Origin of the sequence: Haematobacter massiliensis, assembly GCF_000740795.1 — a bacterium.
GTDB classification, from domain to species: Bacteria; Pseudomonadota; Alphaproteobacteria; order Rhodobacterales; family Rhodobacteraceae; genus Haematobacter; species Haematobacter massiliensis.
This window is the reverse complement of the sequence record NZ_JGYG01000003.1, coordinates 54,751-109,918: the sequence shown is the minus strand read 5'-3', so window position 1 is coordinate 109,918 and position 55,168 is coordinate 54,751. Positions and strand designations below refer to the sequence as shown.

Sequence of the window (55,168 nt, the reverse complement as noted above, 5' to 3'; positions counted from 1 at the left end):
GGGCCGGGCTCAGGGATCGGATCGGGAATCGGCGAAGGCTCCCGCGCCGCCCGTGGGCGGAGGGTGCGGACCATCGCCGTGGGGCGGAGGGGCGCGTCATAAGCCGTGCCCATTTCCTCCCCCAGACCGATCGCGATGACATGCTGAATGCCGCGTTCGCGCAGAATTTTCTGCACGCCACGGATGGTCAGCCCCTCTTCATGCAGAAGCCGCTGAATCCCGGCGATGAGGACCAGGTCCTCCGGTCGGTAGTAGCGCCGCCCGCCCGCCCGCTTCACCGGCTTGATCTGGGTGAAGCGGCTTTCCCAGAAACGCAGCACGTGGGCGGGCACCCCAAGCTCGTCGGAGACCTCGCTGATCGTGCGGAATGCCTCCGGTGATTTCTCGACCCCGATCGCCAAGATCAGCCCCGGTTTCCGGCAGCGACCCGATCCTTCATGATGTGGGAGGGCCGGAAGGTCATCACCCGGCGCGGCAGGATCGGCACTTCATCGCCTGTCTTCGGGTTGCGGCCGACGCGCGCGGACTTGTCCCGCACGGAGAAGGTGCCGAAGGAGGAGATCTTCACCTGCTCGCCCGCCACCAGCGCATCTGACATGTGCTGAAGCACGCTCTCGACGAGGGCGGCGGACTCGTTCCGAGACAGGCCGACCTCGCGGAAGACGGCCTCGCTCAGATCCATGCGTGTGAGAGTGCCTTGGCTCATGGTCTATCCTCGCAACAGATCACTGGAAATCCATATGACTGTCAGGGATTAAGCGGGCCAAGTCAACATGCCGGTCACCAGCGGATGACGACCGACCCCCAGGCCAGGCCCCCGCCGATCGCCTCGGTGACGACGAGATCGCCGCGCTTGATCTGACCCTTCGCCTTGCCGACCGAGAGGGCGAGCGGAATGGAGGCGGCGGAGGTGTTGCCGTGATCCTGCACGGTGACCACAACCTTGTCCATCGGCAGGCCCATGCGCTGCGCCGTCGCCTTGATGATGCGCAGGTTCGCCTGATGCGGCACGATCCAGTCCACGTCCTGCGCCTCCAGCCCCGCCTTGGCGAGCGCGGCATGGGCGGTTTCAGCGAGCTTTTCCACCGCCTGGCGGAAGACTTCCTTGCCCTGCATCTTCAGCACACCCGCCGTCCCCGTGGTGGCGACGCCGCCATCCACGTAGAGAATGTCGCGGTAGCGCCCGTCCGAATGCAGATCGACCGACAGGATGCCGCGGTCGCTGGGCAGGCCGTTGCCGGTCGTGGCTTCCAGCACCAGCGCGCCCGCGCCGTCGCCGAAGAGCACGCAGGTGCCCCGGTCGTTCCAGTCGAGGATGCGGCTGAACGTCTCCGCCCCGATAACCAGCACGCGCTCCGCCTGACCGGACAGGATCATCCCGTTCGCATTGGCGAGCGCGAAGACGAAGCCCGCGCAGACAGCCTGCACGTCATAGGCAAAGCCCGTCGTCATGCCGAGCCGGTCCTGCACCATGGTGGCGACGGAGGGGAAGGTCAGATCTGGGGTAGAGGTCGCGACGATGATCGCGTCGATGTCACCCGGCTGCAGGCCCGCATCGGCGAGCGCCGCCCGCGCGGCCTCTGCGGCCATGCTGGATGTCGCCTCCCCCTCCGCAGCGAAATGCCGGCGTTCGATGCCGGAGCGGCTGCGGATCCATTCGTCGGAGGTTTCGAGCGTCGCCTCGAACTCTGCATTCGGGACGATCCGGGCGGGCAGGTAATGCCCTACGCCCCGGACGGCGGCACGTCTCGTCATTCGGTGGCTCCGCTGTTGGTGGATCCGGCGGTCGTGCCGGTTTGGAGAGTGGCGAGCGCCGTGGCGACGCGGGAGGCGAGGCGGTCCTGAAACCCCGCGCGGGCGAGCCGGATGGCGAGGTTGATGGCCGCGGCCATCGCCGTCGCATCGGCGGAGCCATGCGACTTCACCACCATCCCGTTCAGCCCGAGAAAGACCCCGCCGTTCGACCGGCGCGGATCCATCCGACGGGAGAATCGCTTGAGTGACGGCATTGCGAGCAGCGCGGCCATGCGGGAGAGCGGGGATTTCTGAAAGGCCTCGCGCAACGAATCAGCCACCAGCTTGGCGGTGCCTTCCGCAGTCTTGAGCGCGACATTGCCGGTGAACCCGTCCGTGACGATCACATCGGCCCTGTCACCCAGAATGTCGTTGCCTTCGACGAAACCGATATAGGCGAAATTGCTGATACCGGCTGCCGCGGGCATCAGCTCATGCGCGGCCTTCAGCTCCGCCCGGCCCTTGTTCTCCTCCGTGCCCACGTTCAGCAGGCCGACGCGGGGTTCCGCCAGGCCGAGCGCGTTGCGCGCATAGGAGGCACCCATGACGGCGAACTGCACCAGATCCTCGGCATCGGCGCGCACATCGGCACCCATGTCGAGCATCACGTTGAACTCGTGGGCATTTCGTGAGGGCCAGGCGCTGGCGATCGCGGGGCGGTTCACGCCGGGCAGCTTTCTGAGCCGCAGCATGGAGACTGCCATGAGCGCGCCCGTATTGCCGCAGGAGACGGCTGCCGCGGCTTCGCCGTTGCGTACGCTGTCCACGGCGGACCACATGGAGGTGCCCGCACCGTTCCGCATCACGTAGGAGGGCTTCTCATCCATCGTGACAACCCGTTCGGTCGCACGAATCTCGCAGCGCGTCGCAAGAGGCTTGCGACGCGCTACGAGCTTTTTCAACTCCGCTTCGTTCCCGTGAATGAGGAACGAGACATCCGGGTTTTTTTCAGCGCTCTCCACGATGCCATCGACGACCGCCGAAGGGCCGCGATCACCGCCCATCGCATCGACGGAGATGACGATGCGTGTGGTGTCCGTCTGGGGCTCCATGCGGTCCGTAACTCGTGGTGGCTTTCTGCCGAATCCCGACTGCGACTTATGCCGCGTCTTCGTCCAGATCGACGTCCTGACCGGCAGCAACCACTTCACGTTCGTGGTAGTGGCCGCAGGACGGGCAAACGTGATGCGGACGCTTCAGTTCGCCACAGTTCGGGCAGTCGTTCGGATTGGCGGCGACGAGCGCGTCATGCGCACGGCGCATGTTGCGACGGGAGCGGGTAACGCGATTCTGAGGGACAGCCATGTCACAACCTCGACTCTGGGGGACAGGCCCCTTTTGATAGCACATGAGCCAGCCGCCCTCTTCCTTCCGGGAGCGTGGCAGCCAGCGGTTAAACGAGGCCGGGAACATAGCCGGATTCGCGGTGGGCGCAAGCCCTTTCTGGTTCCGCTGCGGCGGAGATCCAGCGGTTCAGTCCTTCTTTGCCAGCTTTTCACGCAGTTCCGCAAGAGAGGCAAAGGGTTTGACATCGCCGTCGCGCATCGGCGGCAGACCCGGCTCGGTAAACACCTGTTCCCCGATCTCCACGCCATCCGCGCGGGGATAGAGCGGCATGGCAAGGGCCAGCGCCTCGGCCATCACCGCGCCGGGGTCGATGGCGGAGCCGAGCGGTTCCATATCGGTATCCTCGGGGATCTCGGCCTCTTCCGCCGCTGGTTCCGGCGGATTGGCAAGATAGCGCCGCTCTACATCTTCGCTGACATGGGTGGTGACGGGGTCGAGCGTCACGATGCAGGGCTGAACGATTTCCGCTGTCAGACGGCCTTCGAGCACCCAGTCCTCCCGGCCAAGGGGGCGAATCTCACCCTCGAAATGCACCCCCGAGAGGCTGGAGGCGCCAACGGCGGCGGTGAGGTCGGCAAGCTCTTCCCCATCCGGCTTGAGATCAAACCGTGTGGGCTTGCGCGGACCGAGGCTGCTGACGCGGATCGGATGGGAAAAGGACAGGGGCATGGGCGCTCCGGCGATCTCGAGGCCCGTGGCGGGCGGTGGCAGGATGCGGCATTCCCGCCGCAGTTCATCTCTCCAGATAGGCGAAGCAACGGCAGGCGCAAGCGCCGCATTGCTGCACCCGGAGAAGGGTATATCTTCCTTCCTTGAACCAGAGCGTGACCTTCTGTAAGCCATGGGGACGCTTGGAAGCAAAAGACAAGGGGACGGAATGGTCAAGCTCCGGTATCTGGCGTGGCGGAGCATTCCCTGCCTCGTCCTACCGTTCCTGGTGGCCTGCAGCCCCGTCTATCGTGACCATGGCTATGTTCCGACGGAGCATGAGCTGGAGCAGGTGCGCGTCGGTGTCGATACACGCGAAACGGTCTCTCAATCCATAGGGCAGCCGAGCACGCACGGGGTGATGGGCGATTCCGCCTGGTATTTCGTGCAGGATCGCTTCCGCAACTATGGCGCGCTGGCACCGGAGAATGTGGACCGCCAGGTTCTGGCGATTTCCTTTTCTCCGAGCGGTCACGTGGCGAATATCGAGCGATTCGGCCTGCGGGACGGCAATGTCGTCGTCCTGTCGCGCCGTGTGACCGAATCCGGCATCTCGAACGTCAGCTTCGTCACGCAGCTCCTGCGCAACCTCGGCACGCCGAGCCTCGATCAGATACTGCCTGAAGACCGTTAAGATCGCGCCGCCTGGCGCGACCTTGCCGGCGCTCGGTTCAGGGTGTGGGCTTCACTCCTTCGGTTCGTGGACCAGAGCCACGCCGTTGATGCAGTACCGCAGCCCCGTCGGTCCCGGTCCGTCGGGGAACACGTGGCCCAGATGCGCGCCGCAGTTGTCGCAGTGCACCTCCACGCGCACCATGCCGTGGCTCCGGTCCACGCTCTCACCTACGGGGGCGCCCTCCGCAGGAGCGGTAAAGGCGGGCCAGCCGCAGTGGCTGTCGAACTTCTCCGCCTGATCGAAGAGTTCCGTCCCGCATCCGACGCAGCGATAGATTGCGGCCCCCTGCGGGAAGGCATCATGGCTGAAGGGGCGCTCCGTCGCCTGCTCCCGTGTGACGCGATAGGCGAGATCGGAAAGCTGTGCCCGCCATTCGGCCTCGGTCTTCTGCACGGGGAGGGGTTTTTGTCTGGTATCTGTCATGGGTCCTCCGGTGATCCGCGACGTGCGGTTGCTTTCAAGGTAGGCATGGCGGCGGGTCGCTCCAACCCCCCTGGCCGGGCGGAGGCTCAGCGGCGTCGGCGGATCACCGGAACGTGCGTCCGCCGGATGCTGGTCGCCGCCGCCGGATGCGGGGGAGTACCGTGCGTCGCCCGCCAGAACTCCGGTCCGCCGAGCCGGAGCCAGAGCGGCACCGCGAGCAGACCTCCTACCGCAAATCCCCCGACATGCGCCCAATGCGCGACCCCGGCATCCGCCTCCGGGGTGAAGGCTCCGGCAATGATCTGGATCAGGAACCAGTAGGCCAAGACGATGGAGGCAGGCAGCGTGATGATCCGTATGAAGAAGAAAAAGATGACGAGCAGATCGACCTTTGCCTTTGGAAACAGCAGGAGATAGCCGCCCATCACCCCGGCGATGGCTCCTGAGGCGCCGACCATCGGCACGAAAGATGTCGGCCCTGCCGCGATCTGCAACGCTCCCGCCCCGAGACCGGAGGCGATGTAGAATGCCAGAAACGGCAGCCGCCCCATCCGATCCTCCAGATTGTCACCGAAGACATAGAGAAACAGCATATTGCCGAGCAGGTGGAGGAAGCCTCCGTGAAGGAACATGGATGTCAGGGCGGTTTCCAGCCTCTCCCCCGCCATGAACCGAGCGGGGACCAGCCCCCAGCGGTCGTAGAAGGCGGCAAGCCCCGCGGGATCCGCCATCAGCGGCAACATCATCACGAATACCGCGACGTTGAGCGCAATCAACAGCCAGGTGACGACCGGCTGACGGGAGGCGGGGTTGTGATCGCGAAACGGGAACATGGGTCATCTTCTCCAGCACGCGCGAAGGGTCAAGGGCGCGATGCTCCTTGCACGCAACCGCTGTCGCTCCTGCGACATCCGGCGCTTGATTGCCCCGCGACTGCCCCGCGTGAAGGAGGCCGTCCGGATCCCGTTTGACCACTCCTTTTCTGCGCCGGCGTCATACCGCTGACGCAGGCCGGGAGATGGGGTAAGCAGGGAGCCGAAGGGAGCTGTTTCATGAAAACCATCCATATTATCAATGGCCCGAACCTCAACCTGCTTGGTCGCCGTCAGCCGGATATCTACGGGCGCGAAACGCTCGCCGATGTGGAGGCCGCCTGCGGGAAGCTGGCGCATTCGCTTGGATTTTCTGTCGTCTTCCGTCAGTCCAACCACGAAGGGGAGCTTGTGGAACTGATCCACGCGGCGCGGGAGGAAGCGGTGGGCATCGTGATAAATCCCGCGGCCTATACCCATACATCCGTGGCGATTCTCGACGCGCTGAATGCCTTCGAGGGGCCGGTGATGGAGGTGCATATCTCCAACGTCCACAAGCGAGAGAGCTTCCGGCACCATTCCTATGTCTCGCTCCGGGCGGACGGGGTCATCGCGGGTTGCGGGACGGAGGGGTATCTGCTGGCGCTCCGCCGGCTGGCCACGCTCGTCGGGGATTGACGAAGACACACGCTCTCACGGCGGGCGGCAGCGAGGCGCTCGGACCGCTGGATGATCCGCCGGGGGAAAGGGTTCAGCCCGCGTGACCGAGGGGTGTGCCATACCTATCTAGATCAAAGTGATTTCAATGACGTTCAGCCCGCGTGACCGAGGGATGTGCAAGGAGGCGATCTGCCCCCAGATCGCGCCGCGGCGTCAGTGTGGACATGGGCACCGCAAGACGCGAGCCTGCGCCGAAAATGCATCTAGCTCGCGTGACGGCCTGCGTGCATTGCCTCCCGATCACGCACATACCTGCCGGTGGCGGTGACGCGATCGGCACGAGTGTCTGCGCCGTGTCCGCGGTTGGTGTCAGACCAATCATCCCGGAGTAACAGGGCCAGGGCGCGGAAGAGCGCGGGGGTGAGTGGCCGCGGGCGAGCCGTGCTCCCTCTCGGGAAAACACGTGAAAGAGCGGACGGCATAGGCGCGGTATGTCTATCAACTGGAGATCGGCCGCGCAGGCGTCGGCTGAGGGCGGGTAACGTGCAGACCATCGCGAACGGTCATTCCCCAGCCTGCGCGGGAAGAGTAGCTGCCCATCCGGCACCTGATGATCGGAGGTCGGCAGTCCACGGCACGCATTTGCCCGGTGGGGCTGCGGTCCCTCCCATGCGGGACCGCTTTCTTGATCAGGACAGCGTGGGTCGGGCTACCCGACACCATACTGTCACCACTTTTTGCGACGCGGGTTCTGTGGTGATGCTCCTGGCGCCCGACGTTCGCTGCGGCGACATCGGGGACGCGGGGGAGACCGGCGGTGCTTGTGCGTTCCGGCAGGGCTTCGGCGCGCTTTGCTTTAACTTTGGGGAGGCGAGCGGGCTGACTGCTGGCCCCGACGTGAAGCCGCCGCGCCCCCGTAGCACATGAAGTTCTCCGATGCCTGGAGGGGAGTTCTGCAGACCGGGTCTCTCCGCAGCGCGCGGAGGGCGATGCTGGCGTGCCACATCAGCCAACTTGTCGCTGGCGGAGAGAGGGTCGCGCGTTTAAGACCTGTGCGCAATTCTGGCGAGAGGTGCCCCATGTCCGACATCCGCCCGCAACCCGGTATCATGGAGATCGCTCTCTATGAGGGCGGGGCATCGCATGTCGCAGGTCAGACGGATGCGATCAAGCTCTCGTCGAACGAAAATCCCTTTGGCCCTTCCGATCGGGCCAAGGATGCCTTCTCCCGCGCTGTGCTCAAGCTGCACCGCTATCCGTCTACGGATCATGCGGCGCTCCGTCAGGCGATCGGGGAGGTGCATGGGCTGGACCCGTCGCGGATCATCTGTGGCGTGGGGTCGGACGAGATCCTGAACCTGCTTGCGCAGGCCTATGTCGGGCCGGGGGACGAGGTGGTGTTCACCGAACACGGCTTCCTGCTCTACCGGACGTCCACACTGGCCGCAGGCGGTACGCCTGTTGCAGTGAGCGAGCGGGAGCGGACGACCGACGTGGATGCGATCCTTGCCGCCTGTACGGAGCGGACGCGGCTTGTCTATCTTGCCAATCCGAACAACCCCACGGGAACGATGGTCGGTCTGCCGGAACTGGAAAGGCTGGCTTCCGGGCTGCCGGGGGGCGCCATTCTGGTGCTCGACGGCGCCTATGCCGAATATGTCGAAGGCTATGATGCGGGTGCGGAGTTGGCGACGCGGATGTCCAATGTCTTCATGACCCGGACGTTTTCAAAGATCTACGGCCTTGGCGGTCTGAGGATCGGCTGGGGTTACGGGCCAAAGGATATCGTGGATGTGCTCAACCGCATCCGGGGGCCGTTCAACCTGTCCAGTGCGCAGCTGGAGACGGCGGAGGCGGCGGTCCGCGATCAGGATTACGTCACCCGCTGCCGGACGGAGAACGCCCGCCTGCGGACATGGCTCGCGGCTTCCCTGGCGGAGAAGGGCGTTCCATCGGACATTTCGACGGCGAATTTCATCCTTGCGCGTTTCGCGGATGAGGCGGAGGCACAGGCCTGTGACACCTATCTGCAGTCCCAGGGTCTGATCGTGCGGCGTGTGGCGGGCTATGGCCTGCCCAACTGCCTGCGGATCACCGTCGGGGACGAGGCGTCCTGTCGCCGCGTGGCGCATGCGGTCGGCCAGTTCAAGGCGCGCGACAGCGGAGCGGTCTGATGGCGGTGCTTTATGAGCGGGTGGCGCTGATCGGGCTTGGGCTCATCGCCTCCTCCATGGCCCATGCCATACGGAGGGCGGGCCTCGCGGGGGAGATTGTCGGCTATGCCCGTAGCGCGGAAACGCGGGCCACGGCGCTGGAGATCGGCATTTGCGACCGGGTGACGGAAACGGCGGCGGAAGCTGTGGAGGATGCGGATCTCGTCGTGCTCTGCATTCCCGTGGGCGGCATGGGCGATGTGGCGCGGGAGATCGGCCCGCATCTGAAGCCAGGCGCCACGCTGACCGATGTCGGCTCTGTCAAGCAGGCGGTGATTGACGCCGTCGCGCCCTTCGTGCCGGAGGGGGTGGATTTCATCCCCGGCCACCCGCTTGCCGGGACGGAGCATTCCGGCCCCCGCTCCGGTTTCGCCGAGCTGTTCCGCAATCGCTGGTGGATCCTGGTCCCGCTGCCCGGCGGATCGGACGCGGCGCTGGAGCGGCTTGAGGCGCTCTGCCGCGGCATGGGCGCGAATGTGGAGACGATGGATGCGGAGCACCATGATCTCGTCCTCGCCGTCACCTCCCACACTCCGCATCTTATCGCCTATACCATGGTCGGCGTCGCGGATGATCTTGGCAGGGTCACCGATAGCGAGGTAATCAATTTCTCTGCGGCGGGCTTTCGAGACTTCACACGCATTGCCGCTTCCGATCCGACGATGTGGCGCGATGTCTTCCTCACCAACCGGGAGGCCACGCTGGAGATCCTCGGGCGGTTCACGGAGGAGCTTTTCGCGCTGCAACGCGCGATCAGGATGGGGGACGGCCAGATGCTCTTCGACTATTTCACCCGCACGCGTGCCATTCGCCGTGGCATCATCGAGGCGGGTCAGGATACGGCCGCACCCGACTTCGGGCGCACGAAGGCGGGCGACTGAGTGAAGGGGCGGCGTGCGCTCGCCCTCTGGCTCTGTCTTACTGGTGTAGCGCTGGCGGGCGCCGCAGATGCGGGGCCGCTCCGGTCGGATGCGCCGAAGATGCGCCCTGCTACTTTGGGTGCCCCGGCAATGCCTGGGCCGGTCGCCGCTCTTTCCGCCGCGCGCCCGCTGCCCCGCCCCGGAGGGCTCGCCGCGTCGCAGGGGAAAGCCGTTGTGGCGGACGAAGGGATGGCGCTGCCGGACGCGCTGCTCCGCCCCATGCCCCGCCCGCCGCAGATCGCGGCGAAGGGCATGCGGTCGTCCGCGCCGCTGGTGCAGAATGTCTCCTTCATCGCGCCGGCCGCACCCGGGGTGACGTCCCGGCAAGGGTCCGGCCTCTGCGGGGTTCCAAAGCTCACCGGACGGCGGATTGCACCCGTTACCTCTCGCATCAGCGGCTGCGGGATTCCCGACGCGGTGGAGATCACGGCTGTCGATGGTGTCCGGCTCAGTCAGCCCGCGATGGTGGATTGCCCGACGGCGATCGCCCTTGACCAGTGGGTGAGGACGGCGTTGAAGCCCGCGGTCGGGCGGCAGGGGGGCGGGGTGAAATCGCTTCAGATCGCCGGAACCTATGCCTGCCGTCCGCGCAACAATCTGGCGGGCGGCAAGATCTCAGAACACGGACGCGGCAAGGCGGTGGATGTGGCAGCAGTGGTACTGGCGAACGGTGAGGCGCTCAATGTCGAACGGGACTGGGGCAGGGGGCAGGCGGGGCGGATTCTGAAGGCCGCCCACCGGAATGCCTGCGGGATCTTCGGGACAACGCTCGGCCCCGGATCCGACGGTTATCATGAGGACCACCTGCATTTCGACACTGCCGTTCGTCGCAACGGCAGCGCCTATTGCCGCTGACGCGGCGGTTCTTTCGCGTGGTTGGAACACGGCTGGCGTGCTTGGGGGGCAAGGCCCCGCGGCAAAATCATCGCCAGGCGGCCAAACCTGGTCGCAGAAAGCGATCCCGACGATACTCAGGACGTATTGAGGCCGCGGCTCGTGCTCAAGCCGCCGGGATCGATATGCCGGCGGGAGCCATCGGGATGTCACGCGGGACGGAGGTTGTCGCGTCGCCTCATCTCTGGCTGATCTCTGGCCGGATCGCTTTGGTGCCGTGATCGGCGGGTCCGTGCCAGCGTATTTGGCCTGCAGACCCACCCATTCGAATGCCTCCCGTCTGCCCCTCGCGTCATGGTTCCGTCGCCCTGTCAGGCGCGGGGGGGCTATCCCCGCTGCTCACGCAGCACAGGCGGGATCGTCGTCAGCGGAACCGGGCCAAGGAACACGACCCCGGAGGAGACGCGCAGCGGCACATCCAGCGTCTTTGCCCCGAGCGTGGTGCCCGCCATGACGCGCAGCGCCACCTCGGCCACCGAACGGTTCTCTTCCGGCACGATACCAAGCGCGATGACGATGTTGAGGATGGTCTCCCAGCCGCTTACCCGCAGATGCAGCGTTCCGTCCGCCAGCCCTTCTGTATCCATGGCCAGATCGCCGGAAAGGCGCAGGTTGGCGTTTCCCCAGACGACCCCGGCATCGCGGATGCCGATTGCCTGAATCTCCGGCGTGACGGCGTTCCGGTCGAACATCGCCCGGTCGAGGGGCGCGTCGAGGAGGAGAGAGGCGTCGAGCGTTACCGTATCTATCGCATCGGGCAGGCGGCTGCGCGGATCGATGTCGAGCCTCAGTGTGCCGCCCGGCGCGAGCTGCGCCGCAGAGAGCGCGAGGTCATAGGTATTGCCCGCCGCGCCCGCCTGAGCCGCCGGCTGCAGGGCTGCGACGACCTTCGGCATCCCCAGGGTCCATCCGCGGTCGGAGGAGAGCGTCACCGCTTCCCCCTCCGTGACCAGCCGTTGCAGCGCCATGCCGGGCGGCAGGCGGGTCCGGATGCTGCCCTGCATCCGGCTGGAGGCGAGGGTGAGCGTCTGGTCAGGCAGGTAGACGGTCTGGCTGTCCGGCAGCGTGGCGATGATGTGATTGGGCTGATAGGCCAGTGCCTGCAACCGCAGGAAGGGGGCCTCCCAGCCGTACCCGCTGCGCGGATCATGGATCTCGGGCGCCGTCAGTTCCAGGTCGAAGCGGTAGGGAAATCCGCGAACCGAAAGGCCTTGATGTTCGATCGCCATGCCGCGCTGCTGCTGCTCCGCGATGAAGGCCGTCGCACCATGCTTCACTTTCGAGGCGGCGAAAAACCACCATCCCGTCCAGCCGAGCAGCAGGAGAACGGCAAAGCCGAGGATGAAGCGCATGGTCTTTCCCTTCACGCTGTGGTCCTTCTGTCTATATCGGGAGGCGGCGAAGCAACAGATGGAGACGCAGGTGGCGGAGATCGCATTCTGGGTATTCGGGTATGGATCGCTGATGTGGGAGCCGGGATTCCGCCCGGTTGAGCGGCAGCGCGCGCGGCTGGAAGGCTGGCACCGGTGCTTCTGCATGCGCTCCATCCACCATCGCGGCACGGTGGAAGCCCCGGGTCTCGTCCTCGCCCTCGACCGGCAGGAGGGCGCGGTTTGTGACGGCGTGGCGCTGGCAGTCGCGGCGGAGGAGGCGCAGGAGGTGCTTGCGATGCTGAGAGAAAGGGAGCTTGTCAGTTCCGCCTATCTCGAGACCTCTCAGCCCGTGACGCTGGAGGATGGCAGGCGGGTGGAGGCGCTGACCTATGTCATCGACCCCGACCATGTGCAGTATTGCGCGAACCTCCCCCTGGAGGATCAGGCCCTTATCATCGCCGTGGCGGCGGGGGGGCGCGGGCCGAACAGCGACTATCTGCACAACACCGTCGGCCATCTGGAGGCGCTGGGCTTTGAGGATGCCGATCTCATGTGGCTTGCGGCGCGCGTGCGCGGTCTGACCCCGGTCAGTTGAGGAAAATCCGCGCGATCCACGGAGCGATGAGCGAGGTCAGGACGGCATTCAGCCCCATGCCGATCCCGGCAAAGGCGCCCGCCGTCTCATTGACCTGAAACGCGCGGGCAGTGCCCACCCCATGTGCAGCGACGCCCACCGCGAAGCCCCGCGCCCGCCAGTCCCGCACGCCGATTGCGTTGAGCAGCGGCGTGACGACGATGGCGCCGATGACCCCCGTGATGAGGACGAGAGCCGCCGCGAGGGTAGGGGAGCCGCCGATCTTTTCCGTGATGCCGATGGCTACGGGGGCCGTGACCGATTTGGGGACGAGCGACAGCAGCGTCTCGTGGCTTGCCCCCAGCAGATGCGCGATGAGCAACACGGACCCCATGGCGGTGAGCGAGCCGACCACCAGCGCCGCGATCAGGGGAATGAGCGCGGTCCGCAGGTTGGGCAGATTGTCGTAAAGCGGGAGCGCGAGGCACACCGTCGCCGGGCCGAGCAGGAAGTGAACGTATTGTGCGCCCTCGAAATACACCGGATACGGTGTGCCCGTCGCCAGCAGCAGCCCGCCGATCATGATGACCGAGAGCAGTACCGGGTTCACGAAGGGTTTTCGCCCCGAGGCACGGAAGGCCGCATCCGCGATCACATAGGCACCGAGCGTGAGGGTGAGCCAGAGCAGCGGCGCATGGGACAGGTAGCTCCAGATCTCGGCGAAGTCAGTCATGTCGTGGCCCCTTCATCAGACGCGCGACCGCGACGAAGGTCAGGGCTCCTGCCGCGATAGCGAGGATCGTGCTTCCGACCAGCGCCGCGCCGATGGCCAGTCCCTCGCTCTCCAGCAGCGGCAGGTGCCCGATCACCCCGACACCGGCAGGCACGAACAGCAGCGACAGATTGCCCAAGATGCCGGTCGCCACGGGCCGGATCGTTCGGACCAGCGCGGGCGACAGCACCAGCGCCGCGGCCATCAGCACCATGCCGATGACCGGGCCGGGCACCTGGATCGGAAACAGGCGGGCGAGCGCCTCGCCGACAAGCTGGCAGGCGAGGATGAGGAACAAAGACGGGATCATGGAGCACGACCTTTTGCGGATGGCCAGAAGCGGCGCCCAAGGGGCAGGAGGTGAGCGGAGGCGCCTGCCATATGAGGCTCGCTCCGAAGCTACGCCCGCCGGGGCGGGAGGCGCAAGCCGGGCCGGGCTGATCCCGCAGGGGTGGCGGCGGCATCACCAGACGGCGGAACGATCCGGCATTACAGGGCGATCCGACGATGGCGGAAGCCGGGGCGGTTATCCCGGGAGGGCCGGCGATCCGGGGCACGACCGCGCTCAGGGTTGCATGGTAAGGCGGGCTTGGTGGAGCGAGGACCCGTTCTGCAAAGGCCCCGGCAGGCCACGATCCAGTCCTTCGGGGCGGAGCGGCTCAGATGGCGGAAGACGGCGCTTGCGCGCCGACCGCCTTTCGCCAGGTGAAAGAGGTCGCGCGCGCGTAGCCGGGATGGGCGGTCTCCGCGACGCGATGGAAACCCATTCCGGCAAAGATCGCGTGATTCTCCACCAGCTCCACCCGCGTCTGGAGTTCGAGCGCCACGTGGCCGAGCGCCCGGGCGCGCGCTTCCGCCAGTGCCACCAGCCGCCGTGCAAGACCCTGTCCGCGTGCCGCTGCCGCAACCGCGAGCTTGCCGAGATAGAGCACCTCCCCCTGCGGTGTCAGAAAGACGCAGGCATGGGGCTCCGCCGGGCCGTCGATCAGCCAGATCTCGCCCGTCTCCGCCTGACCGGCGATGGAGGCGACCGACATCCGGTGCATGGAGGAGGGCGGGTCGATCCGCGCGTCCATATAGGCGAAGCTCTCCCGGATCAGGTGAAGGATTTGCGGAAAGTCTGCGGCTGTCGCGATACGGGGTGTCATGGTCAGAGGATTGCTCGTGTGAGGATACAGGGTGCCGAAGCGGAGCGCGTGACGATAGGTCGGGCCCTTTGCCGACGCGGCATGGAGTCAGGAACCGTCCCCGAGATCGGACAGGTGAAGCCAAGGCAGGCGCTCTTCCGGGAAGTCATGGGCTTCGGGGGCGAAGGCGGCGGGATCGTCTTGCGAGCAGGCATAGAAATGCATCTCGCCGCCCGTCGCCGGACGATAGCCCATCGGTGAGCCGCATGTGGGACAGAAATAGCGCGTCACACCGGGGGAGGAAGCGTAGGCGGCTGGCGCCTCTCCTGTCCAGCGCCAGCCGCCATCGCGGACGGCAAAGAAGCTGGTTACGGGGGAGGAACTCGCTCGGCGGCAGCTTTCGCAGTGGCAATGAAGCTGCCAGATCACCTCTCCCTCTGCGCGGTACCGGATGCGGCCGCAGAGGCAGTGGCCTTCGCGCGGCAGGGATTTCTCCATGAACAGGCTGTCCGGGTGGGGATCGTAGTCGCCGAATGGCCCCCGCTCCCGGTAGCCGAGCGCGCGATAGAGCGCGACGGCGGCGGGGAGCGCCGGGCCGGTCTCCAGCCGGAGGAGGCGGCAACCTGCGGCATGGGCCTCTCGCTCAAGCGTCTGCATGAGGTCGCGTGCCGCGCCCCGGCCCCGGGCGGTAGGGCGCATCCAGAGACGCTTGACCTCCCCGTACCCCGGCCGTGTCACCAGCGCCACGCACCCGAGCGCCTGCCCCTCCTCCTCCCGCGCGATCAGAAAGACCCCGGCGGCGGCGGCGATCTCCTCCGCCGTCAGGGTGAATATCCCGCCCGCCGGAAACACCGCCTCCATATGCGCCTGGCTTTCCGCGATGAGGGCGCGTCCGTCCGGCGTGAGAGGGCTTTCCGCGGCGATGGTGATCATGTCCGTTGTCCAGATGTTGTGGCAGTGCTGCGTTCGACTGCCGCCAGTTGGGATGTGATCGACACAGAGCAGGTTTCGCCCTAGGATGACCGTTCAATTCCAAAAGGAAAGTTCTCCTTGCGCTTCGTACGGCTCAGGCTCAACGGCTTCAAGAGTTTCGTCGATCCGACCGACCTCGTCATCGCCGAGGGGCTGACGGGGGTCGTCGGGCCGAACGGCTGCGGCAAGTCGAACCTGCTGGAAGCACTGCGCTGGGTGATGGGGGAAACCCGGCCAAGCGCGATGCGCGGCGGCGGGATGGAGGATGTCATCTTTGCGGGCGCGGCCTCCCGCTCTGCGCGCGGCTTTGCGGAGGTGGCGCTCAGCATCGACAACAGCGAGCGGCTGGCCCCGCCCGCCTTCAATGACGCGGATGCGCTGGACATCGTGCGGCGGATCACCCGCGATCAGGGGTCGGCCTACCGGGTGAACGGCAAGGACGTGCGGGCTCGCGACGTGCAGATGCTGTTCGCCGATGCCTCCACCGGGGCGCATTCGCCTGCGCTGGTCCGGCAGGGGCAGATCGCGGAACTCATCAACGCCCGCCCGCAGGCGCGGCGCCGGATACTGGAAGAGGCGGCGGGGATCTCCGGTCTCTATCAACGCCGGCACGAGGCTGAACTGCGGTTGTCCGCCACCACGCAGAACCTTGAGCGTGTCGATGACATGCTGGAGCAGTTCCTTCAACAGATGCGCGTGCTGGAGAAACAGGCGCGGCAGGCGGCCCGTTACCGGGAGATCGGCGCGGCGCTTCGCCGGGCGGAGGGGGCCTTGTTGCTTGCCCGCTGGCTGGAGGCCATGACCGCCGCCGACACCGCACGAACCACAGCGGAGCAAGCGTCCCGCAAAGCTGCGGAGACGGGGGCCGCGGCAGAGGAAGCCGCCGCCCTCCGCGCGGATCTCGCCAGCGAAATTCCCGGCCTCAGGGAAGAGGCTTCGATCTCCGCCGCGGTTCTGGAACGGTTCCGTCTGCAGCAGGCGGCCCTCGCGGAGGAGGAGGCGCGCGCGGAGGAGGCGGTTGCGGCCCTGCGTGCGCGGGCGGAACAGCTGGCTGCCGACCGGGAGCGGGAAGCGGCGCTCCACCGGGACGCGGGCGAAACGCTCCGCCGGCTGGAGGAGGAGGCGCTTGCGCTTCTGCAGGCGGGCGAAGGCCATGCGGAGCGTCTTGCGGAGTCGGAGGAGGCCGCGGAGGCCGCGGCTGATGTGCTGGCGGAAGCGGAAGCCCGGCTTGCCGGGCTGACGGAATCGCTGGCCCGGACCGTCGCCGATCATGAGGCCGGGCAGAGAAGGCTCTCTGCCGCCGAAACCGTGGTGGAGCGGAGCCTTCGCGATGCCACCCGCGCCCGTATGCAAGCCGAGGAGGCTGAGCAGCTTCGGGCGCGCGCCGTCGAAGCCGCGGAGGCTGCGGCGGAGGGGCAGGAGGCAGGCGTCTATGCCGTGGAGATCGCGGAGACGACACTCGTCACGGCAGAGGCAGAGCTCCGTCGCATTCAGGGGGAGGAGAGCGAGGCCCGGACCCAGCGCACGGCCGCCGAAGCCGTCGTTCGCGCGATCTCGGCCGAGGTTACGACACTCGGCCGGATGGTGGCGCAGGCGCGCGGCAAGAGCAGCCGGGTGCTCGATCAGGTAACCGTTGCAGCTGGCTACGAAAAGGCACTCGGCGCGGCGCTGGCGGATGATCTCGACCTGCCCGAGCGGGAGAGCGATGGCTCTGGCTGGCGGCAGCTGCCGCCGCTGCCGGAGGCGGGGATACCCGATGGGGCAGAGCCGTTGGCGCTCCATGTGGAAGGTCCGTCGGCGCTGGCCCGCCGGCTGTCACGGATCGGTGTGGTGTCGGCGGATCGTGCGGCCGCCCTGCTCCCGGCGCTTGCGCCCGGGGTGCGGCTGGTCACGCAGGAGGGCGACCTTTTCCGCTGGGACGGCCTCGTCCGTGTCGCGGGGGACGGTGTGTCGGATGCCGCGCGGCAACTGGCGCAGCGCAACCGCCTCGCGACACTGCAGGTGGAGCTGGCGGAGGCTGAGGCGCGGGCAGAGGCGCTGCGCGAGGGGCATGAGACGCTGGCGGACGCTCTTGCCTCCGCCGCCGCCGCCGAGACATCCGCGCGGATGGCCCGGAAGGGGGCGGAGCAGCGGCTGGCCGAGGCAAGCCGGGCGCTGAACCGGGCGGAGACGGAGCGTTCGGTGGCCGACGGTCGCATGGAAACGACCCGCCTCGCCGCACGCACGCATCAGGAACAGGCGGAGCGCGCGGCGGCGGAGGTGAAGGAAGCTCGTGCGGCCATGACCGCCTTCCCGCCGCTTGACGGGGTGCGTGAGGAAGCCGCTGCCGCACGGCGCGCGGTGGAGCAGGCGCGCGCCGCCACGTTGCAGCGCCGGGCAGCCACGGAGGATATCCGCCGGCAGGGCACCGCACGGGAGCGGCGGGCGGTGGAGGTGTCGCGCGAACAGGCCCGCTGGACGGAGCGGCTCGCCGCCGCAGAGGGCCGTGCCCGTGAGATGGACGGACGGGAGGCGGCTGTCGCGGCCGATCTTGCCCGCGCCCGTGCCGTGCCTGAGGCGCTTGCCCTGCGTGCCGAAACGCTCTCCGGCGACATTGCGCTTGCCACCTCGCGGGAGGCCCGCGCGCGCCCTGCGCTTCAGTCGGCGGAACGCGCGCTGGCTGAGGCTGAGGCGGCGGAGCGGGCGGCGGAGCGCGCGGCCTCCGACAGCCGGGAGGCGCGGGCGGCTGCGATTGCGCGCGCCACCGCCGCAGCACTCGCCTGCAGCGAAGCTGCCGACCGCATCCGGGAGGAAACGGAGACGGAGCCTGACGCGCTGGCGGCAAGTCTTGGCGAAGTCACGGCCACCGCCGGCGAGACGGAGGAGGAGATCCATCGCCTCCGCCGCGCGCGGGAGGCCCTGGGCGCCGTGAACCTCCGCGCGGAGGAGGATGCCCGCGCGCTCGCCGAGGAGCAGGGAACGCTGGCCGTGGAGCGGGCCGATCTCGATGCCGCGGTCACCAAGCTACGGGCGGGGATCGCCGCCCTGAACCGCGAGGGGCGCGAAAGGCTGCTGGCGGCCTTCGATCAGGTCAATCGCAACTTCCGTCAGCTTTTCACGCATCTTTTCGGGGGGGGAGAGGCGGATCTGGTGATGGTGGAGTCGGACGATCCGCTGGAGGCAGGGCTGGAGATCATGTGCCAGCCGCCGGGAAAGAAGCTCTCCGTCTTGTCTCTGTTGTCCGGCGGAGAGCAGACTTTGACGGCGATGGCGCTCATCTTTGCGGTCTTCCTCGCCAATCCCGCGCCCATCTGCGTGCTTGATGAGGTGGACGCCCCGCTCGACGACGCCAATGTCGGGCGGTTCTGCGATCTTCTGGACGAGATGACGCGACGGACCGGCACCCGCTTCCTCGTCATCACACATCACGCGGTGACGATGGCGCGGATGGACCGGCTGTTCGGCGTCACCATGCAGGAGCAGGGGGTGAGCCAGCTCGTCTCCGTCGATCTGACGCGGGCAGAGGCGCTCGTCGCCTAGCGGACGGCGCCGACAAGGCCGCCGACAGCCGCCCCCGCGAGGGGCTCGTCGGCAATCACCTGACCGGCAGCCGCTCCGCCGACCGCACCTGTGGCTATCCGCTGTCCGCGCGTATTGCCGCAGGCCGCGACGACTGAGACGCAGAGCAGCCCGGCGACAAGATAAGTCCTGGTCATGATTTTCTCCTCGATTTCAACCCAGTAGAACGTTCGTGGCTGGTCGAGGTTCCGGCTTCGGCGTCATATCTTGCGGATACGGTCCGCAACCGTCACCTCGCCGTCCTCAACGATGCGGCAGAGCACACCGCGGAGCCGCAACTCCGGATGGCCGGGTGCGCGGACCCAGTCGAAGGCCGGCTTTCCGTAGCGCTTCTTCCACTTCACACAGGCATCGTTCCACAGGTCGGACACTTCCACGACCGCCGTGCCGATCCGAAGCCGGGTGCCGACGGGCAGGTTCTCCTCCGAGAAATCCATATCCGCGACGATCGTGTCACCGGGGTGGATCATCTCCGGCTCCGTCACGACCGCCTCCACCACACGGGAACCGAGAATGGATATCTGAATGCGGGGATCCGGGCTGCCATCCGCCAGCTTCATCCATGGGTGCTTCATCCAACGCTCGCCCGGGACGCCTTCCGCGACGGTGAGTGTCAGGCTCTCGCGGAAGTCGCGCTTGCCGAAACCCTTGCGGAAGCAGAGCGTGTGGATCGGCGCATCGTCCTTTGGCGCGGCGAGAACGTGGGGCAGGGCGAGGGCAAGTGTTTCAGGGGTCGCTTGCGGCATGAGTCAGAGCCTGTCCAAAAGGGTACGGGTGGGCCATGCATCTGCGGGCAGGCCGAGGCGCGCCTGCTCCTTCTGCACGGCGCTGCGGGTCATGGCGCCCAGCACGCCGTCTATCGCGCCGACATCATGGCCACGGGCTACGAGCTTCTGCTGGAGCCGGGTCATCTGCGCATCGGTGAGCGGCGGGTCCGGGTTGCCGGGGTCGAAGGCCGGTGCCCCCGAAAGGCGGGTGGCGAAATAGGCGGCGGTCGTCACATAGACGAAGCTCTTGTTCCAGTCGAAGAACACGTAATAGTTGGGATAGGCGAGGAACGCCGGCCCCTTGCGCCCCTGTGGCAGCAGCAGCGCCGCGTTCAGGTTGGTGGCGATCTTGCCGCCGCGCGGCTTTACACCCAAACGCACCCAGTCCGCGGCCGGGCGCGGCGTATCGAGACCGCTCAGGCTCCAGTCCATCTGGTCGGGAACGGTGACCTCCTGAAGCCAGGGTTCCCCTCTCCGCCAGCCGTGATCGGCGAGCATCCGGCCCCCTGACATGATCGCATCGGGGATGGAGGTTTTGAGCGTCACCCGCCCGTCTCCATCGCCGTCAACCCCGCGTTCGAGGATGTCCTTGGGGAGCATCTGGATCATCCCGATCTCCCCCGCCCAGGCGCCGGTCGTTGTGGCCGGGTCGAATTCGCCCTTTTCGTAGAGCGACAAGGCGGCGAAGACCTGCGGGCGGAAGAGGCCGGGGCGGCGGCAGTCATGCGCGAGGGTGACGAGCGCATTCGCCGTGTTGAAGTTGCCCTGCACGGCGCCGTAATCCGTCTCGAATCCCCAGAACGCGAGGATAACGCCCGGCGGTACACCATAGCGCCGCTCCGCTTCCTTGAGCAGCCCGGCGTATTTCTTGCCGTTGGCGACGCCGTTGGACATCCGGTTTCCGCTGATGAGCGCGCGGGAAAAATCGGTGAATGTCTTGCGGAAGACCCCTTGCGAATTGTCGGCGGCAATCACTTTCGGGTCGCGACGAACATTGGCGAAGAAGCGGTCGGCGGCCTGTGCGGAATGGCCGTTCGCGACCGCTTCCTGCTTAAGTCCGGCGATGAAGCGTCCGAAGTCGCCGCCGCAGGGCACGCTTTGGGCGGACGCGGTGCCCGCGAGGGTGACGAAGCCCAACAGGGCGGGAATCAGCATGAGGCGCATGGGTTTCCTCCTTTCGCGAAGCTAGGGCGGGGCGGTAGCCGGACAAGGCCCTAAGTGATGAGCCATCCCAGAAGCACCACTGCCAGCATCAGCGCCCATGTCCGCCAGAGCACCGCGACAGCCGCGTCGATCTCCCCCGCGCCGATGTCATGTCGGCCCTCCGCGTTGACATAGGGAAAGTCGCGCCGCTCGCCGTGATAGCTCCTTGGGCCGGAGAGCGCGATGCCGAGCACCGCCGCCATCGCCGCCTCCGGCCAGCCTGCATTGGGCGAGCGATGCAGCGGCGCATCCCGCAGGATGACCCGCCGCGCATCAAGCCGCCTGTGGGCGAGCGCGATCAGCAGCGCCGTCAACCGCGCGGGGATGAGGTTCAGAAGATCGTCCAGCCGCGCCGCCGCCCAGCCGAACTCCTCGTGCCGGGGGGTGCGGTGCCCGATCATGCTGTCGGCCGTATTGACAAACTTGTAGACGAGGATGCCCGGCAAACCGCCCACAAGAAACCAGAAGGCTGGCGCGACGACGCCGTCCGAGAGGTTCTCTGCCGCGCTCTCGATCGCCGCGCGGGCGACGGCGGGCGCATCCATTGCCGCGGTATCCCGCCCGACGATCCGCGCCACGGCCCGCCGGCCTTCGGCAAGGCTCGCGCGGAGACCGGTTGCGACGGCGGCGACATGATCGGCAAGGCTTCTCTGGGCCAGCAGAACCGCGGTGGCCAGCACCTCCAGCAGCGCGCCGCCCGGCAGCGCCGCAACCAGCCGCCCCGCGATCAGGGCGAGAAGCACGAGCAGACCGATTGCCACAGCCCCTTTCGCCCTTCTCCCGCGCCCCCTGTTGAAACGACGATCCATCGCGTCGATCATGCGGCCCATGATGACGGCGGGATGCGTCACTCGGGACCAGAGCCTTTCCGGCTCGCCGAAGACCGCGTCCAGCACCAGAGCCGCGGCAAGGGCGAGGGGCTGCATCACCATGCGCCTTCGAGCCTTGCCCAGCCATCCCCCGGCGGCAGGCCGAGGCGGAGCCAGCGGTCGCTGTAAGGGAAGATGCGGCTCCAGATGCGGGCGCGGGCCAGGCGCTCCTGCCAGATCTGCGCGTTCTCGACGTCGTAGAGGCGGAAGAGCGGCGTTCCCCCCACCACGCGCGCGCCTCGTCCGGTCAGGATGCCGTCCAGCCGCGCCGCATCACGGCCAAGTCGCGCCCGCGTCCGGGCGGCCCAGTCCTCATCGGAAAGCGCGGCGCGACCGATCTCCAGCGCGGGGCCGGAAACGGGCCAGGGGCCGAGGGAGTCCCGCAGGCCCGCGATCAGCGTGGGGTCTCCGATGGCGAACCCTAGCCGCAACCCTGCCAGACCCCAGAACTTGCCGAAACTTTTCAGCACCAGCGTGCGAGGTTGTGCGGAGAGGGTAATGAGGCTCGCCTCCGGCAGCACGTCGCAGAAACTCTCGTCGATCACGGTGAGAACACCGGGCCCTGGCGCGGGGTGAAGCCTGCCATCGGGATTGTTGGGATGGACGAGCACCCGCGCCCCGCCTGGTCCCTGCTCCCAGCCCGCCGCGACAAAGGCGGCGGCATGTTCATTGTAGGTCGGTCCCGGTATCTCCACTCGGCCCGCCGACAGCAGCCGCGGAATGCGCGCGATCAGCGCGGAGGCCCCCGGCGCCGCCAGCACGGCCGCTGCTTTCGGCACCCTCCAGAAGGCCCGTGCGGCTCGCTCCAGCGCCTCGGAGGCATCTAGATCGGGCAAGCGGGCCCAGGTTTCAGGTGGAAGAGCGGGAAGCGGATAGGCCTCCGGGTTAATGCCGGTGGACAGATCGAGCCACTCCGCCGCTGCGCCCCCATGCCGCGCGCGGGCTGCGTCCAGCCCACCGCCATGGTCCCGCGTCTCCGCCATCGCCCGATCCTTCTGCGTCGCGGCGCTGCCGCCGTTCGTGTCGGGCGCGGTCAAACCGCAAAATCTTTGCAAAATCAACTCCGCAAGCGGCGCGGCGTGTAAAGAGGGCTGGCAGGATCGTCGGAGCGCGTTAGCATGGAGAAAGGCACGGGGAGGTGCCTGAGGGGGGAACGATCATGCCGAAGTCTGTGGCGGATCTCAGACGTCAGGAGATTGTGGCGAGCGCCGTCTCTGTTATTCAGCAGGAAGGACTGCCATTTCCATCCTATGACGCCGTGGCGAGAGAAGCGGGAATGTCACGTCAGCTGGTGCGGCACTACTTTCCCGATGCGGAAAGTCTGATAGGCGCGGTGTCGCACGCCATTTCGGACGTGCAGCGGGACAAGGTGGCGGCCGGGTTTGCCCGCGGGGACGAAAGCCGGTTGGGTGTGCTGTTCGACTATCACCTTGGTTTGCTGGATGAGGGCGATCAGCCACGGGGAGAACTTCAGCAGGTGGAGGATGCACTCGTCGTGCTCGCCGCACGCGTGCCCGATCTTCGCGAGACATTGGTAGAGCGGCAGCATGAACTGCGACAGGCCATCGTCTCGGCGACGGCGGAAAGCTATCCAAGCCTGACGCCCGCCGCCTGCGAGGAAATAGCCTTCGTCTTCGTGAGCCTCGTTCATGGTCACTGGCGCATGGTGCGGAGCTTCGGCTTCGACCGGGTCGGCAGTCTTCATGCCCGGGCGGCGATGGACAGGCTCCTGCGCGCGCATCTCGAAGCAGCGATGGCGGAGAAGCCGGCCCCCGTGACCCGCCGCGGCTGACACGCATGAGGGTGCGCTCTGCTCGTCTGCTCCTGCCGGCGGGCCGTCGTCTCCGCCCGGGAGGCGCAGCCCGCCCGCGTTTTGTCACGGGGTTCCGGCTTCAGCACACCTTATCGCGAGGGTAGGGGATATTGTCGTGGTCTGCCGGGGAATGAGCGGATCGCGGGCTGGTTGGGCTGAGGGGTACTCCATGGCAGTCCGTTGGCGCAAGGCTCTGTCGCCTGAAGGGCAGTTTCGTTGAATTGCGCCTGCAGCCTGCCCCGGCCTTGCAGGTGGTCCGTTGGAGGAGAACTACGCCAAGGCCGGCCGTCTTGTTGATGTTTGCTCAGATGCGGCTGGCGCGCAGTATGCCATGCGCGACTGTTGATATCGGTCGTGGCCCCGAGGCACATGCGGAAAACCGGCGCCCCGATGGAATCGCTCGTGGATGTGAGGAGTTCCGCGTCCGGATCGACGGGATGCGTCCCGGACATGATCCTCGGCGAGCCGACACCGCTGATGGGGGGATAGATGGCGCCCAGAGTCCCGGCGAGAGGACTGGCGGAAGGTTGGCGATGGTTCGCACAGACCGCAGCCTGCGTAGAGCGGGGGCCTTTGTACGAGTGCAGACAAGCGGTTCAACGCAGGGTGCAGATATCTCGTACACCCTCCGCTAGCTGCAGCCCGCGTGACTGACGCGATATCGCAGCTTTGGTTCGAAGCCCGTTCTCGATGCGGACGTGTAAAACGGCTGGCCGCCAGTTGCAGGGGCTATGCCCGTCAACTGCCAGAGCGCCAGCCTGAACGTGGTCAATCCTTAAGATTGACCAAGAAGAAACTGGTACGTCGCGGGAAAGAAGCGGAAGTCCTCCCCCTCGGCCGCGACGAAGCCCACCGCCGGGAAAGGCATGTGGTAGCCGGTGAACGGGATGCGCTCCTCCGCCAGCCGGGCGAGGATCGCGCGTCGTGTCTGGGCCGCCTTGTCCTTGTCCATGTCGAAGCGGACATGCCAGTCGGGCTTGGCGAGGGAGAAGGCGTAATGGTTTGCCACATCGCCGAGGATCATCAGAACCTTGCCCTCGCTCTCCACACGGAAGGAAAGATGCCCGGGCGTGTGGCCGAAGGTTTCTATGGCGGTGATGCCGGGCGCGACCTCGTCCCCGCCGGCGATGAAAGCGGTCTTTTCTGCCAGCGGGCGAACGTTGGAGTCGAACCGCTCATTGCCCGTCGTCGCCCAGTAGTCGAACTCTGCCCGCCCCATGACGTAACGTGCGTTGGCGAAGGTGGGCGCGCCTTGGGTCATCAACCCGCCGATATGATCTCCGTGCATATGGGTAAGGATGACGACATCGATGCTGGCGGGGTCTACCCCCGCGCCGCCAAGCGCTGCCGCCGTCGCCGTGCCGTCAAGCCCGGTATCGAACAGCAGCACCATCTCTCCCGTATTGATCACGACCGGCGCATAGCCGTTCCGTCCCTCGCTGTCGGAGAGGAAATAGGCACGCGCCTGCGCGGCGAACGCCTCAGCGCTGGCATTGAGGCCGAAGGTCGCATGAATATCCTGCATCGCGCCGGAGCCTGCGAGGACGGTCGTCACCTCCATCGCGCCAAGGGGGAACCGGTAGTGCGTGGGCATCGAGGCTCCAAGTTCAGGTGCGGCGGCGCGGGCCGGGGAAGCCACGGGAAGGGTTGCGATAAACGGAGCGGCAACCCCGCTCATCAGGGCCGTCCGGCGGGTCAATCCGGTCATGGCGGTTCTCCTGTGCTGCTTTGATCCTGAAAGTAGCGCCGGGAGGAAAAAAGTCCCCGCCTGATTGTCGTCACTCCTGTGACTCGACGCCGCAGGAAAGGATCTGGACGAGGCTTCGCTTCCCCAACGCGCGCGGGCCATCGCAGCGAAAGGTGAAAGGTGAAAGGCGATGCGGCGGATGCTAGCTGTTCGCATGCAAGCGGATCAGCGGCCTCAAGAAGGATGGTGCTGGCGCCGCGTCCCTAACTCCTCCCCATTACACCTGCGGGCCGCGGGGCATATTCCAGCCGCCGACTTCCTCACACACGCAGGGGCAGTGCCCTTTGCGCAGAGGGTCAATGGGCTCGGGATAGGGGTTCCTCAGGCGCGCAGGGCCAGCGCGGCAGTGGGAGGCCGAGATGGGGCTCCTCACCCTCGCGGGGGCCGTCCGCGCGGGAAGCAGGGAGAGCAGACGCTTCATGCGGAGAGCGACTTCCCACACGCATGAGAACAATGCGTGTGAGTTTTTCGCGGCGGCGGTGTTGCAACTCCCCACGCGCGGGGCGGGCGCGCGTCAAAGACGGCGAGGCGTCATTCCCACCAGCGGTCGATCGTGGCGATATCTTCGTCCGACCAGCCGAAGTGGTGGGCCAGTTCATGCACCACGACGTGGCCGACCAGATCGCCGAGGGCCACATCGCCCCGCGCCACCCATTCGTCCAGGATCGGTCTGCGGAACAGCCAGATCGTATCGGGCCGCATCGGCTGATCCATCACGGATTTCTCCGGCAGCGGGATGCCTTCATAGAGGCCGGTCAGCTCGAACGGATCCTCCATCTCCATCTCCGCCAGCAGATCCTCCGGCGCGAAATCCTCGACGCGGAGCGCGACTTTCAGCGCCTCTGTGCGGAACTGGCCCGGCAGCGCGGCGATGGCTTCCCGCGCCAGCGCCTCCATATCCTCAAGCGACGGGGGCGTGGTGCCCGCCCAGAGCAGATTCTCGTCGAGTTCTTCTTCGGTCATGGCATGTCTCCTGTCGCTGTTATGGACAAAAGCGACCGTCTGTGAAAGAGCAGCCTCAACAGGAGTCCGACCATGACCACGACCCGCTTCGCGCCCTCGCCGACCGGCTATCTCCATGTCGGTAACCTCCGCACCGCGCTGTTCAACTACCTGATCGCGCGGAAGGCGGGGGGAACGTTCATCCTGCGTCTCGACGACACCGACCGGGAGCGGTCGAAGCAGGAATATGCCGACGGGATCATGGAGGATCTCGAATGGCTGGGGCTGACATGGGACCGGCTGGAGCGGCAATCCGATCGGTTGGACCGGTATGAGACCTGTGCTGCCGAGCTCCGGCAGAAGGGGCGGCTCTACGAGGTGTTCGAAACCCCGGTGGAGCTGGACCTGAAGCGCAAGAAGCAGCTCAACATGGGCAAGCCTCCGGTCTATGACCGCGCGGCGCTGAAGCTGACGGATGCGGAGAAGGATGCCAAGCGGCTGGAGCAGCCCGGATACTGGCGCTTCCTGCTGGATCAGGAGCGGACGGAGTGGCACGACGGTATCCTCGGCCAGATCTCCATCGACGCGGCTTCCGTTTCCGATCCGGTGCTGATCCGGGCGGACGGACAGGTGCTCTATACCTTCGCCTCGGTGGTCGATGACGTCGATATGGGCGTGACCTATATCGTGCGCGGCTCCGACCACGTGACGAATACCGCGACTCAGATCCAGATCATCGAGGCGCTGGGCGCGACGCCGCCCGACTTCGCGCATCACAGCCTGCTGACGGGCGCGCAGGGCGAGGGGCTGTCCAAGCGGCTCGGCACGCTCTCCCTCCGCGATCTGCGGGCGCAGGGGGTGGAGCCGATGGCGCTGTTGTCGCTGATGGCGCGGCTCGGTTCCTCCCAGCCGGTGGAGCTGTTCCATTCCCTCGACGAGATCGCGGAGAACTTCTCGCTCGATCAGTTCGGTGCGGCGCCAACCAAGTTCGACCCGGACGATCTTTTTCCGCTCACACAGAAATACGTGCAGTCTCTGCCGCTTTCCGCGGTGACAGAGCGGCTCACGGCGCTTGGTGTGCCCGAAGAGCTTGCAGGACCGTTCTGGAATGCAGTGAAAGACAACATCACGGTGCTGTCGGACCTCGACGGCTGGTGGAGACTGGTGTCGGAAGGGGCGGAGCCGGTCGTTGCGCCAGAGGACGAGGAGTTCGTGGCCACCGCGCTGTCGCTTCTGCCGCCCGGCCCGCATGACGAGACGACCTGGAGCACCTGGACAGGCGCGGTGAAGACAGCGACAGGGCGCAAGGGAAGGGGTCTGTTCATGCCGCTTCGCAAGGCGCTGACAGGCATGGATCACGGGCCGGAAATGGCCACACTCCTCCCAGTTCTGCAGAAAATTCCGTCATCCTTGTGACGATTCGTAAAGGACCGCACGCCCCGGTCAGGGGTTAGCGCTAACGATCCTGAAACCGCCGTTCCGCGCAATGAGGCCTTCGTGGAACGGCGTTGCGCAAATGCGATTTTCCCGGCCATTTTTGCCTCCGCCCGGCGGCGAGGCGCATAGTTTGTTGCGAAGCCACATTTCATTGGCCATACCGACTCCCAACAAAGAACGATCCAAGAGAGGGACAGAGTGTGAGAATAGGGGCGCCGAAGGAGAGCTTCGAGGGAGAAGCGCGGGTGGCGATGACGCCCGACAGCGCGCTTCAGCTTCAAAAGCTTGGATACGACTGCCTGATCCAGAGCGGAGCGGGGCTGAAAGCGGGCTTTACGGACGCGGCCTATACGGCGGCGAATGTACGCGTCGTGCCGACCGAGGCGGAGCTGTTCCAGCTTTCCGATGTCGTGGCGAAAGTCCGTCCGCCGACAGACGCGGAGGTGGATCTCACACATTCCGGTCAGCTTCTGATTTCATTCCTCTATCCGGCCCAGAACAAGGATCTGATGGAGCGTCTGAAGGACCGGGGCACCAATGTCATCGCGATGGACATGGTGCCGCGGATTTCCCGCGCGCAGAAGATGGACGCGCTCTCCTCCATGGCCAACATCGCCGGCTACCGCGCGGTGATCGAGGCGGCGAACAACTTCGGCCGCTTCTTTACCGGCCAGGTGACGGCGGCGGGCAAGGTTCCCCCGGCGAAGGTGCTGATCGTGGGCGCCGGCGTGGCCGGTCTTGCCGCCATCGGCGCCGCCACCTCTCTCGGTGCCATCGTCTATGCGTTCGACGTGCGGCCGGAAGTGGCCGAGCAGATCGAATCCATGGGCGCCAACTTCGTGTTCCTCGATTTCGAGGAAAGCCAGGACGGGGCCGCCACCGGGGGCTATGCCGCGCCTTCCAGCCCCGAGTTCCGGGAGAAGCAGCTCGCCAAGTTCCGTGAACTGGCACCCGAGATGGACATCGTCATCACCACGGCGCTGATCCCGGGCCGGGACGCGCCGGTGCTCTGGACGAAGGACATGGTCGAGGCGATGAAGCCCGGCTCCGTCATCGTCGATCTCGCTGCCGAACGGGGCGGGAACTGCGAGCTGACGGTGCCGGATCAGAAGATCGTCACCGACAACAACGTGACCATCGTCGGCTACACCGACTTCCCCAGCAGGATGGCCACGCAGTCCTCGGCCCTCTACGCGACGAACATCCGCCACATGATGACCGACCTGACCCCTGCGAAGGATGGACAGGTCGTTCAGAACATGGAGGATGACGTGATCCGCGGCGCGACCGTGGTGAAGGACAATGCGATCACCTTCCCGCCGCCGCCGCCCAAGGTGCAGGCCATTGCCGCGGCGAAGCCGAAGCCCAAGGAAAAGGAACTGACGCCCGAGGAGAAGCGCGCGGCCGAGACCGCCGCGTTCCGCAAGGCCACGTTCAACCAGGTGGGTCTGCTCGTGGTCGGGACGCTGGTCCTGCTGATCCTTGGCAGCTTCGCGCCGGTGAGCTTCATGCAGCATATGGTGGTGTTTGCGCTCGCCTGCTTCGTCGGCTTCCAGGTGATCTGGAATGTCAGCCACTCGCTGCACACGCCGCTGATGGCTGTGACGAACGCGATCTCCTCCATCGTCATCGTCGGGGCGATCCTGCAGATCGGTTCCGGCTCGTGGCTCGTCACGATCCTTGCGGCGCTTGCCGTGCTGATGACTTCCGTCAACATCGTCGGCGGCTTCCTGGTTACGCGCCGGATGCTTGCCATGTTCCAGAAGAGCTGAGGAGGCGGAAATCATGTCCCTTGGAATGGTTGCTGCCGTCTATGTCGCGGCGGCGGTCCTGTTCATCCTGTCGCTGGGTGGCCTGTCCGGTCAGGAAAGCGCGAAACGCGCGGTATGGTATGGCATCGCCGGCATGGCGCTCGCCTTTATCGCGACGCTTCTGGCGCCCGGCGTGCATGGCGACTGGCTCGTCCTGCTGATGGTCGTCATCGGCGGGGCGGCGGGCGTGGTGCTCGCGTCCCGCGTCGGGATGACGGAGATGCCGCAGCTCGTGGCGGCGATGCACAGCCTCGTCGGCCTTGCCGCCGTGATCATCGCGCTCAACGCCGAGCTTGAGGCGGGCCGGGTCGCGCGCCTGATTGCCTCCGGCACTTCGCCGGACGCCTTCACCGGTTTCGCGGCAGTCCTGGCGCACAAATCCGGCGTCGAACTCGCCATCATGAAGGTGGAGGTGTTCCTTGGCATCTTCATCGGCGCCGTCACCTTCACCGGCTCTGTCGTCGCCTTCGGCAAACTGGCCGGCAAGGTGGATGGCAAGCCGAAGAAACTGCCGGGCGGCCATCTGCTCAATATCGCCGCCCTGCTGGTCTGCATCATCCTCGGGGTGATGTATTTCAACGGTGCGGGCATCTGGACGATGATCGTCACGGCGATCCTCGCGGGCTTCATCGGCTGGCATCTCATCATGGGGATCGGCGGCGCGGACATGCCGGTCGTGGTTTCCATGCTGAACAGCTATTCCGGCTGGGCGGCGGCGGCGATCGGTTTCACGCTGGGCAACGACCTGCTGATCGTGGTGGGCGCGCTCGTCGGCTCCTCCGGTGCGATCCTGTCCTACATCATGTGCAAGGCGATGAACCGGTCCTTCGTGAGCGTGATCCTTGGCGGCTTCGGTGGCACCACCGGTCCGGCCATGGAGATCAGCGGCGAACAGATCGCCATCGATGCAGAGGGTGTTGCCGCCGCGCTGAACGATGCCGACTCGGTCGTCATCGTGCCGGGCTACGGCATGGCGGTCGCGCAGGCGCAGCAGTCGGTCTCGGAACTGGTGCGCAAGCTCCGCGCCGCGGGCAAGGAAGTGCGCTTCGGCATCCATCCGGTCGCAGGCCGTCTGCCTGGGCACATGAACGTGCTGCTGGCCGAGGCCAAGGTGCCCTATGACATCGTGCTGGAGATGGACGAGATCAACGACGACTTCCCGAACACGGATGTGGTCATCGTCATCGGCTCCAACGACGTGGTGAACCCCGCCGCACAGGAAGATCCGAACTCCCCCATCGCCGGGATGCCGGTGCTGGAGGTCTGGAAGGCGAAGCAGGTTTTCGTGTCCAAGCGCGGCGCGGGCACCGGCTACTCCGGGATCGAGAACCCGCTGTTCTACAAGGACAACACGCGGATGTTCTATGGCGATGCCAAGAAGTCGCTGGATCAGCTTTTGCCGCTGATCAACTGATAGGCCGAGACTGGCCGAAACGGCCATGATCTGCTAAAATATTAGGCGTCCGGCGATTGCCGGGCGTCTTTTCATTTGAGGTATTTCATTATGCTGGCTTTTCCAAAGACCGCAGTGGCGGGTTATTTCTTTCTTCACTCCGATGCCATGCGTGACGACATCCACTGCGACAGTGCTGCCATCGCGGCCCGCAAGAGGGGAGGCGCCACCCGGCGGCCGAGCCTGTTCTGGCGCTTCATGTTCTGAACGAAACGAAAAAGGCGCCCCTTCGAGGGGCGCCTTTCTTGCCGGTCAGCAGTAAATCACCGCCCGCGGATGCGGGGGTCGAGCGCGTCGCGCAGCCCGTCACCGATGTAGTTCACCGACAGCACAGTGAGAGAGATCGCCAGTCCCGGCCAGATCACCCGCTCAGGATATTGCTGGAGGTAGTCGACTGCGTCGTAGAGCAGGCGGCCCCACGTCGGAAAATCGGGCGGAAAGCCCAGCCCGAGAAAGGAGAGCGAGCTTTCGGTGATGATCGCCGTGGCGATCCCCAGCGTGGCGGAAACCATGATGGGCGAGAGGATATTCGGCAGGATATGGCGCAGGATCATCTTGTTGGGCCGTGTCCCGATGGAGCGGGCGGCGAGCACGAATTCCCGCTCCTTGATGGCCAGAACGTCGCCGCGCACGATCCGCGCCGTGTGCATCCAGCTCGTGACCCCGATGGCCGTCACGATCAGCAGGAAGGTGCCCATCTCCGGCCCGAGCCAGCCTGAAAGCGGCTCCCGGAACAACAGCACCATGACCAGCAGCAACGGCAGCAACGGCAGGGCGAGGAACAGGTCCGTCAGGCGCATGAGCGGCCCGTCCAGCCGCCGGAAGTAGCCGGCGATCACGCCCACCAGCGTGCCGAGGATCATCGACAGCACCATGGCGGTGAGGCCGACCGCGACGGAAACCCGCCCGCCGGCCATCATCCGCGCCAGCATGTCGCGGCCGAGCTGATCGGTGCCCAAGGGGTGCAGCAGGCTTGGGCCCTGATTGCGGGCGCGGATGTCGATCGTCGTCGGATCCGCGTGCCACAGATAGGGACCGAAGATCACGCCGAACACGATCAGCAGGAATACCGCCGCGCCGATCACCGCGCCCTTGTGGGTGCGGAACTGCCGCCAGATGTCCACCCACTGGCTGCGGGGCGGCTTGGCCGCAGTCTTGGCCAGCGTTGCATCAGTCATAGCGGATCCTCGGGTCCAGAATGCCGTAGAGAATGTCGGCGATCAGGTTGAAAAGCACGATCAGCACCGCAAAGATGAAGGTCAGGGTCTGCACCATCGGGATGTCATTGGCGTAGATCGCGGTGATGAGGAGCTGCCCCAGCCCGTTCACCTTGAACACCTGCTCCGTGATGATCGCCCCTCCAAAGATCGTCGGCACACCAAGCGCGATCACCGTGATGACGGGGATCAGAGAGTTGCGCAGCACATGGGTAAGCACGACGGTCTTTTCCGACAGCCCCTTGGCCCGCGCTGTCCGCACGTAGTCCTGATTGAGATTGTCGAGCATGGAGGCGCGCATGAAGCGGCTGATCTGGCTGGCGTTGTAGAGCGCGAGCACGAAGACCGGCATCGCCATCTGCCGTGCCTGGAGGAGGAACGTATCCCATGAATTCACGTGCAGCGTCGTATCGTAGATGGAGGGGAACCATCCGAGATAGACGGAGAAGATCACGATCATCAGCACGCCGGTAAAGAAGGTGGGCACCGAATACCCGATCATCGAAACGAAGGTGCCGATCTGGTCGAACCAGGAATATTGCCGGTAGGCGGAAATGATCCCGATAGGCAGCGCGAGCAGCACGCCCACCACATAGGACAGACCGACGACCCAGAGCGTCTGGGGCAGGCGCTGTGCGATGACATCTGCCACCGGGCTGCGGCTTTGCCAGGACAGGATGCGTTGCTGACCGGCGGCGAATTCATGGCCGGTGAGATTGCCGAGGATATGCAGCGGTTCCACCCAGAAGAACTGGTAGAGCCACAGTCCGTAGCGGACATAGATCGGTTCGTTGAGGCCGAGCGCCTCGCGCATCTTGTCGCGCACTTCGGGCGGAATGGTCAGCGGCATCTGGGCCATAGGGTCGCCGGGAGCGAGATCGAGAAGCAGGAAGATGACCAGCGAGATGAACAGCAGGGTCGGGATCGCCAGCAGCAGCCGGCGGAGCGTATAGTTGAACATGGCGCCTCGTGAAGCGTTCGGCGACGACGGCCGGGGGAAGAGGCGACCCGCCCGGAAAGGCGGGGCGCCTGACGGATCAGATTACTTGATCCGGTACCAGTCGGCCGCGTTCCACAGCTCGCTGTCCCAGGTGTTCAGGACGACGCCGCCAAGGGTCTTGGACTTGCCCGACACCCGTCCGCGATCGACCAGCGGCAGCAGCACGGATTGCTGCATGTAGAGGTCGTGCGCTTCCTTGGCGATCTTCGTGCGCTCCTCGAAGACGCCGGTTTCCCCGAGCTTGTCGATCAGCGCGTCATAGGCCGGATCGCAGAAGCGGTTGATGTTCTCGCCCTGCCAGCCCGTTTCCGGGCGCGGTTCGTTCCCGCATTTGTACATCGCGAGATAGGCTTCCGGGTCCGTCCCGTCGAAGTTGTTCGCGTACATCTCCACGTCCGCGTAGAACTTCTGGAAGGTGTCCGGGCTGCCGGGATCGCCACCGAAGAACACCGAGGGATCGACGGTGCGCAGTTCGGTCTGCACGCCGATATCCTGCCACCACTGCTTGATGAGTGCCTGGAAGTCCTGGCGGATGGCGTTGACCGGCGCCTGGAAGATGATGGCGAGCTTCTGGCCGTCCTTGACGCGGATGCCGTCCGGCCCGGGAACCCAGCCCGCCTCGTCCAGCAGCGCCTTGGCGCCTGCCACGTCCTGCGTCAGGCAGGCGTCGTTGGCGGTGGAGGCGAAGGCTTCCGGCGCCGGCACGAGATTGCAGGTCGCCCGCCCCGCCTGACCATAGCCGATCTCCGTCAGCAACGGGCGGTCGATCGCCATGGAGAGCTCCTTGCGCACCCGGATGTCGGAGAAGAACGGATGGGGTTCCTTGAGTGTCGCACGCGTCTCGGGGGGCAGCGAGGGGCTGGGGTTGGTGAGGTTCAGCTCAAGCCGCTCCACCAGCGTGCCGAAGCCGGTGACAAGCTCCCCCTTGCCGGCGGCCACCATCTTTTCCAGCACCTCGGGCGGAAGTTGCAGGTTCCAGGCGTAGTCGAACTCGCCCGTTTCCAGCACGGACCGCGCCGCCGCCGCCGCATCGCCGCCGCCCTTGAAGGTCACTGTGGCAAAGGCGGGTTTCGCCGGGTCGCGATAGTTCGGGTTCGCCTTCAGCGAGATCACGTCGTTCGGGCGGAATTCGGTCGCCACGAAGGGCCCGGTGCCGATGGGGCCGAAGTTCGCGCTGGTGCAGGTCGGCGCCTTGGTGCCGAGGCATTCGGCGAACTGGGCCTTCTGGATGATCGGGGACTGGCCGCCGACGAAGGGCAGATAGGGGTTCGGCTTCGGCCCTTCGAAGGTGACCTTGACCGTCAGATCATCCACGGCCTCGACCGTCTTGACGCCTTCGAACTTGGAAAGCTGGGCGCAGCCGCCTTCGGGATGCATGCAGTATTCTGCAGTGAACACGATATCGGCCGAGGTCAGCGGCGAGCCGTCAGACCACTTCAGCCCCGGCTTCAGCTTCCAGGTGATGGAGGTCATGTCCTGCGACACGCCGCCATTCTCCAGCGTCGGGATCGCATCCACCAGATAAGGGACGCGCTCCCCCTTTTCGTCGTAGCGCGCGAGCGGCTCGATGATGAGGGAGGAGCTTTCGATATCCTTCGTACCCCCCGAGAGGTAGGGATTCAGGATGGAGGGTGCCTGGTAGTAGATGATGTTCAGATGCCCGTCCGCGCCGCGTTCCGCCATGGCGGCGGCCGGCAGAAGCGCGATCAGCGCCGCTGCTCCCCTCAGGGCAGTGGTTCGTCTCATGGAAATCTCCTTGCTGGGATTTGAAGCTGCGCGCTCTGCCGGGGTTATTTCCCCGGTCGACGGACTATGGATGCTGTGGGCGGACGACATATCTGGCTGCTTGTCCTTGACCGCTCGGCGCTTTCCGATGGCCGTTTCGCCTCCGCACTCTGTCACGGGAAGATGCGATTGCAAGCGCAGCGTGTGATGAAGTCAAATGATCTCTGGGTCGCGATCAAGACATTCATCGGCTCAAACAGTGGTTTTTGCACAGCGGATGGGCGATAAGCTTAAAATACTGGCCATAAGCCGGAGCATGTGGATGATGAGGGAAGCGGCATTTGACTTTTTCGCGGGCTGCTCTCTAGCGTGGCCCACCCTCTGAAGGAGATGCATATGCTCGACGATCCCGCCGCCGTGAGGCCGCTTGTCTCGGTGGAAAAGCTTCGGGTGGAGTTCGACACCAATGATGGCGTCGTGGTCGGTGTGGAAGACGTGAGCTTCGCCATCCGGCCCGGTGAGACAGTCTGCGTCGTTGGCGAATCAGGTTCGGGCAAGTCGGTCACCTCGCTGTCGCTCATGCGCCTCGTGCAGTATGGCGGGGGCAAGATCGCGGGCGGCAAGCTCATGTTCACCCGCGAATCGGGAGAAGCGGTCGATCTGTCCAAGGCCGATCCCTCGCTCATGCGCACGATCCGCGGCAATGAGATCGGCATGATCTTTCAGGAGCCGATGACCTCGCTCAACCCGGTGTTCACGGTGGAGCGGCAGTTGGTGGAGGGGCTGCGCGTTCACAAGGGACTGTCCCGGGAGGCGGCGCGGGCGCGCGCGCTCGACCTCATGCGGCAGGTGCGCATCCCGGAGCCGGAGCGGCGGCTGAAACAGTATCCGCATGAATTGTCAGGGGGGATGCGGCAGCGGGTCGTGATCGCCATGGCCATGGCCTGCGAGCCGCGACTGCTGATCGCCGATGAACCGACCACCGCGCTGGACGTGACGATTCAGGCGGAGATCCTCGCGCTTATCGACCGGCTGAAGCGGGAGCACGGCACGGCGGTGCTGTTCATCACCCATGACATGGCCGTGGTCGCGCAGATGGCCGACCGTGTGGTGGTCATGTTCCGCGGCAACATGGTGGAGGAGGGGACGGTCGAGGAAATCTTCTCCAACCCGCAGAAGGACTACACCAAGGCGCTGCTCGCCGCCGTCCCGAAGCTCGGGGAGATGCGTGGCAAACCGGCGCCAGAACCGATGCGCATCATGGGGGCCGAACCCGCCAAGATGGCTGACGCCCTCAAACCGGCGCGGGAGCCGAAGGTTCTGTTGGATGTTCAGCATCTGACGACGCGCTTTCCGGTGAAGGGCGGGCTGATGCGCCGGACGGTCGCCAATGTTCATGCGGTGGAGGATGTGAGCTTCCGCCTCAATGTGGGCGAAACCCTGTCGCTGGTTGGCGAATCCGGCTGCGGCAAGTCCACGACCGGACGGTCGATCCTGCGGCTGGTGGAGCCGCATGAGGGGCGTATCTGGATCGACGGCAAGGATGTGCGCCTGCTGTCTGAACCGGAGCTGCGGGACATGCGGCGCGAGATGCAGATGATCTTTCAGGATCCCTTCGCATCGCTGAACCCCCAGCGCCGGCTGTCGGATCAGGTAGCGGAGCCGATCGTCAATTACGGGCTGATGAGCGGCGCGGAGCTGGAGGAAAGGGTGGCGGGCCTGTTCGACCGGGTGGAACTGCCGCGTTCCTTCCTGCGCCGCTATCCGCATGAACTCTCCGGCGGGCAGCGGCAGCGGGTGGCAATCGCGCGGGCGCTGGCCCTGAACCCGCGGTTGATCGTTGCCGATGAGGCCGTGTCGGCCCTTGATGTGAGCGTGCAGGCGCAGGTGCTGAACCTGATGATGGAACTGCAGGCGGAGCTGGGCCTGTCCTTCCTGTTCATCAGTCACGATATGGCGGTGGTGGAGCGGGTCTCCCACCATGTCGGCGTGATGTATCTGGGACGGATCGTGGAGATCGGGCCGCGGCAGGCGATCTTCGAGGATCCACGGCATGCCTACACCCGTTCCCTGCTCTCCGCCGTTCCGGTGGCGGATCCGTCACGCAAGAAGATCCGCGAGGATCTGAGCTTCAAACCCATTCCCTCGCCGATCTTCCCGGTCGGCCACGAACCCGCTCCCTCTCTGTACGATGAGGTCAGTCCGGGTCATTTCGTCCTGCAATCCTGAATGAGCGCCCGGCGGGGACGGCCGGGCCGGAGAAGACCATGACCACCCTGACCCCGCGGCAGATCCTGGAGAAGCTGGTTTCCTTCCAGTCCGTCAGCCGCGATTCCAACCTTCCCCTCATCGACTGGGTGGAGGATTATCTGGCCCGGCACGGCGTCAGCGCGCATCGCGTCTATAACGCCGAGGGGACGAAGGCCAATCTCTACGCCCATATCGGCCCGGATGTCGAAGGCGGCGTGGTGCTGTCGGGGCATACCGATGTGGTTCCGGTAGACGGGCAGACCTGGACGAGCGACCCGTGGGTGTTGACGGAACGGGACGGGCGGCTCTACGGGCGTGGGGCCTGCGACATGAAGGGGTTCGATGCCCTGGCGCTGGCGGCGGTGCCCCTTGCGCTTTCGGCGGGCGTCAAGCGCCCGCTGCAGATCGCGCTCTCCTACGACGAGGAAGTCGGTTGCGTCGGTGCCCCCTCCATGGTGGCGGAGATGGCGGAGCGGCTGCCGCGGGCCGCGGCTGTCATCGTGGGGGAGCCGTCGATGATGAAGCCGATCTCCGGCCACAAGGGCGGGTCCGGGCTTGCCATCCATGTGCGGGGCGTGCCGGTGCATTCCTCCATGCTCCACAAGGGCGTCAGCGCGATCCATGAGGCGGCGCGGCTCGTCATGTGGGCGAATGAGGTGAATGTGGAAAACCGGGCGAAGCCGCGAACCGACCTTGCGAACATGTTCGATCCACCCTGGACGACGATCCATGTCGGGACCATCCGGGGCGGCACGGCGGGAAACATCACCGCTGAGGACTGCTGGCTCGACATGGCCTTCCGCGTCATTCCGGGGGAGCAGAATGCGGACTACCGCCGGCGTCTGGCGGACCGCGTGGCGGAGGTGGAGGCAGGGATGAAGGCCATCAATCCTGCCGCCCGCATCACCGTGACCGAGCGGTTCTTTGTACCGCTCCTGAAGCCCGAGGCCGGTGGCCGGGCGGAGGAGCTCACCCGCGGCCTGACCGGAGAGAACGCGGCGGGGGTCGTCAGCTATGGCACAGAGGCCGGACATTTTCAGCACAAGGGCTATTCCACCATCGTCTGCGGCCCGGGCGACATTGCCCAGGCGCATCAGCCCGATGAGTATATAACCGTCGCGCAGCTTGACGCGGGCTGGGTGTTCATGCAGCGCCTTGTCGGGCAACTGGCGGCCTGAGGAGCAGCATGGCATTCACGGTTCGGGCGGGCATTACCGCAGAAACTCCCGTGCAGTTCGCCGACCCACTTCCCGCACAGGCGGATGTCGTGGTGATCGGCGGCGGAGTCATCGGGGTAATGACGGCCTGGTATCTGGCGGAGCGGGGCGAGAAGGTCGTCCTCTGCGAGAAGGGCCGGATCGCGGGGGAGCAATCCTCCCGCAACTGGGGCTGGGTGCGCCAGCAGGGCCGCGACCACGCGGAGCTTCCGATCATGATGGAGGCGAGCCGCATCTGGGGCGGGCTGGCGGAGGCCGCTGGCGAAGACCTCGGCTTCCGGCGTGAGGGGGTGCTCTACATCGCCGGAGATGCGAAGAAGCTGGCCTATTACGAAGACTGGCGCGACCGGAATGCCGTGCCGCATCAACTCGACACGCGGCTGCTCACGCCGGCGGAAGTCTCCGCCATGGTGCCAATGGCCGGGACTGCGGCGGTTGGCGGGCTCTGGACGGCGTCCGACGGGCGTGCAGAGCCATGGGTGGCTGTGCCCGCGCTGGCCCGCGCCGTGCGGCGGCGGGGGGTGGCCGTGGTGGAGAACTGCGCCGTCCGCGCGCTCGACATCGCCGCGGGCCGGATCGCGGGTGTGGTGACGGAACAGGGGCGCATCGCCTGTGACAGGGTGGTGCTGGCCGGGGGGGCGTGGTCCTCGCTCTTCCTGCGCAATCATGGCGTCATGATACCGCAGCTCTCCGTTCGCTCCACCGTCGCCGCGACGGAGCCGCTGCCGGAGGTCTTCGGGGGGAATGTCTATGCCGCCGACCACGCCTTCCGGCGACGGGAGGATGGCGGCTACACTCTCGCCCCGCGCGGCTTTCATGAGGTGCTGATCGGGCCGGATGCGTTCCGCCACTTCCGCAGCTACCTGCCCGCGCTGTTCGATGACTTTGCCTCCAACCACTTCGTCTGGAAGGCCCCAGACGGCTATCCCGATGCATGGAGCACACCGCGCCGCTGGAAGCCTGATGACCTCACGCCTTTCGAGCGGATGCGCGTGCTGGACCCGAAGCCGAACCAGCGGATCGTCGAGCAGTTCCGGTCCCGGTTTCAACGCGCGTTCCCGCAGCTCGGTACCGTGCGGATCGCCCGCGCCTGGGCTGGAATGATCGACGCGATGCCGGATGCGGTGCCCGTGGTGGACCACATTCCCGCGCTGCCGGGGCTGACACTCGCAACCGGCATGAGCGGCCATGGCTTCGGCATCGGTCCCGCGATGGGCCGGATCATCGCAGACATGGTGACGGGTCGCCCCGCGGGCCATGACATGACCCGCTTTCGCTGGTCCCGATTTACCGACGGGTCGAAACTGGAACTCGGCCCCGGCGTCTGACAGGAGACAAGACATGCCGATCAAGAACCGTCTGGCGGAGTTGCAAGAGGAGATCGCCGCATGGCGCCGCGATTTCCACGAAAACCCCGAGTTGATGTATGACGTCCACCGCACGGCAGGAATCGTGGCCGAAAAGCTGCGGGAATTTGGTTGCGACGAGGTTGTGGAAGGTATCGGCCGTACCGGCGTTGTCGGCATCATCCGGGGGCGCAGCGGATCGGACCGGGTGATCGGCCTGCGCGCCGATATGGATGCCCTGCCGATCTATGAGGTGACGGGCCTTCCCTATGCCTCTCGTGTGCCCGGCAAGATGCACGCCTGCGGCCATGACGGGCATACGGCCATGCTGCTTGGCGCGGCCAAGTATCTGGCGGAGACCCGGAACTTCGATGGCACCGTCGCGCTGATCTTCCAGCCTGCGGAAGAAGGCGGGGCGGGCGGCAAGGCCATGGTGGATGACGGCATGATCGAACGTTTCGGCATTACCGAAGCTTATGGCATGCACAATTCTCCGGGGCTTGAGGTGGGCAAGTTCTCCATCCGGTCCGGGCCTTTCTATGCCGCCACGGATGAATTCGAGATCACCGTGACCGGCAAGGGGGGTCATGCCGCGAAGCCCCATGCCTCGATCGACACGACGCTGATCGCGAGCCATATCATCATCGCGCTGCAATCCATCGCCTCGCGGAATGCCGATCCGATCAAGTCGATCGTCGTCTCCGTGACCAGTTTCCGCACCGAGACGGAAGCCTTCAACGTCATTCCCGAGCGTGTGACCCTGCGCGGTACCATTCGCACCTTCGAAAAGGAATTGCGGGCCCTGGGCGAGGAGCGGCTGAAGGCGCTGGTCCCCCAGATCGCCGGTGCCTTTGGCGGCAGCGCCGAGATAGACTGGCGCCCTGGCTATCCGGCGACTGTCAACTGGGAAGCCGAGACCACCTATGCGGCCGAAGCAGCGCGCACCGTGGCGGGTGATGTCGATACCAATGCCGAACCGCTGATGGGGGGTGAGGACTTCTCCTACGTGCTGGAGGTGGTCCCGGGCGCCTATATCCAGATCGGCAATGGCGACAGCGCCGATGTCCACCATCCCGCTTACAACTTCAACGATGAGGCGATTCCGGCAGGGGCATCGTTCTGGGCCGAGCTGGTCGAACAGCGCCTTCGCGCCGCGTAAGGGCGATCAGAAGATCGGGCGAGGCGGCGGGATGAGTTCATCCGTCATCGCCGCGTCGCCCAGCCGCTTTACATCCGGCACGGTGAGCCGCCCTCCAGCCCAGTCCGCCAGCCCGTCGAGGCGCAGGCGCGCCAGCATCTTGTTGGTATGGACCAGCGACAGGCCCACCGCATCGGCGAGGTCCTGTTGCCTGTAGGGAAAAGGGACTGTCTGACCCTCCGCCAGACCAAGCGCGGTCAACCGTCCGAAGATGCGCGCCATGGCCCAGGCCAGCCGTTCCCGTGCGTCTCTCTGGCCAATTGTTGCCAATGCGTCACCAAGAAAATACTCCTCCGCTGCGCTGATCCATGTCAGCGAATAAGCGCGCGTGGGCTGGTTCGTGAACAGCTCCCCCAATCGTGATCGGTCAAAGACGCAGAGGGTCATCGGGGTCGTGGCCTCTATCCCGAACTGCATTCCGGCACTGATCGCGTTTTGCAGCCCTACGAAATCTCCGGGAAAGATGAAGTTCAGCACTTGACGGCGGCCATCCTCCAAGCTTTTGAATTTCAATCCCATTCCAGAGAATACAGTGTACATGTTCCGACTTTGTTCACCTTCGCTGAAAAGCGGCGTTCCGGGGGAGACTATCATCTCACCCCGCTTGAACCGCTCCATGAAACGCAGCTCTTCGGAGCTCATGGGAAGAAAGGCCGGCCGGCGGCGAAGGGGACAGGCACTGCAGGGGGTCGTCACGCCGGTCATTCCTTTTGATATGTCGTAGTTTAATGACGATAGCTTTGGAATGTTCCAAAGACATGATGCAGCATTCTAGAATGGAGGTGGCCTTGACGGAAGGATCCGGATTTTCCGTGATACGGCGACCTGATGTCTCGCGGTTCATTGTGGTCGAGCCGCTACCGCTTATCGCAACTGACATCGTGGAAGCGATCCGTGGATCGGCGGGGGAATGCGATGTGCAGGTGTTTTCGCGCCCCGATATTGCCCATCAGGCAATGGCGGAAATGCCGGATGTGACGGCGGCGTTCCTGTCGATGCGAAAGCAGGCGATCCTGGACTCCGGCCTGCACCGTTCCGTGGAGGAGCGGGGCGGCAAGGTTATCGTCGTCAGCGGTTCGCTGGCGGAGGAAGATGCCGTGTCGGAAGGATGGTTTCTGCTTCGGGAGCCTTTTACCGGCGACATGGTGGATCACCTGCTGGCGCGCCTTCCCGGTCAGGTGCCCTGAGGCGCGTCTAGCCGCCGGTGTGGCTCATATGGCGTGACATGGTTCCCGCGATCGTCTGGCGGGAATAGTCGAAGTCATGGCCTTTGGGTTTGCGTGCGATGGCAGCGCGGATGGCGGTCTCCAGCGCCGCATCGTCTGCGCCGTCCCGCAGCGGGGCGCGCAGGTCCGCCTTGTCCTCCTGTCCCAAGCACATGAAAAGCTCGCCCGTGCAGGTAAGGCGGACACGGTTGCAGCTTTCGCAGAAGTTATGCGACAGCGGCGTGATGAAGCCGATCTTCTGGCCGGTTTCCTCCAGCCGCACATAGCGAGCGGGACCACCCGTCCGTTCAGCAAGGTCGGTCAGGGTCCAGTTCTGTGCCAGACGTGCGCGAAGATCGCGAAGCGACCAGAACTGGTCCAGCCGATTTTCGTTGCCGATGTCGCCCATCGGCATGACCTCGATGAACGTCAGGTCGTGATCTTCGGCGGCGGACCATGCGACCAGCCTTTCAAGCTCATCCTCGTTGACGCCCTTCAGCGCCACGGTATTGATCTTGACGCGCAGGCCCGCCGCTTTTGCCGCCTCCAGCCCCTCCAGAACCTGCGAAATCCGGCCCCAGCGGGTGATCTCCGCGAAACGGTCCGGGTCCAGCGTGTCGAGAGAGACATTCACCCGCCTGACGCCGCAATCCGCCAGCTCCGCGGCATGCCGCGCGAGCTGCGAGCCGTTGGTCGTCAGCGTGAGTTCCTTCAGCGCGCCGCTTTCCAGATGACGCCCCATCGCCCGGAAGAAGGTCATGATGCCGCGGCGGACGAGCGGCTCACCCCCGGTGATACGGAGTTTCTCCACCCCCAAGGCCACGAAGCCGGAGCAGATCCTGTCCAGCTCCTCCAGTGTCAGAAGCTCCGCCTTGGGCAGAAAGGTCATGTTTTCCGCCATACAGTAAACGCAGCGGAAATCGCAGCGGTCTGTGACCGATACCCTGAGGTAGCGTATTGCGCGGGCGAAAGGGTCGATCAACGGCGCTGTCATATTGAGAAGATAGGCTTCGCCGAGGGGCAGGGCAAGCGCGGGGCGTTCCCTGTCGGGTGCGGATTTGCGCGCGGTCGCAGGTGAAAGACATGCTAACCTCCAGATGTTTCGAGAATGGAGAGCATTTGTGACGCGGCATGACTGGATCTTTGATGTCCTCGCGGATTTGCGCCGCTTTTCAGAACTGAACGGTCTGCCGCTTCTCTCCGATCAGATCGTGATCGCGGAGGAGGTGGCGCGGCGGGAGATCGACGCCGCGCCTCAGGATGCTCCGTATTCGCCCCCGCAGCCGGGCTGATCCGGCTGGCGCGTGTGCGGCGGTCGGGATAGGGTCGCGCCATGGCTGCCGACATTCTCCCTCTCTCTCCCGATCAGGCCGAGGCCTGGGATCGACTTGCCGAAATGCTGGCCGGGGCCGGGGTGGACCTCAATGAAGGCACCCTGCAACCGGCGACGGGAGAGGGGGCTTCGGTTCTCGCCGTCACCGGCAAGGCGGGTTCGGGCAAGACGATGCTGCTTGCCAGCCTCACGAAGGCGCTGGAGGACGCCGGGGTGGAGATCGTCTCCGGTGACTGGGAAGGGCGGAGGCGGAAGGAGCGCCGGACGCTCGCTGTGCTCGCACCCACCAACAAGGCGGCAAGCGTGCTCCGTTCCCGCGGGGTGCCGGCGACGACGATCCACCGCATCCTCTACACGCCTGTCTATGATCCGCAGTATGAGCGGCTGGCAGAATGGCTCGCCAATGGCGGTGAGCGACCGGTGGTGGAAGGCATGGCGGACGCCTTGCTGGACCGGGCCAAGGCATTCTACGACCAGATGAAATCGATCCCCGGCGCGCTTGCCACGGCAGGGCTGCGAGGCTCGGACTTCATCCGGGGCTGGAAGCGGCGGGAGGATCCGCTGGACATCGGTTTCGTGGATGAGGCCTCGATGCTCGACGCCCGCCAGTTCGAGGATCTGCAGGAGATCTTTCCGACACTCGTCCTCTTCGGCGATCCGGCGCAGCTCGCGCCCGTGGGGCAGTCGGGAGAGATGGCCTTCGAAGGGCTGAGGGAGGAGCGTGTCCTGCACCTCTCCCGCATCCACCGGCAGGCGGAGGACAACCCGATCCTCGATCTCGCCCATGCGCTGGCCGACCCGGCGCTGACCTTCGAGCGGTTCGAGGCGATGGTGGAGGACGCGGCCCGCCGCGACCCCCGTGTCGTGGTGAGCCAGCGGGTGGAGGCCGATCTGATGGCGCGTTCGCCGGTGCTGGTCTGGCGGAACGTCACCCGCATCCGGCTCATTCAGGCGTTTCGGGCGGCCTTCGGCGCGCCGGAGGATGCCCTGCTGCCCGGTGAACCGCTGATCTGCGACGGGATCGAATTACCGTTGAAGCATCGCAAGAAGCGGATCGACCTTGAGGCGCGCGGTCTCATCAAGGGCGCGCAGGTCATCTATCTGGGCGAGGGGCGCAAGCCCGGCTTCTCGCGCCTGCATGTGCTGGGCGCCGAGGAACCGCAGGTCTCCGCCGCGTCCATCGTCAAGATCGAGAAGCCGGATGAGGAGGAACCCTTCATCCCCTTTGCGGCGCGCATGGGAGCCACCTTTCTGCACGGGGCAGCGGTGACGATCCACAAGGCGCAGGGCTCGCAATGGGAGGCGGTGCAGGTCTTTGCCCCCGATCTCTGGGCTGCGGCGCAGACCGGGCGGATGGAGGCCGGCCTTCCGCTGTGGAAGCGACTTGCCTATGTGGCTATCACGCGGGCGGAGAAACGGCTGCTCTGGGTCGTGCGCAACCGGCTGGCCCGGCCCACGGCGCCGCTGGGTGTCGCCGATCTCGCCGGCGCGCGGGCCACGCTGGAACTCGCCGCAGAGGCGGAGGAATGACTCCCGTTCGGGATGATTTGGAAAGGAAATGCCATGCGCTGCATCTTTGTTCAGCTTCGCTGCACTCCCGGCAAGACCTACGCGGTTGCCGATGCGATCTATGACCGGGAGGTGGTCTCCGAACTGTACTCCACGTCTGGCGAATGGGATCTTCTCGCCAAGATCTACATCCCCGAGGAAGAGGATACGGGCCGCTGGCTGGCCGATAACCTTTTCGACATCGCGGATATTCAACGCAGCTTGACGACCATGACCTTCAAGGCATTCTGAGCGATCAAAGGCGCAGCGACCGGAACAGGGCCGAGGCGCCCCATCCTGCGACGACAGCCACCATGAGGGCGAGAAGCCCCGTCACCAGTGGCTGTTCCACCGCCAGGAGATGTACCCACCGCTCCACCCCCACCTTGTACACGGGCAGATGGCTTTCATAGCGGTCGATCACCCGCCCCTCCCGCGTGAGATAGATACGGGTGATGTAGGTGCCTTCCACAAGGGTGGAGGGCAGCTCCACCCGCGTCTGGAACAGCGTGGATTCTTCCAGCGAAACGGCGCGTTCGTTGATCTGATATGTTCCTGATTCCCGGCGAATCCGGATCAGTGCATCGACGAAGGCCGGCTCTTCCTCCTCCGACACGTCACGCCCCGCGATATAGATGAGCCGGGGCAGGCTGATGCCGTATTGCCGGTCCTGCTCGGGCGTCAGCATGAAGGAGACGGGCCAGGAGGTGTTCACGGCATAGAAACTCGGCGCGGAGCGAATGCGCACGTTCTGGGTGTTCATCCAGATGCCGAACTGATGGCTTTTCTTGCGGATGGTCAGCGTCTCGGGCGGACCTTCGACGATGACGATCACGCCCAGCGGGTTGTCTTCCGGGATTGCCTGCTCCCGCCGGACAGCGCCGAAGACAAGGATTTCGGACCCGTCGAAACGTGCGCTGATGTCAATGAAGTCATGGCTGAAGCCAGCCACGATCCTTTCGCCCGTCGGGCGGGTCTGCGTATCCGCTGTAAGGGGCAGGAGGGTGAGGAGCAGCAGGCACGCGGGCAGCAGGCGCATCAGAAACCGCATCAGAACCCGCCTCCCCGCGCGATGGAGAAAAGCTCCGGTGGCGTCACGACGAGGTCATATGCCAGCCGCCCGCAGACGAGCAGCACCAGAACGGCCAGCAACACCCGAAGCTGCTCGGCCCGAAGCCTGGCGCCAAGACGCGTGCCGATCTGCGCCCCGATCACCCCGCCGATGATCAGCAGGGTGCCGAGGATGAGATCCACCGCCTGATTGGTCCAGGCCTGCATGAATGTCGTGAAGCCGGTAACGAAGATGATCTGGAAAAGCGACGTGCCCACCACGACCTTGGTCGGCATGCCGAGCAGGTAGATCATCGCGGGCACCATCAGGAAGCCGCCGCCCACACCCATGATCGCCGCCATGATCCCCACGAGACAGCCCACCAGCATCGGCGGGATCACGGAGATATAAAGGCCGGATGCCCGGAACTTCATCTTGAAGGGCAACCGGTGGACCCACAGATGCTGGCTCCGCCGGATGCGGACCGGGCCTTGCATCCGCTGCCGCCGCAACGCGCGCAGACTTTCCTGAAACATGAGCAGGCCGACTGTGCCGAGCAGTACGACATAGGAAAGCTGCACGATCAGGTCGATCTGCCCCAGCGCCTTCAACCGGTTGAACAGCCAGATCCCGATCAGCGAGCCGATGAGACCGCCGACGAGCAGAACCGTCCCCATCCTGAGATCGACGGTCTTGCGACGGAGGTGGCCGAGAACACCCGAAACGGAGGAGGCGACCACTTGATTGGCCCCGGTTGCCACCGCAACGGGCGGCGGAATGCCAATGAAGAACAGAGCGGGAGTGATGAGAAACCCGCCGCCCACGCCGAAGACGCCCGAGAGTATTCCGACGATGGCGCCTATCGCGAAGACGATCCCGCCGTTGACGGAAACTTCGGCAATCGGCAGATAGACTTGCAGCATCTCATTCCCCGCGCGGGCGGTTCCGTGCGCCCGCGGTTACCGCTCCTTCACATAGGCTACCCCGCCCGCGCGCGGAGGAACAGCCCGACCGACGAAGCCGGCAAGAATGATGACCGTCAACACATAGGGCAGCGCCTGCATGACCTGAACCGGTACGGTGATGCCCAGAAGTTCGATCGTCTGAAAACGGTTGGTCAGCGCCTCCAGGAAGCCGAAGAGCATCGTCGCGCCGAGAGCATACCATGGCCGCCACTTGGCGAAGATCAGCGCGGCGAGTGCGATATAGCCGCGCCCCGCCGTCATTTCCTTGACGAAGCCCGCTGAGAGGCCCGTCGCCAGATAGGCGCCCGCAAGCCCGGTAAGCACCCCGCAGATCGCCACGGCCGCGTAGCGGAGCCTTGTGACGGACACGCCCGCCGTATCCACGGCAGCCGGATTTTCCCCCACCGCCCTGAGCCGCAGCCCGAACCGCGTGCGATAGAGGAGGAATGCGCTCGCCGGCACGAGCAGGAATGCGACATAAACCAGAATCGTATGGCCTGAGATCAGCTCCGCATAGATCGGTCCGATCACGGGGACATTGCGCAATGTCTCTGCGAAGGGCAGCGTGATGGGTTGAAACCGCGCCGCGCCCTCAAGCGATGGGGTGCGCCCCCCCAACTGGAACCAGTTCTGCCCGATCAGCACCGTCAGGCCGGAGGCCAGGAAGTTGATCGCGACGCCGGAGATGAGTTGATTGCCCCGAAAGGTGATGGAGGCGAGGCCGTGAATGGCCGACAGCGACAGCGACGCCGCGACACCCGCCAGCAGGCCGATCCAGACATTGCCCGTCACCGCCGCCACTGCTGCGGACAGGAAGGCCGCGGCGAGCATCTTGCCCTCCAGCCCGATATCGAAAATCCCCGCCCGTTCGGAAAACATCCCTGCCAGACAGGCCAGCAGCAAGGGTGTCCCAAGGCGGATCGTGCTGTCCAGGATCTGCAGGATCGTGGCCGCGTCCATCAGCCCTTCCTTCCGAACTTCAGAAACAGCCGCTCCACCGGCATGCGGACCATATTGTCGAGCGCGCCGGTGAAGAGGATGACCAGCGCTTGTATCACGGTGATCAGTTCACGCGGGATCGCCATCCAGAGCGACAGCTCCGCGCCGCCCTGATAGAGAAAGCCGAACAGCAGGGAGGCGAGGAAAATCCCCACGGGATGCGAACGGCCCATGAGCGCCACGGCAATGCCGATGAAGCCCGCCCCCTCGACGGAGTTCAGCACCAGCCGCTGCGCCTCCCCCATGACGTTGTTGATGGCCATCATCCCCGCCAGTCCGCCGGAGATCAGCATGGCCCACATGGTGATCCGCGTGGGCGAGATACCGGCATAGCGGGCGGCGGATTCCGATTTGCCGAAGGCGCGGATTTCATAGCCCAGGCGCGTGTGCCAGATCAGCAGCCACACAGCGATGCAGGCGCCAACGGCGATCAGGAAGGTGATATTGGCCGGATTGCGGTTGTTGAACGGAATACCCACGAGCGCGAGGATATCCGCCAGACGGGGCAGCGTGGCGCCTGCGGGAAAGCGGGCCGTCGCCGGATCCATGGAGCCGATGGGCCGCAGAATGTTCACCAGCAGATAGTTCAACAAGGCCGCGGCGATGAAGTTGAACATGATGGTGGTGATGACGATATGGCTGCCGCGCCGTGCCTGAAGCCACGCGGGGATCGCAGCCCAGGCCGCGCCGAACAGCGCCGCGCCGATCATCGCTGCGGGGAGCGCCAGCCACCAGTGCGTCCAAGGCAGTGCCAGGCAGACCAGCGCGACGCCGAGCCCGCCGAGTGTCGCCTGTCCCTCGCCACCGATGTTGAACAGTCCCGCATGATAGGCGACCGCCACCGACAGCCCGGTGAACATGAAGGAGGTAGCGTAGTAGAGTGTGAACCCCCAACCGTAGGAGGAGCCAAGCGCCCCTGTCACCATCGTGCGGATCGCCTCCACCGGGTCGGCGCCGATGGCGAGGATCACGAGCGCGGAGATGATGAAGGCCAGCAGGATGCTGACAAGCGGCACCAGAAAGACATCGGCCCATCTCGGCATCACGCGGCCTTCCCGTCCATGCCTGCCATCATCATGCCGAGTTCCCGTTCCGTGGTCACCTCTGGCGCGCGTTCGCCCATGATCTCGCCGCCGCACATCACGACGATCCGGTCGGAGAGCGCGCGGATTTCATCCAGCTCCACGGAAACCAGCAGGATCGCCTTGCCCGCATCGCGCAGGGCGACGATCTGCCGGTGGATGAATTCGATCGCACCGATATCCACCCCCCGCGTCGGCTGGCCGATGAGCAGCAGGTCCGGGTTGCGCTCCATCTCCCGTGCCAGAACGATCTTCTGCTGGTTGCCGCCCGAGAAGTTCTTGGCCGCCAGCCGCGGAAGGGGCGGACGCACGTCGAAACGCTGCATTTTCGCCCCGGTCTCCTCGATGAGCGCGCCGTTGCGCATGAAAGGGCCGCTCCGGTAGGCCGGGTCGTCCTGATATCCGAAAATCATATTCTCCCATGCCGCGAAATCGAGGATCAGGCCAAGGTGATGGCGGTCCTCCGGCACATGGGCGATGCCTGCCCTCCTGCGGGCCTTTCCGTTCGCCTCGCGCCCCGACAACGGCAATTCCCGGCCGTTGAGCTGGATGCGGCCTGAGGTAGCCGGAAGGATACCGCCCAGCACCGCCAGGAGTTCCGACTGTCCATTGCCGGCCACACCGGCGATCCCGACAACCTCTCCGGCGCGGACGGTGAGGGAGACATCCTTCAGCCGCTCCACGCCGGAGGGGTCGCGCACGGTCAGATTGTCGACGGACAGAACAACGGGGCCAGGCGTCGCCTCCGCCTTTTCCACCCTGAGGAGAACCTTGCGCCCGACCATCAGCTCCGCCAGCGCTTCGGGTGTGGTGTCCCGCGTGGGCAGCGTCGCCACCATCTCTCCGCGCCGCATGACGGAGACGGCATCGGTTACCTCCATGATCTCGCGCAGCTTGTGGGTGATGAGGAGGATCGTCTTGCCCTCGTCCCGCAGGGCGCGGAGGATGCGGAACAGGTGGTCCGCCTCCGCCGGGGTCAGCACGCCGGTCGGTTCGTCGAGGATCAGGATATTGGCCTGCCGGTACAGAGCCTTCAGGATTTCCACCCGTTGCTGATGGCCAACCGAAAGCTCCTCCACCAGCGCATCGGGGTCCACGTTCAGTTCGTAGTCGCGGGCGAGGTCGACGAGCAGGCTCCGCGCCCGCGCGAGCGAGGGGCGCAGCAAACGCCCGCCTTCCGCACCGAGCACGACATTTTCCAGCACGGTGAAGTTCTCGACCAGCTTGAAATGCTGGAACACCATACCGATGCCCGCCCGGATCGCGGATTGGCTGTCGGGAATCGCGGTCGCCTTGCCGTCGATCAGGATTTCGCCCGCATCCGCCTGATAGAACCCGAACAGGATCGACATGAGTGTCGATTTTCCCGCGCCGTTTTCGCCGATGATGCCGTGGATCGTCCCCTTGCGCACCTTGAGCGATATGTCCCGGTTGGCCTGCACCGGACCGAAGGATTTTGACACGCCCCTGAGTTCGATGGCGAGGGGCGCCGCCGGCTCCTTGCCCTCGCCGCCTTCCGTCATCGCTGCGGTCACTGAACGGGGCAGGTGTTGTCGGCCATGTAATCGTGCACCTTCAACGTTCCGGCGGCGATTTCCGCGGCCGCCTTGTCAACGGCGGCCTTCATCTCGGGAGTAATCAGAGCCGCGTTATTCTCATCCAAAGCATAACCTACACCCTCGGAGGCAAGGTCCATCACCTTGAGGCCCGGCGCCAGGTTTTCGCCCTCGGTGAATGCCTCGAACACGGCATTGTCCACCCGCTTGATCATGGAGGTCAGAACCTGTCCCGGATGCAGGAAGTTCTGGTTCGAATCGACACCGATAGAGAGCATCTTCTCATCCGCCGCGGCTTGCAGAACCCCGATGCCGGACCCGCCCGCCGCCGCATAGACGACGTCCGACTTCTGCGATTTCTGGGCACGGGTCAGTTCGCCGGCCCTCACCGGGTCATTCCAGGCGGCCGGCGTGGTGCCCACGTAGTTCTGGATGATCTTGGCGTCCGGGTTGGCCGCTTTCACGCCCTGCACATAGCCGCAGGCGAATTTGTGGATGAGCGGAATATCCATGCCGCCGATGAAGCTCACGGTGCCGGTTTTCGATGCCATCGCGGCCATGATGCCCACAAGGTACGAACCCTGTTCCTCCGTGAAGACGACGGAGCGTACGTTCGGCTGATCGACGACCATGTCGATGATGACGAATTTGGTGTCGGGATAATCCGGGGCGACCTTGTTCAACACATCGCCGAAGGCAAAGCCGGTCATCACGATAGGATTGGAGCCGCTTTCGGCCAGCCGGCGGAGGGCCTGCTCCCGCTGCGCCTCCGACTGCATCTCCAGCTCACGGTAACTACCGCCCGATGCCGCAACCCAGCGCTGCGCGCCGCCATAGGCTGCCTCGTTGAAGGATTTGTCGAACTTCCCGCCGAGATCGAAAATCAGCGCCGGGTCGGCTGCTGCGACGCCCGCGCCCAGAAACAGCGCAGCGGCGGCGCCGAGATAGGTCCGCATCAAACCCATGGAATATCTCCTTGTTGCCTGTCTGCCAGCCGCCCGGTTCCAGTGGCGACAGCCGGGTCTTCGCCCAGCACGATTTGGCCGCAGCCCCCGCGGGCGGTCAACAGATTTCTGGCGGAGATGCTGGTGCGGCCCTTCAGGAGGGGGAGAGTGCCCGCGTCATGACCACCGCATCTATGGAGCCGCCATCGGGGGTGGCGTAGTACCCTTTGCGGTACCCGGCCTCCTGAAAGCCTGTCGCGGCATAGAGCGCGCGGGCCGCGGCATTGTCGGCGGCGACCTCCAGAAAGGCGCTGGCCGCACCGCGCCGTGCCGCCTCCGCCGCGAACCCTTCGACCAGCCGCCGACCGGTGCCCTGCCGGCGCAAATCGGGTGAAACGGCGAGTGTCAGCAGTTCCGCCTCGTCCGCGATCACACGGCCAATGAGAAAGGCGGCCTCCGCCGTCAGGAGAAAGACGCCCCGTCCAGCCAGTATCTCCACCATCTCCCGCTCCGACCAGGGGCGGGGCGTGATGAAGCTCGCCGCGTGAAGCCGCGCAAGCTCCCCCGAATTGATCGCGGGCCTCATGGCAGGATGAGGGGTGGCGGATCGGCGGGCGGCGCCGCATCGGCAGGGCGCAGGTAAAGCGGGGCCGGGGGAGGCGCAGGGTGATGCCGCCGCTCCACCGCGAGCCGGGCCACACCTTCCGCAACAGGCAGACCGGGTCCAAGCGCCTTGCCTCCCGTCCCGCGGGCAATCTCCGCCGCGGCGTGGCCAAGGACGGGAAGGTGGCTGTCGGCCAATTCCTCCGGCAGGGATCCGGGTTCTGCGAGCACAGCGCCGGCGGCCGTTCCCTGCGGCAGAGATCCGCCATTCGCCTTGAGCGGACAGAGCCAGACATGATCGCGCCGCGCGTCGAGACTGACCAGAACCGGGCGCGGGGTGTTCACTGCCAGCGCCTCGAACCGGCTGACGCCGATCGCGGGCAGGCCAAGCGACAGCGCCAGTCCGCGCGCCGCCGCGACAGCAATGCGGATCCCGGTGAAATTGCCCGGCCCCACCCCCACGCCAAGCGCCGAGAGATCCCGCCATCCGGCCTGCGCCTCCGCGAGTACTTCCTCCAGCAGCGGCATCAGCCGTTCGGCCTGCCCCTTGTCCATGGCCTCCTGACGCGACACAAGCAGCCGGTCGCCGCAGAGCAAAGCGGCCGCGCAATGCGCGGCCGATGTGTCGAAAGCGAGAATCAGCGGCTCAGGCGGCAACGGGCCTGACCTCGATCACCTCGGGGATATAGTGGCGCAGCAGGTTTTCGATCCCCATCTTCAACGTCAAGGTTGAAGACGGGCAGCCCGCGCAGGCTCCCTGCATGTGCAGATAGACCACACCCCGGTCGAAGCCGTGGAACGTGATGTCACCGCCGTCCTGCGACACAGCGGGGCGAACGCGGGTGTCCAGCAGTTCCTTGATCTGCTCGACGATGTCTCCGTCCTCTCCGGTATGCTCGCGGTGCCCGGAGTTGGCCTTCGGCGCCTCTCCCTCCATCACCGGGATACCGGACTGGTAATGCTCCATGATCGCGCCGAGGATCGCGGGCTTGATATGCTCCCAGGCGACACCTTCGGCCTTGGTCACGGTCACGAAATCAGTGCCGAAGAAGACCCCTGTCACACCCTCCACCGCAAAGATGCGGCGGGCGAGGGGGGACCGGTCGGCCGCCGCCTCGTTCGGGAAATCGGCAGTTCCCACCTCCAGGACGGTCAAGCCGGGGAGGAATTTCAGCGTGGCGGGGTTCGGGGTCGTCTCTGTCTGGATGAACATGGGCTGTCTCCTGTTGCCGCCAAGATGTCGATTCCGACCGGGAAAGTCAAGATTTCTGGAACGATTCTAAATCGACCGCACGACGCGGCAGGGGTTGCCGACCGCGAGCACTCCGCCGGGCAGATCGCGCGTCACCACGCTGCCTGCACCGATAACGGTATTCTCGCCCACCGTTACGCCGGGGCAGAGGATGCTGCCTCCGCCGATCCAGGCGCCGTCTCCCACCCGCACGGGCAGGGCCGATTCGAGGCCGGAGCGCCGGGTGGTGGCCTCGAGCGGATGGGTCGCCGTATAGATGTGCACACCGGGGCCGATTTGCACTTCTTCCCCGATCTCAATCCGGTTGCAGTCCAGAAAGACGCAGTCGTAATTCACGAAGCTGCGCGCCCCGATGGAGATGTGAATGCCATAATCGCAGCGGAAGGCGGGCTTCAGGACCGCGCCATCGCCCCAATGGCCGAACAGCCGGGACAGCAACCGGTCTCTCACGGCGGTTTCGTCCGGCGCACTGGCGTTGAAGCTTGAAAGCAGGTGCTGCGCAGAAAGATGTTCGGCCACAAGCTCGGGATCGTTCGCCAGATAGAGGTCTCCCGCCAGCATACGTTGTTTCTGCGTCCGGTCGTCTGTCATGGCATGCTCCGATTCGTCCACGGGCGTGTCCTTTCCGGCTCTCGGGGCCTGATGACCCCTGGTCTGTATGCGCGGATGGCCTGTAAGCCGGATTTTGTCCGGGGGCGAACCCCCTGGATGACCATTCCTCTAGGCCCGGAGTTACCTCCGGGCTCAAGCTGCCAACCCGGGCCTCCGGGCTGAAGCGTCCCTGCCTCCGCCGAAGCGGAAGGCGCGAGGCCCCTATTCGGCATTGCTCCCGGTGGGGCTTGCCAAGCCGGTCCTGTTGCCAGTCCCGCGGTGGGCTCTTACCCCACCGTTTCACCCTTGCCAGCGGCGAACCGCGGGCGGTCTGTTCTCTGTGGCGCTTTCCCTCGGGTTGCCCCGGCCGGGCGTTACCCGGCACCGTTGCTTCATGGAGTCCGGACTTTCCTCGCGGGCCTTGCGGCCCCCGCGGTCATCCGGCCATCCGCGCGGGGAGAGAGCTAGACGCTCCCCCGCGCCCGGTCAACGGGAAAGCGACGGGCGAGGTCGGCCGCCAATGCCGCATCCACACGGTCGGCAGGTCCGTCAGCCCAGGGGCGGAAGCGAAGCCGGAAGGCGGAGAGGAGCAGTGCCTCATCTCCGTCCGGGTAGCCAAAGGCACGGAGAGAGGCGGCAAGCGGCCTGTCCTGACCCGGCGCGTCATCCGGCGCTTCTGGCCAGACCGACAGGCCGGACAGGGCAAGCCGCCGCCAGTCGAACCGGGGACCGGGGTCGATCTTCCGGGCGGGTGCCATGTCGGAATGGGCAATCACCCGCTCCGGGGGAATGGCCCATCTGTCGAGGATATCGGCCAGGAGCCGCTCCAGCGATGTCATCAGCGGGGCGGAGAACGGCTCCGCGCCGGTATTGTCGAGCTCGATGCCGATGGAGCGCGAGTTCACGTCGGTCACGGCGCCCCATTGGCCGGCCCCCGCGTGCCATGCCCTGCGGCTCTCCTCCACCAGCGGCAGCGTTGTGCCGTCCTTGCCGATCAGCCAGTGGGCCGACACTTCCGCCGCAGGATCGCACAGCCGCGCCGCCGCCGCGCGGCAATCGGCCATCGCGGTGTAGTGGATCACCACCAGGTCGGGCCGCGCGCCGTCCCGGCGCTCGCCGAAGTTCGGCGAGGCCACGGCTCAGCGCATCGCGTTGCGGAAGGGCGTCGGATCCCAGTCGCAGGCGAAACCGTCGCCATCGGGATCAAGGCTGCGCCGGTCG

At 65.7% G+C, this 55,168-nt stretch carries 57 protein-coding genes and 1 other RNA gene (2 of these 58 running past the window's edge); 20 read left to right on the top strand and 38 right to left on the bottom strand.

Features of this window, described 5'->3' with window-relative positions; all coding sequences use genetic code 11:
* From CN97_RS20155 to CN97_RS06205, 6 genes are all read right to left on the bottom strand, one after another.
* Window positions 1-401 carry the 5' portion of a MerR family transcriptional regulator gene (locus tag CN97_RS20155; protein WP_407059729.1) on the bottom strand. The gene continues 232 nt to the left of window position 1, outside the view, so the window shows 401 of its 633 coding nt (coding positions 1-401); its start codon is at window positions 399-401; the stop codon falls past the left edge of the window.
* 2 nt (window positions 402-403) lie between these two features.
* A complete protein-coding gene (gene ihfA / locus CN97_RS06220) occupies window positions 404-706 on the bottom strand; it encodes an integration host factor subunit alpha (RefSeq protein WP_035708692.1) in 303 nt (100 codons plus the stop codon).
* Window positions 707-780: 74 nt separating this feature from the next.
* Complete coding sequence (locus CN97_RS06215; RefSeq protein ID WP_035708690.1) at window positions 781-1,755, bottom strand: beta-ketoacyl-ACP synthase III; 975 nt, start codon at window positions 1,753-1,755, stop codon at window positions 781-783.
* Window positions 1,752-2,846, bottom strand: coding sequence for a phosphate acyltransferase PlsX (gene plsX, locus CN97_RS06210; RefSeq protein WP_051911007.1), 1,095 nt, complete (start codon window positions 2,844-2,846; stop codon window positions 1,752-1,754). The genes CN97_RS06215 and plsX overlap by 4 nt, the downstream gene beginning before the upstream one ends.
* Window positions 2,847-2,892: 46 nt before the next feature.
* Window positions 2,893-3,099: a 50S ribosomal protein L32 gene (rpmF, locus tag CN97_RS20150; protein WP_084684014.1), complete on the bottom strand. Its 207-nt coding sequence runs from the start codon at window positions 3,097-3,099 to the stop codon at window positions 2,893-2,895.
* Between the two features lie 168 nt (window positions 3,100-3,267).
* Complete coding sequence (locus CN97_RS06205; protein ID WP_088217318.1) at window positions 3,268-3,810, bottom strand: YceD family protein; 543 nt, start codon at window positions 3,808-3,810, stop codon at window positions 3,268-3,270.
* A 208-nt stretch (window positions 3,811-4,018) separates the two neighbouring features.
* Between CN97_RS06205 and CN97_RS06200 the strand changes: the two genes are divergently transcribed.
* Window positions 4,019-4,483 (top strand): outer membrane protein assembly factor BamE, encoded by a 465-nt coding sequence (locus CN97_RS06200; RefSeq protein WP_051911006.1) that lies wholly within the window; start codon window positions 4,019-4,021, stop codon window positions 4,481-4,483.
* Between the two features lie 51 nt (window positions 4,484-4,534).
* Here the strand turns inward: CN97_RS06200 and msrB are convergent, their stop codons facing one another.
* Together msrB and CN97_RS06190 are read right to left on the bottom strand one after the other, a co-directional pair.
* On the bottom strand, window positions 4,535-4,948 hold the full coding sequence (gene msrB / locus CN97_RS06195) for a peptide-methionine (R)-S-oxide reductase MsrB (protein WP_035708688.1): 414 nt from the start codon (window positions 4,946-4,948) through the stop codon (window positions 4,535-4,537).
* 86 nt (window positions 4,949-5,034) lie between these two features.
* Window positions 5,035-5,781 (bottom strand): rhomboid family intramembrane serine protease, encoded by a 747-nt coding sequence (locus CN97_RS06190; RefSeq protein WP_035708687.1) that lies wholly within the window; start codon window positions 5,779-5,781, stop codon window positions 5,035-5,037.
* 219 nt (window positions 5,782-6,000) lie between these two features.
* Here CN97_RS06190 and aroQ point away from each other — a divergent pair, with 219 nt between their 5' ends.
* The 4 genes from aroQ (at window position 6,001) to CN97_RS20145 (ending at window position 10,408) form a co-directional block, all read left to right on the top strand.
* Complete coding sequence (aroQ, locus tag CN97_RS06185) at window positions 6,001-6,438, top strand: type II 3-dehydroquinate dehydratase (protein WP_035708685.1); 438 nt, start codon at window positions 6,001-6,003, stop codon at window positions 6,436-6,438.
* Between the two features lie 1,061 nt (window positions 6,439-7,499).
* Complete coding sequence (gene hisC, locus CN97_RS06180) at window positions 7,500-8,594, top strand: histidinol-phosphate transaminase (RefSeq protein WP_035708684.1); 1,095 nt, start codon at window positions 7,500-7,502, stop codon at window positions 8,592-8,594.
* Window positions 8,594-9,514, top strand: coding sequence for a prephenate/arogenate dehydrogenase family protein (locus CN97_RS06175; protein ID WP_035708683.1), 921 nt, complete (start codon window positions 8,594-8,596; stop codon window positions 9,512-9,514). The genes hisC and CN97_RS06175 overlap by 1 nt, the downstream gene beginning before the upstream one ends.
* The gene (locus CN97_RS20145; RefSeq protein WP_035708681.1) at window positions 9,515-10,408 is read left to right on the top strand and encodes an extensin-like domain-containing protein; all 894 of its coding nucleotides are present in this window, start codon (window positions 9,515-9,517) and stop codon (window positions 10,406-10,408) included.
* A gap of 365 nt (window positions 10,409-10,773) precedes the next feature.
* Here the strand turns inward: CN97_RS20145 and CN97_RS06165 are convergent, their stop codons facing one another.
* Window positions 10,774-11,814: a DUF2125 domain-containing protein gene (locus tag CN97_RS06165; RefSeq protein WP_131389546.1), complete on the bottom strand. Its 1,041-nt coding sequence runs from the start codon at window positions 11,812-11,814 to the stop codon at window positions 10,774-10,776.
* Window positions 11,815-11,857: 43 nt separating this feature from the next.
* Here CN97_RS06165 and CN97_RS06160 point away from each other — a divergent pair, with 43 nt between their 5' ends.
* A complete protein-coding gene (locus CN97_RS06160) occupies window positions 11,858-12,415 on the top strand; it encodes a gamma-glutamylcyclotransferase (RefSeq protein ID WP_035709475.1) in 558 nt (185 codons plus the stop codon).
* Here the strand turns inward: CN97_RS06160 and CN97_RS06155 are convergent.
* From CN97_RS06155 to CN97_RS19765, 4 genes are all read right to left on the bottom strand, one after another.
* The gene (locus CN97_RS06155) at window positions 12,408-13,127 is read right to left on the bottom strand and encodes an LrgB family protein (RefSeq protein WP_035708678.1); all 720 of its coding nucleotides are present in this window, start codon (window positions 13,125-13,127) and stop codon (window positions 12,408-12,410) included. The two genes, CN97_RS06160 and CN97_RS06155, sit on opposite strands and share 8 nt — an antisense overlap.
* Complete coding sequence (locus tag CN97_RS06150) at window positions 13,120-13,476, bottom strand: CidA/LrgA family protein (RefSeq protein ID WP_035708676.1); 357 nt, start codon at window positions 13,474-13,476, stop codon at window positions 13,120-13,122. Before CN97_RS06150 ends, CN97_RS06155 begins: the two co-directional genes overlap by 8 nt.
* Before the next feature lie 349 nt (window positions 13,477-13,825).
* A complete protein-coding gene (locus tag CN97_RS06145) occupies window positions 13,826-14,314 on the bottom strand; it encodes a GNAT family N-acetyltransferase (protein WP_035708675.1) in 489 nt (162 codons plus the stop codon).
* 87 nt (window positions 14,315-14,401) lie between these two features.
* Window positions 14,402-15,226 carry a GNAT family N-acetyltransferase gene (locus CN97_RS19765; protein ID WP_051911005.1) on the bottom strand — a complete coding sequence of 275 codons (825 nt, stop codon included), beginning with the start codon at window positions 15,224-15,226 and terminating at the stop codon, window positions 14,402-14,404.
* A 117-nt stretch (window positions 15,227-15,343) separates the two neighbouring features.
* Between CN97_RS19765 and CN97_RS06130 the strand changes: the two genes are divergently transcribed.
* The gene (locus CN97_RS06130; protein WP_035708674.1) at window positions 15,344-18,784 is read left to right on the top strand and encodes a chromosome segregation SMC family protein; all 3,441 of its coding nucleotides are present in this window, start codon (window positions 15,344-15,346) and stop codon (window positions 18,782-18,784) included.
* Here the strand turns inward: CN97_RS06130 and CN97_RS06125 are convergent.
* The 5 genes from CN97_RS06125 to CN97_RS06105 form a co-directional block, all read right to left on the bottom strand.
* Window positions 18,781-18,960, bottom strand: a complete 180-nt coding sequence (locus tag CN97_RS06125; RefSeq protein WP_035708672.1) for a hypothetical protein — start codon at window positions 18,958-18,960, stop codon at window positions 18,781-18,783. The two genes, CN97_RS06130 and CN97_RS06125, sit on opposite strands and share 4 nt — an antisense overlap.
* A 63-nt stretch (window positions 18,961-19,023) precedes the next feature.
* Complete coding sequence (locus CN97_RS06120; RefSeq protein ID WP_035708671.1) at window positions 19,024-19,569, bottom strand: MOSC domain-containing protein; 546 nt, start codon at window positions 19,567-19,569, stop codon at window positions 19,024-19,026.
* Window positions 19,570-19,572: 3 nt separating this feature from the next.
* Window positions 19,573-20,754 (bottom strand): lytic murein transglycosylase, encoded by a 1,182-nt coding sequence (locus CN97_RS06115; RefSeq protein ID WP_035708669.1) that lies wholly within the window; start codon window positions 20,752-20,754, stop codon window positions 19,573-19,575.
* Window positions 20,755-20,804: 50 nt separating this feature from the next.
* The gene (gene cbiB, locus CN97_RS06110; RefSeq protein ID WP_035709471.1) at window positions 20,805-21,719 is read right to left on the bottom strand and encodes an adenosylcobinamide-phosphate synthase CbiB; all 915 of its coding nucleotides are present in this window, start codon (window positions 21,717-21,719) and stop codon (window positions 20,805-20,807) included.
* Window positions 21,719-22,645, bottom strand: coding sequence for a threonine-phosphate decarboxylase (locus CN97_RS06105; RefSeq protein ID WP_035709469.1), 927 nt, complete (start codon window positions 22,643-22,645; stop codon window positions 21,719-21,721). The genes cbiB and CN97_RS06105 overlap by 1 nt, the downstream gene beginning before the upstream one ends.
* 293 nt (window positions 22,646-22,938) lie before the next feature.
* Between CN97_RS06105 and CN97_RS06100 the strand changes: the two genes are divergently transcribed.
* Entirely contained in the window at window positions 22,939-23,454 is a 516-nt protein-coding gene (locus CN97_RS06100) for a hypothetical protein (protein WP_242685179.1), read from the top strand.
* Between the two features lie 796 nt (window positions 23,455-24,250).
* Here CN97_RS06100 and CN97_RS06095 read toward each other — a convergent pair.
* Together CN97_RS06095 and CN97_RS06090 are read right to left on the bottom strand one after the other, a co-directional pair.
* A complete protein-coding gene (locus tag CN97_RS06095) occupies window positions 24,251-25,183 on the bottom strand; it encodes an MBL fold metallo-hydrolase (RefSeq protein WP_035708666.1) in 933 nt (310 codons plus the stop codon).
* Window positions 25,184-25,753: 570 nt separating this feature from the next.
* Complete coding sequence (locus tag CN97_RS06090; RefSeq protein WP_035708665.1) at window positions 25,754-26,185, bottom strand: metallopeptidase family protein; 432 nt, start codon at window positions 26,183-26,185, stop codon at window positions 25,754-25,756.
* 72 nt (window positions 26,186-26,257) lie between these two features.
* On the opposite strand from CN97_RS06090, the gene gltX reads away from it, so the two are divergent.
* The 4 genes from gltX to CN97_RS20565 all read left to right on the top strand — a co-directional run bounded on the left by gltX (window position 26,258) and on the right by CN97_RS20565 (window position 31,072).
* Window positions 26,258-27,580 (top strand): glutamate--tRNA ligase, encoded by a 1,323-nt coding sequence (gene gltX, locus CN97_RS06085; protein WP_035708663.1) that lies wholly within the window; start codon window positions 26,258-26,260, stop codon window positions 27,578-27,580.
* 221 nt (window positions 27,581-27,801) lie between these two features.
* Complete coding sequence (locus CN97_RS06080) at window positions 27,802-29,373, top strand: Re/Si-specific NAD(P)(+) transhydrogenase subunit alpha (RefSeq protein WP_035708662.1); 1,572 nt, start codon at window positions 27,802-27,804, stop codon at window positions 29,371-29,373.
* A 13-nt stretch (window positions 29,374-29,386) separates the two neighbouring features.
* Complete coding sequence (locus CN97_RS06075; RefSeq protein ID WP_035708660.1) at window positions 29,387-30,826, top strand: NAD(P)(+) transhydrogenase (Re/Si-specific) subunit beta; 1,440 nt, start codon at window positions 29,387-29,389, stop codon at window positions 30,824-30,826.
* Between the two features lie 90 nt (window positions 30,827-30,916).
* Complete coding sequence (locus tag CN97_RS20565) at window positions 30,917-31,072, top strand: hypothetical protein (RefSeq protein ID WP_156969576.1); 156 nt, start codon at window positions 30,917-30,919, stop codon at window positions 31,070-31,072.
* A 56-nt stretch (window positions 31,073-31,128) separates the two neighbouring features.
* Here CN97_RS20565 and CN97_RS06070 read toward each other — a convergent pair whose 3' ends face one another.
* The 3 genes from CN97_RS06070 to CN97_RS06060 form a co-directional block, all read right to left on the bottom strand.
* On the bottom strand, window positions 31,129-32,043 hold the full coding sequence (locus CN97_RS06070; protein WP_035708659.1) for an ABC transporter permease: 915 nt from the start codon (window positions 32,041-32,043) through the stop codon (window positions 31,129-31,131).
* Window positions 32,036-33,043, bottom strand: a complete 1,008-nt coding sequence (locus tag CN97_RS06065; RefSeq protein WP_035708658.1) for an ABC transporter permease — start codon at window positions 33,041-33,043, stop codon at window positions 32,036-32,038. The genes CN97_RS06070 and CN97_RS06065 overlap by 8 nt, the downstream gene beginning before the upstream one ends.
* A gap of 81 nt (window positions 33,044-33,124) precedes the next feature.
* Window positions 33,125-34,828, bottom strand: a complete 1,704-nt coding sequence (locus CN97_RS06060) for a peptide ABC transporter substrate-binding protein (protein ID WP_035708656.1) — start codon at window positions 34,826-34,828, stop codon at window positions 33,125-33,127.
* Between the two features lie 375 nt (window positions 34,829-35,203).
* On the opposite strand from CN97_RS06060, the gene CN97_RS06055 reads away from it, so the two are divergent.
* The 4 genes from CN97_RS06055 to CN97_RS06040 are packed head-to-tail and all read left to right on the top strand — an operon-like array spanning window position 35,204 to window position 40,779.
* Window positions 35,204-37,036 carry an ABC transporter ATP-binding protein gene (locus CN97_RS06055; RefSeq protein WP_035708655.1) on the top strand — a complete coding sequence of 611 codons (1,833 nt, stop codon included), beginning with the start codon at window positions 35,204-35,206 and terminating at the stop codon, window positions 37,034-37,036.
* 38 nt (window positions 37,037-37,074) lie between these two features.
* Window positions 37,075-38,235 carry an acetylornithine deacetylase gene (gene argE / locus CN97_RS06050; RefSeq protein WP_035708653.1) on the top strand — a complete coding sequence of 387 codons (1,161 nt, stop codon included), beginning with the start codon at window positions 37,075-37,077 and terminating at the stop codon, window positions 38,233-38,235.
* Window positions 38,236-38,243: 8 nt separating this feature from the next.
* Complete coding sequence (locus CN97_RS06045; RefSeq protein ID WP_035708652.1) at window positions 38,244-39,602, top strand: NAD(P)/FAD-dependent oxidoreductase; 1,359 nt, start codon at window positions 38,244-38,246, stop codon at window positions 39,600-39,602.
* A gap of 13 nt (window positions 39,603-39,615) precedes the next feature.
* Complete coding sequence (locus CN97_RS06040; protein ID WP_035708651.1) at window positions 39,616-40,779, top strand: M20 aminoacylase family protein; 1,164 nt, start codon at window positions 39,616-39,618, stop codon at window positions 40,777-40,779.
* Window positions 40,780-40,785: 6 nt separating this feature from the next.
* Here the strand turns inward: CN97_RS06040 and CN97_RS06035 are convergent, their stop codons facing one another.
* A complete protein-coding gene (locus tag CN97_RS06035) occupies window positions 40,786-41,412 on the bottom strand; it encodes a Crp/Fnr family transcriptional regulator (RefSeq protein WP_254915595.1) in 627 nt (208 codons plus the stop codon).
* Between the two features lie 218 nt (window positions 41,413-41,630).
* Here CN97_RS06035 and CN97_RS06030 point away from each other — a divergent pair, with 218 nt between their 5' ends.
* A complete protein-coding gene (locus tag CN97_RS06030) occupies window positions 41,631-42,005 on the top strand; it encodes a hypothetical protein (RefSeq protein WP_131389544.1) in 375 nt (124 codons plus the stop codon).
* Between the two features lie 7 nt (window positions 42,006-42,012).
* On the opposite strand, the gene moaA is transcribed toward CN97_RS06030, so the two are convergent.
* Entirely contained in the window at window positions 42,013-43,017 is a 1,005-nt protein-coding gene (gene moaA / locus CN97_RS06025; protein ID WP_035708647.1) for a GTP 3',8-cyclase MoaA, read from the bottom strand.
* A 127-nt stretch (window positions 43,018-43,144) separates the two neighbouring features.
* Here moaA and CN97_RS20560 point away from each other — a divergent pair, with 127 nt between their 5' ends.
* The 3 genes from CN97_RS20560 to CN97_RS06015 are packed head-to-tail and all read left to right on the top strand — an operon-like array spanning window position 43,145 to window position 45,156.
* Window positions 43,145-43,315, top strand: a complete 171-nt coding sequence (locus CN97_RS20560) for a hypothetical protein (protein WP_165496688.1) — start codon at window positions 43,145-43,147, stop codon at window positions 43,313-43,315.
* Between the two features lie 41 nt (window positions 43,316-43,356).
* Complete coding sequence (locus CN97_RS06020) at window positions 43,357-44,886, top strand: ATP-dependent DNA helicase (protein ID WP_035708646.1); 1,530 nt, start codon at window positions 43,357-43,359, stop codon at window positions 44,884-44,886.
* A gap of 33 nt (window positions 44,887-44,919) precedes the next feature.
* Window positions 44,920-45,156, top strand: coding sequence for an Lrp/AsnC ligand binding domain-containing protein (locus CN97_RS06015; protein WP_035708645.1), 237 nt, complete (start codon window positions 44,920-44,922; stop codon window positions 45,154-45,156).
* Window positions 45,157-45,160: 4 nt separating this feature from the next.
* Here the strand turns inward: CN97_RS06015 and CN97_RS06010 are convergent, their stop codons facing one another.
* The 13 genes from CN97_RS06010 to CN97_RS05955 all read right to left on the bottom strand — a co-directional run.
* Window positions 45,161-45,955 (bottom strand): TIGR02186 family protein, encoded by a 795-nt coding sequence (locus CN97_RS06010; RefSeq protein WP_242685177.1) that lies wholly within the window; start codon window positions 45,953-45,955, stop codon window positions 45,161-45,163.
* Window positions 45,955-46,875, bottom strand: coding sequence for a sulfite exporter TauE/SafE family protein (locus CN97_RS06005; RefSeq protein ID WP_035709465.1), 921 nt, complete (start codon window positions 46,873-46,875; stop codon window positions 45,955-45,957). The genes CN97_RS06010 and CN97_RS06005 overlap by 1 nt, the downstream gene beginning before the upstream one ends.
* 39 nt (window positions 46,876-46,914) lie before the next feature.
* Complete coding sequence (locus tag CN97_RS06000) at window positions 46,915-47,880, bottom strand: ABC transporter permease (protein WP_035708644.1); 966 nt, start codon at window positions 47,878-47,880, stop codon at window positions 46,915-46,917.
* A complete protein-coding gene (locus CN97_RS05995; protein WP_035708643.1) occupies window positions 47,880-48,962 on the bottom strand; it encodes an ABC transporter permease in 1,083 nt (360 codons plus the stop codon). Before CN97_RS05995 ends, CN97_RS06000 begins: the two co-directional genes overlap by 1 nt.
* Complete coding sequence (locus tag CN97_RS05990) at window positions 48,962-50,524, bottom strand: ABC transporter ATP-binding protein (protein ID WP_035708640.1); 1,563 nt, start codon at window positions 50,522-50,524, stop codon at window positions 48,962-48,964. Before CN97_RS05990 ends, CN97_RS05995 begins: the two co-directional genes overlap by 1 nt.
* Before the next feature lie 8 nt (window positions 50,525-50,532).
* Complete coding sequence (locus CN97_RS05985) at window positions 50,533-51,522, bottom strand: BMP family lipoprotein (protein ID WP_035708637.1); 990 nt, start codon at window positions 51,520-51,522, stop codon at window positions 50,533-50,535.
* Between the two features lie 133 nt (window positions 51,523-51,655).
* Window positions 51,656-52,087 (bottom strand): ribosomal protein S18-alanine N-acetyltransferase, encoded by a 432-nt coding sequence (gene rimI / locus CN97_RS05980; protein ID WP_035708636.1) that lies wholly within the window; start codon window positions 52,085-52,087, stop codon window positions 51,656-51,658.
* Window positions 52,084-52,761 carry a tRNA (adenosine(37)-N6)-threonylcarbamoyltransferase complex dimerization subunit type 1 TsaB gene (gene tsaB, locus CN97_RS05975; RefSeq protein ID WP_035708634.1) on the bottom strand — a complete coding sequence of 226 codons (678 nt, stop codon included), beginning with the start codon at window positions 52,759-52,761 and terminating at the stop codon, window positions 52,084-52,086. Before tsaB ends, rimI begins: the two co-directional genes overlap by 4 nt.
* Complete coding sequence (locus CN97_RS05970) at window positions 52,751-53,317, bottom strand: NifU family protein (protein WP_035708633.1); 567 nt, start codon at window positions 53,315-53,317, stop codon at window positions 52,751-52,753. Before CN97_RS05970 ends, tsaB begins: the two co-directional genes overlap by 11 nt.
* Before the next feature lie 66 nt (window positions 53,318-53,383).
* Entirely contained in the window at window positions 53,384-53,947 is a 564-nt protein-coding gene (locus CN97_RS05965; RefSeq protein ID WP_035709462.1) for a sugar O-acetyltransferase, read from the bottom strand.
* A 67-nt stretch (window positions 53,948-54,014) separates the two neighbouring features.
* Window positions 54,015-54,399: RNase P RNA component class A (rnpB, locus tag CN97_RS19815), an RNA gene on the bottom strand.
* 12 nt (window positions 54,400-54,411) lie between these two features.
* Window positions 54,412-55,035, bottom strand: coding sequence for an N-acetylmuramoyl-L-alanine amidase (locus CN97_RS05960; protein WP_035709460.1), 624 nt, complete (start codon window positions 55,033-55,035; stop codon window positions 54,412-54,414).
* Window positions 55,036-55,086: 51 nt separating this feature from the next.
* Window positions 55,087-55,168, bottom strand: the final stretch of a protein-coding gene (locus tag CN97_RS05955) for a hypothetical protein (RefSeq protein ID WP_051911004.1). It continues 521 nt past the right edge of the window; only the last 82 of its 603 coding nucleotides appear in the window; the start codon falls outside the window, past its right edge — the gene reads right to left on this strand; its stop codon occupies window positions 55,087-55,089.

Bases quoted from the DNA above. Each gene is read 5' to 3' on its own strand.
- ihfA (WP_035708692.1), bottom strand. From the start codon at position 706: ATGAGCCAAGGCACTCTCACACGCATGGATCTGAGCGAGGCCGTCTTC.
- CN97_RS06215 (WP_035708690.1), bottom strand. From the start codon at position 1,755: ATGACGAGACGTGCCGCCGTCCGGGGCGTAGGGCATTACCTGCCCGCC.
- plsX (WP_051911007.1), bottom strand. From the start codon at position 2,846: ATGGAGCCCCAGACGGACACCACACGCATCGTCATCTCCGTCGATGCG.
- rpmF (WP_084684014.1), bottom strand. From the start codon at position 3,099: ATGGCTGTCCCTCAGAATCGCGTTACCCGCTCCCGTCGCAACATGCGC.
- CN97_RS06205 (WP_088217318.1), bottom strand. From the start codon at position 3,810: ATGCCCCTGTCCTTTTCCCATCCGATCCGCGTCAGCAGCCTCGGTCCG.
- CN97_RS06200 (WP_051911006.1), top strand. From the start codon at position 4,019: ATGGTCAAGCTCCGGTATCTGGCGTGGCGGAGCATTCCCTGCCTCGTC.
- msrB (WP_035708688.1), bottom strand. From the start codon at position 4,948: ATGACAGATACCAGACAAAAACCCCTCCCCGTGCAGAAGACCGAGGCC.
- CN97_RS06190 (WP_035708687.1), bottom strand. From the start codon at position 5,781: ATGTTCCCGTTTCGCGATCACAACCCCGCCTCCCGTCAGCCGGTCGTC.
- aroQ (WP_035708685.1), top strand. From the start codon at position 6,001: ATGAAAACCATCCATATTATCAATGGCCCGAACCTCAACCTGCTTGGT.
- hisC (WP_035708684.1), top strand. From the start codon at position 7,500: ATGTCCGACATCCGCCCGCAACCCGGTATCATGGAGATCGCTCTCTAT.
- CN97_RS06175 (WP_035708683.1), top strand. From the start codon at position 8,594: ATGGCGGTGCTTTATGAGCGGGTGGCGCTGATCGGGCTTGGGCTCATC.
- CN97_RS06160 (WP_035709475.1), top strand. From the start codon at position 11,858: ATGGAGACGCAGGTGGCGGAGATCGCATTCTGGGTATTCGGGTATGGA.
- CN97_RS06155 (WP_035708678.1), bottom strand. From the start codon at position 13,127: ATGACTGACTTCGCCGAGATCTGGAGCTACCTGTCCCATGCGCCGCTG.
- CN97_RS06150 (WP_035708676.1), bottom strand. From the start codon at position 13,476: ATGATCCCGTCTTTGTTCCTCATCCTCGCCTGCCAGCTTGTCGGCGAG.
- CN97_RS06145 (WP_035708675.1), bottom strand. From the start codon at position 14,314: ATGACACCCCGTATCGCGACAGCCGCAGACTTTCCGCAAATCCTTCAC.
- CN97_RS19765 (WP_051911005.1), bottom strand. From the start codon at position 15,226: ATGATCACCATCGCCGCGGAAAGCCCTCTCACGCCGGACGGACGCGCC.
- CN97_RS06125 (WP_035708672.1), bottom strand. From the start codon at position 18,960: ATGACCAGGACTTATCTTGTCGCCGGGCTGCTCTGCGTCTCAGTCGTC.
- CN97_RS06120 (WP_035708671.1), bottom strand. From the start codon at position 19,569: ATGCCGCAAGCGACCCCTGAAACACTTGCCCTCGCCCTGCCCCACGTT.
- CN97_RS06115 (WP_035708669.1), bottom strand. From the start codon at position 20,754: ATGCGCCTCATGCTGATTCCCGCCCTGTTGGGCTTCGTCACCCTCGCG.
- cbiB (WP_035709471.1), bottom strand. From the start codon at position 21,719: ATGCAGCCCCTCGCCCTTGCCGCGGCTCTGGTGCTGGACGCGGTCTTC.
- CN97_RS06105 (WP_035709469.1), bottom strand. From the start codon at position 22,645: ATGGCGGAGACGCGGGACCATGGCGGTGGGCTGGACGCAGCCCGCGCG.
- CN97_RS06100 (WP_242685179.1), top strand. From the start codon at position 22,939: ATGTCACGTCAGCTGGTGCGGCACTACTTTCCCGATGCGGAAAGTCTG.
- CN97_RS06095 (WP_035708666.1), bottom strand. From the start codon at position 25,183: ATGACCGGATTGACCCGCCGGACGGCCCTGATGAGCGGGGTTGCCGCT.
- CN97_RS06090 (WP_035708665.1), bottom strand. From the start codon at position 26,185: ATGACCGAAGAAGAACTCGACGAGAATCTGCTCTGGGCGGGCACCACG.
- gltX (WP_035708663.1), top strand. From the start codon at position 26,258: ATGACCACGACCCGCTTCGCGCCCTCGCCGACCGGCTATCTCCATGTC.
- CN97_RS06075 (WP_035708660.1), top strand. From the start codon at position 29,387: ATGTCCCTTGGAATGGTTGCTGCCGTCTATGTCGCGGCGGCGGTCCTG.
- CN97_RS20565 (WP_156969576.1), top strand. From the start codon at position 30,917: ATGCTGGCTTTTCCAAAGACCGCAGTGGCGGGTTATTTCTTTCTTCAC.
- CN97_RS06070 (WP_035708659.1), bottom strand. From the start codon at position 32,043: ATGACTGATGCAACGCTGGCCAAGACTGCGGCCAAGCCGCCCCGCAGC.
- CN97_RS06065 (WP_035708658.1), bottom strand. From the start codon at position 33,043: ATGTTCAACTATACGCTCCGCCGGCTGCTGCTGGCGATCCCGACCCTG.
- CN97_RS06060 (WP_035708656.1), bottom strand. From the start codon at position 34,828: ATGAGACGAACCACTGCCCTGAGGGGAGCAGCGGCGCTGATCGCGCTT.
- CN97_RS06055 (WP_035708655.1), top strand. From the start codon at position 35,204: ATGCTCGACGATCCCGCCGCCGTGAGGCCGCTTGTCTCGGTGGAAAAG.
- argE (WP_035708653.1), top strand. From the start codon at position 37,075: ATGACCACCCTGACCCCGCGGCAGATCCTGGAGAAGCTGGTTTCCTTC.
- CN97_RS06045 (WP_035708652.1), top strand. From the start codon at position 38,244: ATGGCATTCACGGTTCGGGCGGGCATTACCGCAGAAACTCCCGTGCAG.
- CN97_RS06040 (WP_035708651.1), top strand. From the start codon at position 39,616: ATGCCGATCAAGAACCGTCTGGCGGAGTTGCAAGAGGAGATCGCCGCA.
- CN97_RS06035 (WP_254915595.1), bottom strand. From the start codon at position 41,412: ATGATAGTCTCCCCCGGAACGCCGCTTTTCAGCGAAGGTGAACAAAGT.
- moaA (WP_035708647.1), bottom strand. From the start codon at position 43,017: ATGACAGCGCCGTTGATCGACCCTTTCGCCCGCGCAATACGCTACCTC.
- CN97_RS06020 (WP_035708646.1), top strand. From the start codon at position 43,357: ATGGCTGCCGACATTCTCCCTCTCTCTCCCGATCAGGCCGAGGCCTGG.
- CN97_RS06015 (WP_035708645.1), top strand. From the start codon at position 44,920: ATGCGCTGCATCTTTGTTCAGCTTCGCTGCACTCCCGGCAAGACCTAC.
- CN97_RS06010 (WP_242685177.1), bottom strand. From the start codon at position 45,955: ATGCGGTTTCTGATGCGCCTGCTGCCCGCGTGCCTGCTGCTCCTCACC.
- CN97_RS06000 (WP_035708644.1), bottom strand. From the start codon at position 47,880: ATGGACGCGGCCACGATCCTGCAGATCCTGGACAGCACGATCCGCCTT.
- CN97_RS05995 (WP_035708643.1), bottom strand. From the start codon at position 48,962: ATGCCGAGATGGGCCGATGTCTTTCTGGTGCCGCTTGTCAGCATCCTG.
- CN97_RS05990 (WP_035708640.1), bottom strand. From the start codon at position 50,524: ATGACGGAAGGCGGCGAGGGCAAGGAGCCGGCGGCGCCCCTCGCCATC.
- CN97_RS05985 (WP_035708637.1), bottom strand. From the start codon at position 51,522: ATGGGTTTGATGCGGACCTATCTCGGCGCCGCCGCTGCGCTGTTTCTG.
- rimI (WP_035708636.1), bottom strand. From the start codon at position 52,087: ATGAGGCCCGCGATCAATTCGGGGGAGCTTGCGCGGCTTCACGCGGCG.
- CN97_RS05970 (WP_035708633.1), bottom strand. From the start codon at position 53,317: ATGTTCATCCAGACAGAGACGACCCCGAACCCCGCCACGCTGAAATTC.
- CN97_RS05965 (WP_035709462.1), bottom strand. From the start codon at position 53,947: ATGACAGACGACCGGACGCAGAAACAACGTATGCTGGCGGGAGACCTC.